The sequence below is a fragment of the Oleiphilus sp. HI0125 genome (assembly GCF_001635355.1).
Window position 1 is genome coordinate 1 of the sequence record NZ_LWGF01001199.1, and the last position, 56,455, is coordinate 56,455.

Sequence of the window (56,455 nt, forward strand, 5' to 3'; positions counted from 1 at the left end):
ATAAAGATCAACATTTAACCATTTGGTTAGTTTGTATTTAAGATAATCTATCTTTCTAAAAGGGCTAGGTCCTCGAGAGAGTTTGCATTGTCAAAACAAACAGAAGGGCCGGTTGCCCAAATAACCCCTTCATCTTCAAGCCACTTAATTAACTTAAAGTGCCGTGAAGTAATCGCACGCATTACCGAACCAAGAGAGCTCTTAGGTAGACAGCAATGTAATGGGTGCTTTTGATTGTTCTGTATTAAAGCGACGGGTTTTAAATCAGTCCCTGATTCAAGCTGCGTGATAATATGGTTAGCAATAACGGTAAAGCATTCAGATGTAACAAGAGGCGTGTCGCAAGGTGAGATAAATAACACATCTGAACTTGAGTTAGATAGAAGCGATTCAATACCTGCGAGGGGACCAAAGAATTCAGAATATCGATCACGACAGATTCTTTGAGAAATCTGTTTATATTGATCAAAATTACGATTACAGCTAATGATCGTCTGATGATCTTGAGCTAAAGGAGAGAGAAGTCTACTTGGGTAGCTTGCTAGAGGTTTACCAAGAAAATTCACTAGGCCTTTGTCTTCACCACCCATACGGATTGATTGACCGCCTGACAGTACACCTGCATCACAGGATGTCCCTAAAGACGCAAGCTTTTGACGAATATCTTGGAGGTTAAGCATAATTTAAGCAAAAAAAAACAGCTCATTGAGCTGCTTTATATTCAATAATTTACTACAGATTGCTATCAACAAAAGCTGTTAGTTGTGACTTAGAAAGTGCACCAACTTTAGTTGCATCAACGTTGCCATTCTTAAATAGCATAAGTGTTGGAATACCACGGATATTATACTTCGGTGGTGTTTGGTCGTTTTCGTCGATATTCAACTTACAGATTTTAACTTTACCTGCGTAGTCTTCAGCGATCTCTTCAAGAACCGGAGCGATCATTTTACAAGGACCACACCATTCGGCCCAGTAATCAACTAATACAGGAACATCAGAGTTTAATACTTCTTGCTCAAAAGAAGCATCTGTAACATTTAAAATACTATTGCTCATTATTAAACCTTAAAACGTAAATGACTGTGGGCTGCACTATTCTAATAGTCAGCCTTCACCTAAAATGCGCGAAGATAGTTCCAATATATAGCTTTAATTTTGGATTTCAAGGATGCCTACAGCTTTGGTAATACAACAATGACAATTGACAATAGAGAGATCGCAGCGATTGATCTTGGATCAAACAGTTTTCATATGGCTGTTGCTAGCGTAAAGCAAGGGGAAGTCCGCTTTACCGATCGTTTGGGTGAGAAAGTTCAATTAGCTGCTGGTATTAATAGCCAAGGTGCATTTGAGGCGGACACCATTGAACGCGCTCTTGCATGCATCGACCGTTTTTCTCAACGATTACACAATATCGACAAAAGTATGATTCAAGTCGTTGGAACTGATGCATTGAGAGTCGCAAAAAATGGTGGGAACTTTATAGCTAAAGCGGAACAAAAATTAGGTGCGCGCATAGAAATTATTTCGGGTTTAGAAGAAGCGCGTTTAATTTATTTAGGTGTCTCACATACATTGGCTGATGACGATGGCCGTAGATTAGTGATCGATATAGGTGGTGGATCGACGGAGTTCATAATTGGTGAACGATTTGAACCACTTGAACGCGCAAGTTTGCACATGGGTTGTGTCTCGTTTAGGGAGCGTTTTTTTAAAGACGGAAAAATAACAAAGATCGGTTTCCATAAAGCTATTGTTCAAGCAGAGCGCGAAATCATGCCGATTAAGAAAATATATAAGAAGAAGGGTTGGGAGCAATGTGTTGGGGCTTCAGGCTCCATCAAAGCAGTTTTTCAAGCGTTAGAAGCAGAAGATGGCACTCAGATAGAGCGACTATCCTATAAGCGATTGAAGACTTTACGAGATCAAATCATTGAACTTGGCCATATTGATAACCTTAACGAGCTAAATATAAAGAAAGAACGCTTAAGCATATTTCCAGCTGGTTTAGCGATCTTAATGGGAGCGTTCAAAGCACTCAAAATAAAAAAAATGGAGTATACACAAGGAGCTCTGCGCGAAGGTTTACTCTATGACATGCTTGGTAGACTTGATCATGAAGATGTTCGAGATAGAAGCATTAGCGCTTTACAACAACGCTATGGAGCAGACATCGCCCATGGTGACTATGTCGCAGACATTACTAAGGCATTTTTTAGAAAAGCGAAGACAGATTGGCAGATAGATCACCCTCGATATGAGGGTTTACTAACTTGGGCATCAAAGTTATTCGAAATTGGTCTGGCTATCGCTCACAGCCAATATCATCGTCACGGCGCGTATTTAGTGGCGAACTCTGATCTGGCTGGTTTTTCGAAACGAAGCCAAGAAGAGTTAGCCTTACTTGTTAGAGCGCATAGAAGAAAAATCCCCTTAGAAGATTTTGAGCGTGTCGATGAGGCAATACTTAAATTGACGCTTTTATTTCGGATTGCTGTTTTATTCGCATCGGATCGAAAAGTACGGTCTATCCCTTTTCATTTAGAAGTTAGCTCAAAATCTATCCACTTAGCATTTAAAAAGGGCTGGCTAGAAAAGCATCCCCTTACCGTTGAAAACTTAGAAATTGAACGAAATTATTTAAGAAAAATCGGATTTGAACTAAGTTTTTGATAGCCTTACGAGTTTTTATGATTGATACACAATAATGTTAGTTCTTGGCCTTGAAACTTCATGCGATGAAACCGGAATCGCTCTTTTTGACACGGACAAAGGTTTGCTTGCTGACGCTTTGTTTTCCCAAATTGATCTTCATGTTGATTACGGCGGTGTAGTCCCTGAATTAGCGTCTAGAGACCATATACGTAAAACACTTCCTCTGGTTGAGCAAGTGTTAAACGATGCGGGTAAAACCAAGAGCGATATCGATGCAATTGCCTATACCGCGGGCCCTGGTTTGATTGGTGCATTGTTAGTTGGATCAACCATAGCTGAAGCATTAGCTTTTGCACTCGATATTCCCAGCATCGGCGTGCACCATATGGAAGGCCACCTTCTAGCACCGATGCTTGAGGATACGCCTCCTGAATTTCCATTCGTTGGTTTACTTGTATCGGGTGGACATTCACAGTTAGTTGCAGTGAAGGGTATTGGCGAATACGAAATTTTAGGTGAATCGCTTGATGATGCAGCTGGTGAGGCATTTGATAAAGCTGCAAAAATGCTTGGCCTCGATTACCCTGGCGGTCCTGAAATCGCGAAGTTAGCATCTTTCGCTCGAGAAGAGCTCGGCGGAACGCCGTATCGTTTTCCTAGGCCAATGACAGATCGTCCAGGCTTAGAGTTCAGTTTTAGTGGTCTGAAAACGTTTACCCTCAATACAGTTAACAAGGCGAAACAAGCAGACTCTTTTGACGACAAAGAAAAAGCTAAGATTGCGTTAGCTTTTGAAGATGCTGTCGTGGATACCTTAATGATTAAATGTCGAAGAGCACTAGAGCAAACAGGCTTCAAACGTCTTGTGATTGCAGGGGGAGTTAGCGCCAATATTAATTTGAGAGAGACGCTTAAAAAAATGGAAGTAAAAATCGGCGCTTCCGTTTGTTATGCTCGGCAAAAATACTGCACAGATAATGGTGCAATGATCGCTTATGCGGGTGCACAGCGATTGTTAGCGGGTCAGAAAAGTGACGGAACCGCTGTTGTTAAACCTCGTTGGCCTATGGATCAATTAGAGCCAGTTAATTAGCAAAAAAACTATGCAAGATAAAATTTTTATAGAGGGTTTAATGCTTGATGCTTCAGTTGGTATTTTCGACTGGGAAAAGCAGAAAAAGCAGCCTTTGGTAATAGATTGCGTACTCGATGTTGATTTACGACGAGCAGCGCTGAGCAATGATATTGTCGATACAGTCAGTTATGCCGAGGTTGCTCAACGAATAGAGGCCCTTGTAACAGAGCAGCACCATGACCTTGTCGAGTATCTAGCGGAGCGCATTATTAGCGATATATTCGAAGCTTTTGAGGTCTCTAAGATCAAACTAAAATTGTCGAAACCCGAAGCTGTAGCAAGTGCTCATCGCGTTGGTATTATTCTAGAGCGAACACGACCATAATGTCGCAGGTTTATCTGAGTTTAGGAAGCAACATAGAACGGGAAAAGAATATCCGTTCTTGCTTGAGATGTCTTGAGAGAAAATTTGGAGAGCTTACCGTATCTCCTGTTTATGAAAGTGAGCCGGTTGGATTTAAGGGGTCTAATTTTTTTAACTTGGTCGTTGGTATTACAACGACTCTGACGATCTCTGAATTAAATGATGTTCTTAAAGAAATAGAAGACCAGCATGGCAGATCTCGAGCAGGACCTAAATTTTCGTCTAGAACCTTAGACATTGATATCATCACGTATAACGAGTTAGTTGGTATACATGATGGTGTTGAACTTCCTCGCCCCGAGCTATTTTATAATGCCTTCGTTTTATTGCCGATGATTGATCTCTGTGCTGATCAATTAGAGCCAAAGAGCGGCCTGCCTTATCGTCAATTAATAGATCAATTACCGACAAGGCAGAATTTAGAAAAGGTCCCTTTTTAGCCCAGGAACCATATTCTCAGGCTAGCTACGCAAGAGTTGTACTAACTTAGCGGTTGAAGGGTCTAGGTCATCTATCTTGTTTTTCTCGGCTTCCTGAGTGAGCAAAGGAAACAACTCTTTTTCTAATACCTTACCTAACTCAACGCCCCATTGATCAAATGAATTGATGCCCCATATTTGACCTTGAACAAACACTTTGTGTTCGTACAAGGCAACTAGAGCACCGATAGACTCGGGGCTAAACATCTCAACAAGTAGTGTATTACTAGGCTTGTTACCCGCGATCACCTTATGCGGTGCGATACGTCGCGCTTCCTCTGGTGCAACACCTTTATCAAGAAGTTCTTGCTCTGCGTTCTTTCGCGATTTTCCAACCATTAGCGCGCGACTTTGAGCTAGACAGTTGCCAAGTAAGTGAGCGTGGTTATCACGTACGGGATAAGGACTGTTTTTCGCAATGATGAAATCGATAGGAACGGCGCCTCGTCCCTGATGAAATAATTGATGATAAGCATGTTGTCCGTTGGTGCCCGCTCCACCGAATAGCAATGGGCCACTGGCATAGCTAATTTGATGGCCTTCTGTATCAGCGGTTTTACCATTGCTTTCCATATCGAGTTGCTGTAAGTGCTCGGGCAAGAATCGTAGTTGATGGTCATAAGGGATAACCGCAATCGATGCGTGACCTAAAAAGCTCCGGTTCCACACTCCGATAAGCCCCAGCATTATAGGCAAATTGTTTTCGAATTCAGTTTCGTAGAAATGTTTATCCATGGCTTCTGCGCCATGCAATAACTTAATAAAATTATCGAAACCAAGTTGGAATGCGATTGGAAAACCTATTGCAGACCATAAAGAGTATCTACCGCCAACCCAATCCCACATAGGAAGAATATTCTCTTCGGCAATGCCAAAGGCACACGCTGCTTCTATATTGCTTGAAACAGCAATAAGGTGGCGTGAAATATCAGCACTCGGACCAAGCTTATCTTTCAACCAGTCTAGGCAAACGTGCGCATTCTCAAGTGTTTCGAGGGTAGTAAAAGACTTGGATTGGATCAGGAATAAACAGCGTTCAGGGTCGAGTTGCTCGAGCACGTTAACTGCATCGCTACCATCTATATTCGATACAAAATGTGTCTCGAGGCCATCAATATGAAAGTGCTGTAGTCCCTCAATGACCATTTTCGGCCCCAAGTAAGACCCGCCAATTCCGATGCTGACAAGCTGCGTAATTGCTTTGCCAGTTGATCCTAGCCATTCGCGTTTATGAAGAGAATCAACCAGACTCTTTATTTGTTCTAACGCTGCATTGACTTCCTGATGAATTTCAGGCGCTGAAGCTCGAAGTTCTTTATGATTTAAGGCGCGAAGAGCAGTATGCAATACAGCACGATGCTCAGTTGCATTGAGCTCTTGTCCTGAAAATAATGCGCGAGTCTGATCTTTGAGATTTGCGTTATCGGCTAGTTTAATTAGCGCCTTGTGTACGGTGTTCGAGACTAAATTCTTGGATAAATCTGCATACACATATGGAGCTTGAATGCCGAAGCGATCAAGGCGATTTGGGTCTTCCTCAAAGTAATCAAGCATACGCTCATCCTTCGCTTTGATAGCGAGCTTCTTTAGAGGTAGATAGCTATGGTTTTGATCGAGTCTCATGCCAGTCCTTGTGCGTTTTTGTTATTTAGTCAGTTAACGAAACTCGAATATTGTCTATTAACCGCGTTGCTCCTAAAAAGACTGCAGCAAGGATTACAATTTCCTTATCCGCATCCTTAGCCGGCAGAAGTGTATCAACGGATGCAATATTAAGATAATCGAGTTTAAAGCCATTCTCTGTCAAAGAACTAATCGCTTGCTGACGTGCAACGACGATATCTTCGTTCGACTCTAATGCTTTTTTAGTTTGTTGAAGAACCGCAAAAAGCTTACTTGCTCGCAGGTGTTCCTCTTCATTTAGATAACCATTGCGAGAGCTCAATGCAAGGCCACTTGGCTCTCTACAAGTCGGTACGCCGACTATTTCAATAGGAAAACATAGATCATTAGTAAGCTTTCGAATCACCATTAATTGTTGAAAGTCTTTTTCTCCAAATATGGCTTGGTCTGGCTGAACCATGTTGAAAAGCTTCGTAACGATGGTAGCAACACCGTCAAAGTGTTTTTCCCTACTCGCACCACAGTGATGTTTGGTTATGTCTGGGACATGAACGGTTGACTCAGCCTTCAAGCCCCCAGGATATACTTCAAAAATATTAGGCGCGAACAATACATCACAGTTTCGAGCTGCTAATAAGGAGCTATCTTTTTCAAGAGTTCGAGGATAAGAGTCAAAGTCTTCGTTTTCACCAAATTGCAGGGGATTAACGAAGATTGTTGCTACCGTAAAAGAATTTGATTCACGAGCGCGATCAACAAGCCGTAAATGACCTTCATGTAAGTTACCCATTGTAGGGACAAGGCCGATTTTATGATTAGCTTTACGTGCTTGATTGAGTTCTTCACGTAATTCTTTAAGAGTATGAAGTATTTTCATAAAGGTTTAGAAGCTATGTTCCGGTCCGGGAAAAGAGCCATTTTTTACAGCTTGATCGTAAGCTTGAATCGCACTTTGCACTGAATCAGTTTCAGCCAAAAAGTTTTTCACGAAACGAGGTAGTTTGCCTGAAGTAAGACCTAGCATATCGTGTACAACTAGTACTTGCCCATCAGTAACATTACCTGCACCAATTCCAATAACTGGAACCGAAACAGCCTTGGTGATTTGCTCTGCAAGTTGAGTCGGCACACATTCAAGAAGAATCATATCGGCACCTGCTTGTTCTAGTTCCTTCACTGCATCAAGCATTGCTTTAGCCGAATTGTCTTCTTTGCCTTGAACTCGATAACCGCCGAGTTTGTTAACAGATTGTGGAGTGAGACCAAGGTGAGCACATACAGGTATGCCTCGATAACTTAGCTCTTCTATAGATTCTTTTAGCCAAGCACCACCTTCAACTTTAATAATGTGAGCACCTGCTTGCATTAACAGACCTGCATTATGAATCGTCTGTTCGATGCTGTTATTTGCATTGAAGGGTAGGTCAGCCATGATCAAGCTGCGGGAATTGCCACTTTTCACACAAGCGGTGTGGTAAAGCATATCATCCATGGTAACAGGAAGCGTGCTGTCGTTGCCTTGAAGCACCATGCCCAAAGAGTCACCGATCAACAGTACATCGATTCCTGCCTCATTCGATAAGGCAGAAAAACACGCATCGTAACTGGTGAGACAAGAAAATTTCTTACCTTCTTCCTTCAGTTTCTTCAACGATAAAGTGGTGGTGGTCATAAGCCCTTTTTCCAAGTGGGTAATTGCATGCAAAGACTAGCTATATGTTGGCTTAAGAACAAGCCAAATTTATTTCAATCTTAACGAGATCATGATGTTCACACTTATTGACATAGTCTGCTAAAGCTTCGCCATTGGGTAAGCGCCAATGGGGCGCAATTTCTAAGCATGGGATAAGCACAAAGTCGCGAACTAAGGCTTCTCTGTGAGGAATCTGTAGATCTGGATCTTCGATAGAAATGTTTTCTTGCCCAAAGAATATAATATCAATATCGATAATGCGTTCACCCCAAACTCTCGTTTTAGTTCTGCCAAAAGCATTCTCTATGCGCTGAGTAAGCTTTAAGAGGTCGATCGCGTTTAAAGGTGTATCAATGAGTACAGCAGAATTTACGTAATCATCTTGGTCTTGAGGACCACGAGGACTACTACTATAAAGTGAAGCCTGTTCAAGCACCTCTATATCTGATTCTTGTTGAAGGGCTGCAACCGCTTTCTGAACTTGGGCAATGGGGTTGTCGAGATTGCTCCCTAGGGTAAGTAAAACGTTCACTAGTCGGATCTTTTTTGAGGACGACGATTTCTGCGACGAGGCGCTGGTTTTCTAGAATTAGACCTAGGTTTATGATTTGTTGGTAGCGGGTTATCTGCTTGATATTTTGTCCACCAACGACCTAAGCCTGGGAGAATTTCTTGAGCATGCTCCCGCAATAACAAAAAATCATAGCCAGCGCGAAAACGAGGATGCGTAACTAGTTGCTCTGCGCGACGAGTATTGTTCTTACTCAATCGAATCTGCATTTCCCAAATCTCTCGCATCATCAGGATAAAGCGTTTAGGAATCATGATGTGCGGTAACTGAGCTTCGATCGCTTGATGACCGGCTTGTTGTAGAGCAGGGAAGTCTGACAGCCCCTCAGCAATTTTTTGGCCCCAAATACGATGGACATCTGGCCATAAAAGAGAGGCATAAAGGAACGCCGGAGTGATGGGTTTCTCTTGCGCGATGCGCTTGTCTGTGTTGATTAAGGCCGCTCGGATAAAACTGAGATAGTGTTCTTTTTGGCTTTTATCTATGGTGTGCGCAACGCTTGGGAATAAGGCTTTAAATAGCCCTGTATCTAATAGGCGCTCAAATATTGCGGCCCCATAACCCGAGACAAAAAGCTTAATAATTTCATCAAATAATCGGGCAGGCGCCACCATCGACATCAGATGAGATAGTTCATGGATACTTTGTTCTGCTTTTTGTTCGATATCGAAGTTAAGTTTTTCGGAGAAACGAATTGCTCGTAACATGCGAACAGGGTCTTCGCGATAGCGCTCTTCAGGCTCGCCAATAAGCTTGAGTGAGTGTGCTTTGATATCTGTTAGGGCATCGCAATAATCATAAATGCAAAAATCAGTTGCGCTGTAATACAGCGCATTTGCGGTAAAATCGCGACGAATAGAATCTTCTTCTATCGTTCCGTACACGTTATCTCGTGTGAGCATTCCTTCAGCGGTTTGTTGCTGTGCTGATGAATCTTCATTGCTGCCACGGAATGTTGCGACTTCAATTATTTCTCGACCAAAAAGAACATGTACAAGTTTGAAGCGTCGGCCGATCAAACGAGAATTCGAAAATAGCTTATGCACTTGTTCAGGATGAGCATTCGTTGCGATATCGAAGTCTTTTGGCTGAATACCTAGCAGTAAATCACGAATACAACCGCCCACTAAATAGGCTTTGAAACCAGCATTTTCGAGTCGATAAAGAACCTTTAATGCATTCGGACTAATATGTTTGCGCGATACGGGATGTTCATCGCGAGAGATGATGCTAGGGGGCAATGCTGCCATGTTTTCCTGATCTTAATTATCGTAATAAGAGGTGAAGAAGTTTAGCCGTTAATGCGCGCTAAATATAGTAAGAAGAATAAAAGGAGGACGTAGCATGAAATTACCTACTTTCCTTAGCGGGTCTTTCATGCTGAACAGTTCAAGACCGTCAGTCATTGTTATTGTTGTTCCATGTCTCAACCAGGGCGTTATCACGCACGGCAAACGGAATACTTTGAACGCATAGAGCGGAAAAACGCTTTGAGTGATTGTGTTATCAATGTTTGCTACTTGTCGTAGTTCTTACATTTATAACTCGCTCAAAACACGATCGACCCACTAAAAAGCAAGGCGCTCAAAATAATCAGTTCGCTCCGCTTTATTATTTTTGTTTTTGCGGACTGCGCTACGAAAAGCTTCTGTTTTTATTTTTATTTTGATAATCGCAGCAAATTAAGCTTTGTTATTTTTTGTATCTACCTAAAGCGTTAATCGTGCCAACTCATTAAATTCTAAGTAAATCAGGCACTTGGCTTACCAGGTTAGTTCTAAGGGCGTAGCAGGGGGATTAGTGATACTAAAAGTAACGTTTTTACGTTATTTTTGTTACTTTAATGTTACCTCTTGAGTTTTCAGTGCGTTGGTTGTTTGTTTTTTAACCATAAATTCAGTGGGTTATAAGCTGATCATGTGACTAAGTCGACAATTTTCCGGAAGGAACATGCCGTGCAGCTATTGTGGTTCGTCGCTTTTCTTACGAGGAATGCCAAGTTTGTTACGCTTCTCCCACAAGCTTTTTCGGCTTATACCTAAATGTTTAGCGAGCTCTGTTTCGTTCATTTTTGATTGGTTTTCTAGAACGAACTGTTGGAAGTAATCCTCCATAGAGAGCGGTTTCCCAATTTGGACAGCTGATGAAGAAACCGTTTGCATAGCGTTACCGCGAACTAATCCTTGAGTAAGGCTTACTTCTGATGGCAGTGCTTCGATATCGAGCAGTTCTGCATTGATAAGATCATGATCGCAAAGAATAACGCCGCGTTCGATCGCGTTTTCAAGTTCGCGTACATTACCGGGCCAATTATATTCTTGAATGGCTCGCAGTGCGTCTGTACTGAGTTCTACCGTTGGTCTCGCTAAGCGCTCTCGAGCACGTTCTAAAAGTAAGTGAGCTAAGCCCGTAATATCTTTTCCTCGCTCTCTTAATGGAGGGAGGCGAATTTGAACAACATTGAGTCGATAATATAAATCTTCACGGAATTGGCCGGTACGGGACAAAGACTTTAGATTTCTATGTGTTGCTGCAATTAAGCGCACATCGACTTTTTTAGAGCTGATGGAGCCAACTCGTCTTATTTCTCCTTCTTGTAGAACGCGAAGTAATCGAGCCTGAGCATCAAGGGGTAGCTCACCGATTTCATCCAAAAATAAAGTTCCACCATCAGCTGCTTCAATCAAACCTGCACGCGCAGAGCCAGCTCCTGTAAATGCACCTTTTTCGTGACCGAAAAGCTCTGACTCTATCAGCGACTCAGGAATCGCTGCGCAGTTTATGCACACAATCTCTTGGTTGCGGCGATGGCTCATCTTATGAATGGCCTTCGCCGCGAGCTCCTTGCCGCTGCCTGTTTCACCTTGAATTAGAACGCTGGCGGTGGTTGGGGCTACTTTTTCTATCAAGCTAAATACTTTACGCATGGGTTGGCAACGACCATAGATGAGGTCGCCTGCTTGCTGATCCGTAGAGCGATTTGGAGCACGCTTGTTCTCGCTTTGTTTGGCGAGGATATCGTGAATGGTAGATAGTAAGTCAGCGCTATCGAAAGGCTTAGCAACATAGTCGACTGCGCCGAGTTTCATAGCTTCTACGGCAGACCGAAGGCTAGCAAAGCTAGCCATGACTAAGACGGGCGTATCATGGGCGAGTGGAATGATGTCTGTGCCAGCCTGACCATTCACACGAAGATCGGTAATAATTAAATCAAAGGAAGCTAGCGGAACATCGTCTAATGCCTGAGTTATTGATTCGACGCATTCAACCTGAAACTGGTTTTGAGTAAGAATATCGACCAGATCGGATTGTTCCGTGCTGTCATCTTCAATAACTAAAATTCGATGCATGATGGTAATAACTAACGATAAATGAATGCTAAATCATACCTAAGCTGTGATGCTTATGACTAGCGGCAGGTGAAATTCGTCTTAACTGAATAGGTATTCAGTGTGTCCTTGTAAGACACCATAATGCCATTGCTCAGTAAGTGTGTTGAGTAAATCTTTGGGTGAGCCTGCCTTGTAAAAATCTAATCCGATCATGCAGCACAGTTCTCGCAGGTTAGACATGATGTCACTTTGGGAAATCGCGGGAGCGAGATTTTGCTTTGATAGCTTTTGACCGTCGCTATTTTTAATTAAAGGGAAGTGACCGAATTTTGGTGGTGTTGTTGAGAAAGCCTTGTATAACTCGAGTTGCATAGGGGAAGAATCTAATAAATCTGACCCCCGAAGCACGTGAGTGATTTCCTGATCAATATCGTCGCAAACTACAGCTAATTGATAAGCGTAAAGTGCATCTTTGCGCTTTAGAACAAAGTCACTTGCGCTTTGAGCAGATATTGGTCCTTTGAACAAATCGTTCCAGTGTTGTGGATGCGTATTTGATCGAAACTTAATTGCACTGTTAGGTGCGGTGTTATTGGTGTGATATCCACATTCAGGTAGATGACCTCCATTGAGCTCGCCCATTTCCTTTCGGCTGCATGGGCAATAATAACAGTGCTTTTCGTCTAATAAATAATTGAGCTTACTTTCATACAGGTCATAACGCTTAGATTGATAAACAACAGGTGCGTCCCATTCAAAGCCATATGCTTCAAGTGTGTTAAGAATAGATTCACTGGCGCCAGGTACTTCTCTCGGCGGATCGATGTCTTCAATGCGTACAAGCCAAGATCCATTATTCGAACGCGCGTCTAGGTAGCTAATTAAAGCAGCAAAGAGTGACCCAAGGTGCAGTGGGCCAGTAGGAGAGGGCGCAAAGCGGCCTTTGTAGTGCATAGATAAACAATAGGGCGCAAAGTGCGCCCTATTTTAGTGCTTCTTATATGCCGACTTGGCTTTCTTTTATTTCTGCAAGCGTTTTGCAATCAATGCACTGTGTTGCAGTTGGGCGAGCCTCGAGACGGCGAATACCGATTTCAACGCCACATGATTCGCAAAAACCATAGTCGTCCGCTTCAATTGAATCGATTGTTTTATCGATCTTTTTAATGAGCTTGCGTTCGCGATCGCGTGTGCGGAGTTCTAAGCTGAATTCTTCTTCTTGAGTCGCACGGTCGCTTGGATCAGCGAAGTTAGAAGCATCTTCTTTCATGTGATGCACTGTACGGTCGACCTCTTCCATTAACTCTTGCTTCCAGCTCAATAGAATTTGACGGAAGTGCTGAAGTTGGCCATCACTCATGTATTCTTCATCTGCAGCAGGTTGATACGGCTCAAATGAACTGAATGTATCTGTACTCTTAGTTGCCGGCATAGTTATTTCTCTTATTTCTTTCAATACTGTGCTTGCTAAGGCAAGTTGGAATGCCTGTAAAATTAGACAGCCCAAATTTTAAGCTTGCGAACGCTATCAGAAACTTCTTACGTTCGCTATCACTTTGTTTTCGTAGCGCGACTAATGCCACGTTTGTAGCATTTAGTCTTGGATGAAAAATATCTTTTCATTTTCAACCTGAATCCTTAACGGAGTCAAAGCCTGGTTAAGGCATGGGCCATGAACACACAGGCCATTTTCGATTTCAAATAATGCGCCATGCATCGAGCATTGAATGAATGCACCATCGGCATCAAGAAATCGATGCTCTTGGAATTCAAGGTTCATGCCAATATGGGGGCATGAATTGCGATATCCAAATACATTCTTATCTTTTATTACAACGAAGCCTTCAACATTCGGCGCACGAAAACCAAATGATTGCTTTTCCTGCAATGTGTCGAAGGCACAGATAAAGTGCTTTTCTTGCATAAAACGACCTTGGAATTTGAGAAAAGCAACTATACTAATTCGCCAAATTAGCTACGTGAAGTAAAGCAAATGTTGAAACACGTATTATTGATAGATGACAGTGCAATTTCGAGGGTTATGCTCAAAAGCCTAATTGAGGATAACTATGCGAATGTTTGTGTTGCAGAAGCTGAAACAGCAGAGGTTGCCTTAGAGCTTTGCAAGCAGCAGAAATATGAAGGGATTTTCTTAGATTTAAATATGCCTGGGCAGGATGGATTGACGGTCGCGCCTAAACTTCAGGAATTGTGTCCAAATGTCCGCATTGCATTGTTGACTGCGAATTTTCAGGAGCGCGTGCAAATCAAAGCCGAAGATCTTGGCCTCAGTTTTTATGCAAAGCCTGTTACCTTAGATAAAGTCACTGATTTCATGACAGCCCAAAGCAGTTGAATGCTGAATCTCTTGTAAGCTGTAATTTAAGGATGGCTCGAATATCCTAGACACAGTTTTTAAAAGGATTGTTTATAAATATGACGCAACAAATTTTTACTCTCATTCTCGATACCATCACTTATCTTTATTTATTTGTGATTTTGCTACGTTTTATCCTGCAAGTATCTCGTGCCGATTTTTATAACCCTATCTCTCAATTTATTGTAAAAGCGAGTAATCCTGTTGTCGTTCCTCTACGACGAGTCATTCCTGGTTTTGGTGGGGTTGATGTAGCAACTTTATTGTTCGCTTTGGTTTTTCAAGCTGTGATGCTTGCGATTAAATTTTTAGTAGTCGCAGGTGGATTGCCAGATATTGGATCATTAATCGCGTTATCGGTGTTGTTAGTGTTAGGTATGGTTTTAAAACTTTACTTCTTTGCACTAATTATCATGATTATTTCGAGCTGGATTGCTCCTGGTAGTTCGAACCCAGCGCTCATGTTGGTGAACCAGATATGCGAGCCTGTGATGGCTCCTTTTCGAAAAATTCTTCCTGCTATGGGCGGGTTAGACTTATCTCCAATTTTTGCTTTTCTTGTTTTGCAGATCTTGGCAATTGTTTTGAATGGCTTAAGTCAGCAGTTCGGAATGTCATTTTCACTTCTGTAGTCGTTTTGTAAAAAACATAAAACACTGCACAAAAAAGCATCTTTCAATCAGCACTTTCTAAATCCTATCTATACTTAATTTATTGTGTATAGATAGGGCGATTGTGACCAAGATGGGTTCACCTCAAACATTAAGTCATTCTGTTCAGCGTGTTGATCAATTTTACGCTTGGAAACAAGGTTTACTTGAGCAGATTCAAACATACTGTTCGTGGCTTTCAGAAAACGGTGCTGCTTCAGAAGATGTTATTAAACGTCTAGCTCGTACTTGCTTGGAACTGCAAGAGGATGAGCTAACTTTGGCACTTGTAGGTGAATTTTCCCGTGGTAAAACGGAATTAATTAACGCGCTCCTTCATACAGAAAATTTCCAACGAATTCTTCCTTCTAAAGCGGGGCGTACAACAATGTGCCCCACAGAATTATTTTATGATCGCCGAGTTAAGCGTTCCTATTTGCGTTTATTGCCTATCGAGAGCCGTCGTCTGAATCTCACTATTACAGAAATGAAGCAAAAAACGGAGCTATGGGAATCATATAAATTAGATGAGCTATCACAAGATGACACCAGTAAGATATTAGAATGCGTGGCTGAGGTTGTGTCAGTTAGTAAAGACGAAGCGCTTGCCTTGGGGTTTGAAGAATCAATGCAAGAGCAAGATCTTGAAAACCCCGAGAAGGTTATTATTCCTCGATGGCGTCATGCGCAGCTCAGTCTAAAGCATCCTTTGCTACAACAAGGTGTGCGTATTTTAGATACTCCGGGATTAAACGCGTTGGGTTCGGAGCCTGAGTTGACAGTGAGTATGATTCCAAATGCACAAGCGGTTGTGTTTTTGCTTTCAGCTGATGCTGGTGTAACTGCGAGCGATATGGCGATTTGGAATCAATATATCTCTCCGAACGGAGAGGCTTCAGAAAAATACTGTTATGCCTTATTGAATAAAATTGATGTCTTGTGGGACGACTTACAGGGCGAGACGTATACGGCTGCAGCGATTGAGTCAGTGAAGCAGGATACTGCTAGAAAGCTTGGTATTGCCGCAGAGCATGTGTTGCCAGTTTCAGCAAAGAAAGCATTACATGCAAAAGTAAAACAAGATGATGCGCTAGGTCAGAAAAGTGGCCTCCAAAAATTTGAAAACTTGTTGATAGAGCAGTTGGTTAACGAGCGTGAACGTTTACTCTACAGCTCAGCTATTTCTGATATCAGTTCTTTAGTACAGAGCAGTGAAAAAGTAATACGGCATCAGTTAGTTCGCGCAAAACAACATTTACTAGCGCATGAACGCAATGAAGATGCTGAGTCATCTCTGAATGATATTGGTGATCAAACACAACAAGATCACGCTGAGTTCTATAGAAAACTCGTTGCTTTGCGTTCAAGTCGACGTTTGATGATGTCGCAGAAAGAAATCCTCCATGAGCTTGTTCATCTCGATAAGTTTGATGCACTTGCCGACGATATTCGCAGAGCGATGCAAGATGCATGGAGTACAAAAGGATTGATCGAAGCGATGCGCCGCTTCTTTTACGACGTGGATCGTGTCTTTGACAATCTTATGGTTGAAATACGTGTCGCGGAAAAGATGGTTGATTCAATGTACGCTCGTTTTAAACAAGATCATCAAGCAGACCATCTTCATCCGACTCGCTTTTCGATTAAAAAATATCGACAGAAGCTTTCTGTAATCAAAGCTAAGTTTGTACGTTATCGAAGAAATCCTAAGCTCTTGATGACAGAGCAGACATTAGTCATCAAGCACTTTAAAAATGCATTCGTTCACGATGTTCGTAAGGTGTATGAAGAGTTAGCCGAACAGGCAGCTTGTTGGGCCGATGATGCTCTACTACCTCTGATGCAATATACCGTTGAACAAAAAGAAGCGCTTCGACAACAAATGGAAAGCTTCCAGAGTTTAGCGCAAGAGAAGAAAAGTCAGCGGGAAGAGTGTTCTACTATGCAGAAGCGTATCGATATGCTTAAACAGCAACTTGCATTGACGCATTCGATCGCGAAGCAGTTAGAGGCGCACTCCAACACATAAGGTCATTATCTAACGGGTCAAGTTGCGCTCCACATGCAGCACGTTTACACTCGCACGATTATAGAAAGGCCTTTGATATAGGAATTATCTTTAGCGTGTTAGCTGATTCTGTTGGGCTAGTTGAGCCCAAACTCCAACACTTTGATCAAGCATTAAAATTAGATTGCGGTAAGACCTTGTCGCAATATGATTTGATCTATGAAACATACGGTGAATTGAACGAGTCTCGTTCAAATGCCGTACTGATTTGCCATGCTCTTTCTGGCGACCATCACGCTGCAGGATATCACCAAGAAGATGATCCAAAACCCGGTTGGTGGGACAGTTGCATCGGGCCAGGAAAGCCGATTGATACAAACGTTTTCTTCGTTGTTTGCTTAAATAATCTCGGTGGTTGTAAAGGCAGCACTGGACCAACCACTCTATGCCCAGAAACGGGTGAACGTTATGGGCCAGATTTTCCTATCGTCACTGTTCGAGACTGGGTGGAAAGCCAAGCGCGTCTCGCTGATGTACTCGGTATAGATGTCTGGGCTGCCGTTGTTGGAGGTAGTTTAGGTGGCATGCAGGCATTGCGTTGGTCCTTGGATTATCCGGAGCGCGTAAAGCACGCTGTAGTTATTGCCTCGACACCAAAACTGACAGCACAAAACATTGCTTTTAATGAGATTGCACGTAAAGCAATCACATCAGACCCTAGTTTCCATGATGGTCGTTACTACTTGAATGATACCGTGCCGGCCAAAGGGTTAATGCTCGCTAGAATGATTGGGCATATTACTTATTTGTCTGACGAGGCAATGGGCGAAAAATTCGGACGTGTCACGAAGTCAGAAAATTTCAATTTTGACTATGGTGTTGAATTTGAGGTCGAGTCCTATTTAAATTATCAAGGTAAACGTTTTTCTAAAACATTTGATGCAAATACTTATCTGCTCATGACACGCGCCTTGGATTATTTTGATCCTGCCCAAGACTTTGACGGTGATTTAGTCAAAGCCTTAGAAGTATCACAATGCAGTTATTTTGTAGCCTCATTTAGCAGTGATTGGCGTTTCTCTCCTGAACGTTCACAAGTCTTAGTAGACGCCATGATTAAAGCTAACAAACCCGTGAGTTATTGTGAGATAGATGCTCCGCACGGGCATGATGCTTTTTTAATACCTACGCCACGTTATACTGCCGCGTTTTCGGCCTATATGCAGCGTGTTGCGAAGGAGCAGGGCTTATGAGAGGCGATTTAGAAATTATTAGCCCTTGGGTTTCGCAAGCCTCAACAGTTTTGGATATGGGCTGTGGCGATGGTTTGCTGCTTGCGCATCTCCAATCTGAGAAAGGTGTAAAAGGTTACGGTCTAGAAATCGATGAGGACCGTATTACCGAATGTATAGTCAATGGAGTAAATGTTGTTGAGCATGATCTTGATGAGCGTGGATTAAGCGGCTTTTCGGATAATCAGTTCGACACGGTGATTATGACCCAGGCTTTGCAAGCAGTTCGTCGTCCTGATGAGTTGTTAGACGAAATGCTTCGCGTTGGGAAGCAAGGAATTGTGACGTTTCCTAACTTTGGTTATTGGCGCTGTCGGCAGTATTTACTGCTCAATGGCAAAATGCCGATGTCGAAAAGTTTGCCGCATACTTGGTACAATACGCCGAACATCCATTTATGTACATTTAAGGACTTCGAAATACTGTGTAGACAAAAAGGCATTCGTGTATTGAATCGCTTAGAGGTCAATGCAGAGTTCGAAGAGAACAGCTTCGCAAAGTTATGGCCTAATTTGCTCGCTGAGTTTGCGGTTTACCGGATAGAGAAGAAGTAATGATGACACATACAGTTTTAATGCGTTTTGTCGTTATGAGCCTAGTCTTGTTGTTTTCGAGCTTTACTCTGGCAGAACAAAAGAAAATTTTCACAGGCTCAGATGGAGCGGAGTACGAGGTACACTACATTGCGTTTACGAGTACCTTTTTGCATCCAGAGATAGCACGTAAATATGATTTAGTGCGTAGTCGCGCCATGGGCATGGTGAATATTAGCGTCCTCAAAGTTTTGGAAGATGGTCGTCGAGAAGCAGTCGGTGCGTTAGTCGATATCAATGCTAAAAACGAAATTCAACAAGTCCAACATATGAACTTCCAACAAATCATTGAAGGAAAGTCGATTTATTACATTGGGCAAGTTCAATATCGAGAGGGTGAAATCCTTACTTTTGATGCAGTCATTTATCCTCAAGGTGTCGTAGATCCGTTCCGACTTCGTTTTACACATAATTTTTATAACGATTGAGGCTAGCGGAATGAAAATCGTACTAGCGAGCGGTAACGCGGGTAAGTTAAAAGAGTTTGGCAATATGCTTGCGCCTGCAAATATTACGATCATCGCGCAGTCAGAGCTCGGTATTGAAGGTGCAGACGAAACGGGACTGACATTTATTGAGAATGCGATTCTCAAAGCGCGTCATGCCTCTAAAGAGAGCGGCTTGCCAGCGCTTGCAGACGATTCAGGTCTCGCTGTCGATGCATTAAATGGCGCTCCTGGTCTCTACTCAGCGCGTTATAGTGCAGATGAGAATCCCGATGGTGCGACGGATCAGAGTAATATTGATAAATTGCTCAGAGAATTGTCTCAAGTACCGACCGAAAAACGCGATGCGCAATTCCACTGTGTTCTTGTTTTTATGCGTCACCCAGATGATCCAACCCCCATTGTTTGTCACGGAACATGGCATGGCCGTATCGCTACTGAGCAAAGCGGTAATGAAGGATTTGGATACGATCCCGTATTTATCGTGCCAGAATTAGAATGTTCGGCCGCTCAGTTAAGCGCAGAGCAAAAAGCGTCTATGAGCCACCGAGGTGCAGCACTTCGGCTCCTTGAGCAGTCTCTGCCTGAACTTCGCACGACTGCGTAATCTTGCCTCATTCTCTTCCTCCATTAAGTCTTTATATACACCTGCCTTGGTGTGTGAAGAAGTGCCCGTATTGTGATTTTAATTCGCATGCAAAAACAGATATCCCAGAATCTGCCTATTTGAATAGCTTAATCAAAGATCTTCATATTGATTTGGCCTATGTGCAAGACCGAGAAGTGCAAAGTATTTTCTTTGGTGGAGGCACCCCAAGTTTAATGAGCGGGGATTTTTACCGGCAGTTTTTAAATGCCTTGAGAGAGAATCTAAACTTTTCTGAAGATATAGAGATTACGCTGGAAGCTAACCCTGGTGCTAGCGATGCGGCTTATTTTAATGGTTATGTTGAAGCTGGTATTAATCGGATCTCGCTCGGTGTTCAAAGCTTTCAAAATAATCAGCTCCAAGCTTTAGGAAGAATTCATACTGTTGATCATGTGTACCAAGCTGTTGAGGCTTTGAAAGCGGCGGGTATTCGTAACTTTAATATCGACCTAATGCATGGCTTGCCCGATCAAACGCCAGAGCTGGCAATGGATGATTTGAAGCGAGCTTTTGAATTGTCTCCGACACACATGAGCTGGTATCAATTAACGATCGAACCGAATACTGAGTTTTATTCGCGGCCTCCCGTAATTCCAGAAGATGATGCCCTTTGGGAAATTATTGAAAGTGGCTCGGGACTGTTGAAAGATAAAGGTTATCAACAGTATGAGGTGTCTGCATTTGCACAACAAGATAAGCAGGCTCGCCATAATTTGAATTACTGGGAGTTTGGCGATTACATTGGTTTAGGTGCAGGTGCGCATTCAAAAATTACGCTTGCTGGAGATGGGCGTCTACTTCGATACCGTAAGTCGCGAATGCCAGAAGCGTATATGGCTGATCGAATTCAATATCGAATTGGCGAAGAAGTCATCGAACGTGATGCACAAGCCTTTGAGTTTATGATGAATGCACTGCGATTAAAGCAAGGAGTTGAGAGTCGTTTATTAGAGCGGCGCACTCTGCTGAAATTGTCAGATCTGTCCAAGATCATTGATCAACTTCGATCGGAGGGTTTGTTTGTGGAGGATACGCAACGTATCCAATTAACGGATAAGGGTTTTTTGTTTTTGAATTCGGTGCTGGAGAGGTTTTTGTGATGCTTTCTAATTTCTACTCTTCTTCAGTTTTCGTCTTGATGGACGACTTGAAGGTAGTTCTACATTCGATAGTACTTTGAGTTTAATACTTCTTTTCCTGTCGGCGGCGGCCGACGGCGCATTAAGACCTTTGACGTCAAAGGTCTTAGTAACCTAAAGGCGCCCCAACTCTCGCGGCCTGCGCTTCACTCAATCTCTTGTTCCAATCGGCGCTGAGGAACTCTCTCCCTTTGGTCGTTCAGACAGTCCTCGCGTATTTCCGATTGTCACTAGCGCGCTTTCGTCTCTCGAGATGAGAGGGGCTGGCTCCGATAAAGTATATTGTTTGCACCAACTTTCCCCTTCTGACTAGATGAGTCGCGCAAAGGATAAACAGGTGAACGCCGAGGACTGTCTGAGCCGAAGGCGAGTTCCGCAGGCGCTGTTTATTCTTGAGCAACGAATGAACCCGTAGGGCTAGGAGGTAGGGGCTGACTGGGATTGTTAAGGGAGTGTCAGCGCACTCCCTTAACTCGTCTATCAAGACGAAATTTGAAAAATAGAAAAAGAACTAAGGCGCCTCCTTGCGCAGCAAGTCTTACAAACGTGCCATTACTTTTTCGGCAGCAGCAATTGTAGCCGCGATGACTTCATCTGAGTGTGCGCTAGAAACAAAGCCAGCTTCAAATGCTGAAGGAGCAAGATAGACGCCTTCGTTGAGCATTTCATGATAAAAGCGTTGGAATTTTTCCATATCGCATTCCACTACTTGTTCGTAGAAATCAACCTTATCTTCTTTGCTGAAAAAGAAGCCGAACATAGAACCTGCCTGACTGAAACACATTGAGGTGTTTGTGTTTTTAGCGGCTTGTTTTAAACCTTCAACTAATTTTGTGGTTTGGGCTATCAAGTGCTCATAGAAACCAGCTTCGCTTATTTTGGTGAGCATAGTTAGCCCTGCTGCCATCGCTAAGGGGTTTCCTGAAAGAGTGCCTGCTTGGTATACGGGACCGGTAGGTGCAATGTAATCCATAATGTCAGCGCGTCCACCAAAGGCGCCGACCGGTAATCCTCCACCGATTACTTTGCCTAAGGTTGTAATATCGGGGGTTACGCCAAAATGACCTTGTGCTCCACCTAATGAAACGCGAAAACCGGTCATCACTTCATCGAAAATGAGTACGCTTTTGTACTCGTCACAAATGTCGCGAAGCCCTTTAAGGAAGCCTGGCACAGGCGGAATACAATTCATGTTGCCTGCAACGGGCTCAACGATGATCGCGGCAACATCGTTACCAATCTCTGAAAAAGCTTGGCGGACAGAGTCTATATCGTTAAAACGCAGGGTAATGGTGTGCTCTGCAAGGCTTGCTGGAACGCCAGGAGAGTTTGGAACGCCTAGTGTAAGAGCGCCAGAACCTGCTTTAACAAGTAGCGAATCTGAGTGGCCGTGATAACATCCTTCAAACTTAACAATCTTGTCGCGACCGGTGAACCCACGTGCGAGGCGAATAGCACTCATTGTTGCTTCTGTGCCCGAGCTGACCATGCGCACTTTTTCAATCGAGGGAACTAGCTCGCAGACCTTTTTAGCCATCACCGTCTCGAGTTCAGTCGGAGCTCCGTATCCTAAGCCCTGTTGCAATTGCTTTTGTACCGCCTCGACCACATCTTGGTTGGCATGACCTAAGATCATAGGCCCCCATGAACCGACGTAATCGATGTAACGTTTATCGTCTGCATCGATAAGGTAAGCACCTTCACCTTTTTCAAAAAATAGAGGGCTACCGCCAACGCCTTTAAAAGCACGAACAGGCGAGTTAACACCGCCAGGTATGACGCTTTGAGCATCGTGAAACAGGTCTTCAGAACGAGACATTGTTTACTCCAAAAAATCAAAATAGTGATGCTAATGCGCGTGCATTAGCTTGAATAGAAGGTTGCCCAAATACACCCGAAATCACAGCAAGCATGTCTGCTCCATGTCGGATAACTTGCTTTCCGTTATCAGCAGTAATTCCGCCAATTGCACAAATTGACACAGGAAGTTTACTTGCTTGTTGTAATGTCGCAAGTGAACAGGGTTGAGCTTGCGGTTTCGTTGTGGAGGGGAAGATTGCTCCAAATGCGCAGTAATCTGCGCCATTGCCAATTGCTACTTCGGCAAGCTCAATTGAGTTGTGGCATGTAACACCTAGAAGCTTTGAGCCTAATTGCTGTTTTGCAGAGCTAATTTTGTCGTCATTTTGGCCTAGATGAACGCCGTCAGCATTTGCGGCAAGGCAAAGTTCAATCGAGTCATTGATGAATAGTAGAGCGTCAAATTCTTGAGTCAGAGATTTTATAAATCGCGCTTCTTTTAGTTGCTGGTCGACCGATGCGATTTTGTTGCGATACTGAATAATACGCGCGCCACCTAATAAGGCTTCGCGCACAGCTCTGCAAAGAGATTCCTCTCCACTAGGTATAAGGTTTGGATCGGTAATGGCGTATAAGCCAGAAAGAGCAGAACTCATAACCCAGGTTTGACCACCACTAAAATGACAACCGAAAATAAAATAAGAACAGGGAACTCATTAAACCAGCGATAGAATACATGGCCTCTATCGTTTTCATCGCGCGCAAAGCTCTTCAGTAACACGCCACAATAACCATGGTATGCAGCCAAGATTAGAACCAGCGTTATTTTGATATGGAACCAAATCTGGGAAGCATAATATTCAGGTGCATAACCAATTAGTGCAAAGCCAAAGATAAATGTGGCAACCATAGAGGGCGTTGCAATGCCTCTATAGAGTTTTCGTTCCATGATCTTGAAGCGATCAATCCCTGCTTGATCGTCGGCCATGGAGTGATAGACAAATAAGCGGGGCAAGTAAAATAATGCTGCGAACCAGCAAACCATCGAAATAATATGAAAAGCTTTGAACCAAAGCATTTTTAATGTCCTTCAAAATGATAGTAGTGATCGATATCGTTCTTTGTGACCACCCCAAGTATGCGTTTTAAACCACCACTGTTTCTCTCAACTAATAACGCTCCATGACCTTGCTGATTAAAGCTATTCAGCGCTTCTTCTAACGTTGCTTGGTAAGAAATGTTAGCAACATCACGTCGTTGAGCCGGGATCTCTAACAGGGCAATCTGCTCAGGTAGCTTATCGTTGTCTTCGTAAGACGATAAAAAATGAACCAGATCCGCCGCAGGCAACAATGACATGGTTTGACCTGATTCGTTTTCAACCGCGATCCAGTTTGGTTTTTGACGAAGTAGTTCTTGAGCGTCTTCAAGTTCAATGGATTTTTGTGCGCGGGAAAGCTTTCTATCCATGATTGCGACGACACTTGCGCTGCGCAATGCTTGAACGGCTGGGCTGTTCGAATAATCGAGCCCTTGCGCTTCGAGCAAGCTGATAAATATTGATCTCTGCTTGAACGCTGTGCTCGCAAACATACTTGAGATCACGATTGCTAACATGCCGGGCAGAATAATATTTGGATTTTGGGTGAGCTCCAGAATAGCCATTAATGCGGCAAGAGGTGCTTGTAGGGCTGAGCCCATCATTGCGCCCATTCCAAGCATCGCATAAAAACCTGTTGAGGATGCGAAGGGCATAATCCATTGCGCAATAATACCAAGCGCACCGCCTACTGTTGCCCCGATAAATAGCGTTGGACCAATCATGCCATTGGGCATTCCAAGCCCAAGACTTACGGCGGTTACGATTAACTTGGCAATAGCGATTCCGCATAAAATGCCGAGTGTGACATTACCGGTAAATGTATCGTTAACCGTGTCATAGCCGATACCCATGATTTCGGGAATGAAGTACGCAACCGCGCCAGTGAAGCACCCAGCCGCTAGAATTCTTAAGAAGATATTGACTTTAGAAAAGCGCATCGAGCTCAGTGTTAAGCGAACGAAACTTGCCGATACTGCACCGATTAATAATCCACAAAAAATAATATAAGGAATTTCAAATGGAGAGCTGAGATCAAGCTGCGGAACTAGAAATGCCGGTTCAGTGCCATAGAACATCTGTGATGCAAAAGCTGCGGTCACTGATGCAATAATAATTGGTGTAAAACCGATGAGGCTGTATTCCATTAACACGACTTCCATCGCGAAAATAACCCCCGCGATGGGGGTATTAAACGATGCTGATATAGCAGCCGCTGTGCCACAAGCGATCAGTATACGAATACTGTTGTTCGGCAACTTGAAATATTGCCCCATGATACTTGCCGCGGCGGAACCCAAATGTACAGCAGGGCCTTCTCGACCAGACGACTGCCCACTAATAACCGTCAACACCCCGCCAAAAAACTGCACAACTAGTGATTTTAATGACATGTAGCCTTGATGGTAGGCGAGACGTTCCATCACATAAGCAACGCCAGTTTTGCGATGCACAACGCCTAGTTTGTACCAAATTAAGCCAATAATGATGGCGCCTGATAAGGGTAGCGTCGCACGTAGCGTTTGAGATAGTCCTTCAAAATTCTCAGGATCTCCTTCAGGGAGATATAGTGACAGAGCCGTTTCTATAAAACCGCGAAACAGAAGAATAACTAAAGTGGTAACGAGCCCAACGAAAAAGCCAAGTAGTGCAAGCTGAGGAAGCGCATCGGCAGCGCCGAGTCTTTCTCTGAATCCATGTTTGTATGAGTCTAGCTTTGATCTAAAAGGCATAAGTTTTGCTGTAAGTGAAGAAAGCGGCGAAAAATCGTTGTTCATTCTAACCTGTTCAGTCTTTATCGATAAAGAACAGTGTTGGTTTTCCTGATACAATGCGCGCGTTTTTAGAGCTACAAAAAGTAGGAGTTAAGCGTGATAAAAGCTGGGATTGTTGGCGCAACGGGATATACCGGTTCCGAGTTACTGCGAATTTTAGTCGGGCATCCGCATGTTGAGGTACATGCTGTGTGTTCGCGTAGTGATGCAGGGCGACCTGTTGTGGAAATGTTTCCTAATTTACGTGGCTTTTTAAATATTGATTTTTGTGAGCCGAGCGCAGAAAACCTCAAAGGTTGCGATGTGATCTTTTTCGCGACACCCCATGGCGTTGCGCAGGCCATGATGTCGGATGTGCTAGCAAGTGGCGCGCGTGTTATCGATCTTTCTGCTGATTTTCGTATTAAGGATCAGGCTTTATGGGAAAAATGGTATCAACAAGCTCATAACAGCCCTGAATTGATCGATGAAGCGGTTTATGGTTTACCTGAAGTAAATCGTGACAAGATCGCCGATACTCGTTTACTAGCGTGTCCCGGTTGTTATCCGACGGCGATTCAATTGGGTTTGATTCCTTTAATTGAGAATGGATTAGTGAATGTTGATCAGTTGATCGCAGACGCAAAGTCAGGCGTGAGTGGCGCGGGAAGAAAGGCTAGTGTCGGCACGCTTTTGTCAGAATGTGCAGATAGTTTTAAAGCTTATGGCATTAGCGGTCATCGTCACCGTCCAGAAATCGAGCAGGGTTTATCGTGGGCTGCAGGCAAACCAGTCAGCCTTACGTTTGTGCCACACTTAGTTCCAATGATCCGAGGTATCGAGGCAACGTTGTATGCGCCTCTGAATGAAAAAGGCGAAGAAATGTCTTTGGATCAGGTTCAAGCTTTATTTGAAGAGCGTTACCAAGGCGAAGCCTTCGTTGATGTAATGCCATCAGGATCTTTGCCAGAAACTCGCAGCGTAAAAGGTTCGAATATTTGTCGTCTTGCAATTCATCAACAAGAAGGCAGTAACATGTTGATTATCAGTTCGGTGATCGACAATTTAGTTAAAGGCGCATCGGGGCAAGCTGTTCAGAACATGAATATCATGTTCGGTTTCGAAGAGACATGTGGTTTGCAACAAGTTCCTTTGAGCCCTTAAGGATATTATGGCTAAACATAATCCGCATGAAAAAATGGTGTTGGTTCGTCATGAGCCAGGACGAAAACGTAAGCTGATTATTCAGCTAATTTGCTTGGTGCTCGTTTGTGCGAGTGCGGCTTATTACGTCGGCGTTTTTGAAATGAAACAACGACACCAGGTAGCCGTAGAAAGTCTGAATGCATTGTCCGAGCAATATCGTTTATCGGTCGATGAGAATCAGGGCTTAAAGCAAAAAATCGCGAATCTTGAACAAAGTGAAGCCATTAACTTGCATGCAAAGCAAGAGATTCAAAGCACCATTCGTGGTTTGCGCGAGCAGGTTGCTGGATTGCAGAAAGATGTAAGCTTTTATCAGAACATTATGGCGCCATCTGACAATAACAAAGGCTTACAAATTCAAGCCCTTGAATTGTCTGCATTAAGTGAAAACAGGCACTATGCTTATAAAATCGTGTTGGCGCAGTTAGCAAACAACAAACGCTATTTACAGGGTGTTGTTGCTGTAAACTTGATTGGTCAGCGTGATTCAGAGAGTGTCATTCTTCCTCTTCGAGATGTGTCTGAGGTTGAAGAGTTAGGAATGAAATTCCGTTTTAGATATTTCCAAGAATTTGCAGGTGAGCTGATCTTGCCCGAAAATTTTGAGCCCGAAAATATTCAAGTGGTTGCTCAGAGCAAAGAGAAAAGTGCATCGCGTGTAGAACGCAATGTCGCTTGGCAAGAGCTGATACCTGCGTTAACCGCAGCACCAAGCGTTGCGGTCTTAGAAGAATAGGTAGAGGTTTATATGTGGGGAAAAAACAAACGCAAAGATATCGCTAAATCTCATAATGTTCCGTTTGAAACGCTAATCAGCAGTAAAACGAGCATGGAAGGTGATATTCAGTTTTCTGGGGGCCTACATATTGATGGCTTAATCAAAGGTACGATTCGCTCTACCGATGATCAAGAAGCAGTTGTTCGTATTAGTGATATTGGTGAAATAGATGGTGATGTTATTGCACCACATATCATCATTAACGGTACGGTTTATGGTGATGTATATGCATCAAAGCATGTCGAACTAGCTGAAAATGCGTCGGTTAAGGGTAATGTCTATTACAACTTAATCGAGATGGCGATGGGAGCCGAAGTAAACGGAAACCTTGTTCATCAGAAGCAACCTTCACCAGAAGACCAAGTAGTTGGGGATAAAGAAAATGCCTCAGATGCAGTAGCATTGAAGGCAGTTGCATCGCAGGGCGAGTAATACTTGACTGTTTTTGTCGGATAAGCGGATAATTGCGCGAAGTTTGAGTACTCCGGAGTCCCAATGAGCGTTGTTGAGTCACATATCCCTTCTCCATTAGTCTTCACCGATGCCGCGGCTACTAAGGTAAGAAATTTAATCGAGGAAGAAGAAAATCCAGAATTGAAACTACGTGTTTATGTAACAGGTGGTGGATGTTCGGGCTTTCAGTACGGTTTCACGTTTGATGAAGCGCAAGCAGACGACGATACTGTGATTGAAAACATGGGCGTTAACTTAGTGGTTGATGCGATGTCGTATCAATATTTAGTGGGCTCGACGGTAGATTACAGCGAAGGTCTGAAAGGTTCTCAGTTTGTCGTCAGTAACCCGAATGCCACAACGACCTGTGGGTGCGGGTCTAGCTTCACTATATAGTCAATTCTGCGAGAAGCGTTTTGCTCGCTTCTCGCAAATATGCCAGCCATTCTTTCTTACTCAGTTTTTTCCCATCAACTTTAAATATTTCCATCGCATAGTTTTGTAGCATAACTGCGATTAAAACGTTTGCTTGCTCGGTATTGATAACGCGTTTCGTTGCACAATAAAGTGTAAGCGCGCGAATATCTGGCCAGCTATCCCAAAGGCTTGTTTGTCCTGCGGAAAATTTGTTGAGACGTGCAATTTGTTGCTCGCTGAGAGCCTCTCCAACATTTAATGATCTGCCTACATCCAATAGAATCGTATTAACAAGCGCAGGGCTCAATTTCTGAAAATAGATTGGTAAGCCGATAACAAAGTGATCGATAAAGCGCTGTTTGCTTGATGATAAGAGTGTTTTTGCTTTTGAAGATATTGGGTTAAGCATCATCATGGACGGCAGCCCACTAGAAGCATCAGCTTGATAGCTTAATCGTGTACTTTCAAAATCGGCTCGTGCCCAAAAGTTAAAGAGCTTAGCTTCGAGACCATAGCTCACGCTGCATGCATCTAAATTCTGAACCTTGGCGGATGCAAGGAGCTCTTGTATCAGCTCTGATCCTATTTGACTTGATTGGCGAGCGGGGTGCACAACAATACGTAAAATACGTTGGCACTTGAGGTCTAACCATTCTGCCTGAGAGTAGAAACTCGCAAATGCCTGTAGGCTAAGATGTCCTTTTAATCTGCGTTTGCCGTTGATGATGTCTTGTTTTAACTGCGCGTCTTGTGCCGATAAATCTTCTTCAACGCTCGCTAAAACACCAACGATATGTTCTCCCTCGAACATCACACCGATACGTATGTCTTCGTTGTCAATGAGCTGGCTTAAATCAGAAGGGCGGCTTTGATAATGAGCGAGAACTAAGAGAGCAAAGACTTGTTCAAGAAGGCTTTGGTCTTCAAGTAATTCTTTTTTATTGATCCACTCAAAATGGCGTGCTTGAGGCTTTGTTGTATCGACTTCTGTTAAGTGTGCCTGTAAAACGAAGCTCTCATTGATGACTCGTTCTAGTGGGTCGCCGCTTGCCCAGCGTATAGGCTGATCTAGCGAGTAAAAGCTAGCTTGTTTATGTTCTGCCTTAAATATTGTATTAAGTTTTAAATCAAAGCCGCGACCACTGCCTTCATATCCGTGCAATGTACTCGCCATAACGATTCTCGCATAGTGCTCAATCAAGCTATGAAGGGTAGGGAGCGGAAAGCTGGCTGCTTCATCGATAATGAGTAAGTGCGTTTCGGGGAGAGTTTCTAACAGAACATCGCTCGGTATAACGCGCAGTTTATCGCGCAAAGATGCGTGATCGATGTTTTGTTCAAAATGCTGAATTAAAGTCGCAACGGAATTTGGATGATCAGCAACGAGTATGATGTTCTCGAGCTTAGCGTTATTGAGTAATTGCGCTGCTGCGATACCTAGTGTCGTCGATTTACCCCGTCCGCGGTCGGCTCGTAGAATCAGAGGACGATTGCGATGTCCTTTTACGACTCTTTCAATTTTTGCCAAGCAGGCCTGCTGTTCCTCGTTGAGTGTAATACCTTGTTTGTTTGATGATTGAACTTGGAAGGGATAAAACTGAGCTAGTGCTTCATCAAAGTTGTCACTATCTATAACAAGCATTGCTTCGCTTTCTATCAGTGTATTTAAAAATCGAGAGTGGGATGCTTGAAGCTGGTTATCCGTATCGTCGATTAATAAGAAGAGCAGTCCGCCGCCTTCGAGAACACCACTACTTGCTGCGATCGCGTCAGGATGAATCTCTTTGCGTAAGTCCCAAATGAGTATTTGGCTTTGTTGTCCGAGTATTTCGCGATAATGCTTGGGTGCAATGCATCGATCATGCTCGCTACGGAGTAAAGATGCATCATGCCCCAACAAAATAGCGCTTTGCCCGTCTGGGAGTTTTTTAGCTAGGACTTGATAGCTCTCCTTCACCCAATCAGCAGTGCCTTTTATCGCTATGCAGGCTCGAAAATGTTGCTGCTGAAGTTGATGGATATGTTCTTGTATCTGATGCATCGCTGATAAAACTGACAGATATAAAAAACGGAGCGTGTTGCTCCGTTTTAAATGCGTCATCTTCTGAGTTAGTAGAGTGCCGCTTCGTCGTCTAAGACTTCATTAATAATGTCGAGGAAGATTTTATCCGCATCACTATGTTCTTCTGGAATGCGCACAATGGTATTTGCGCTGATTTCTTCAGCGATTAATTTTGCTGAGTCTGGTTGGCCTTTGTGTTGACGCGCGATTTCCATGCATTTTGTGGCGATTGTCGGATCAGAGAGAACCTTGCGGATAAAGGTTCGTAGTTCACTGATTACCTTGGCTTGACGGCTTTCTTCAGCACTGCTCATGGCCATACTCCTTTGATATTAAATACTACCTTTTATCATGGCCCTGAACTCGCCATAGCGCAAGCGATTAAGCTGGCTTTTGTGGTTTTTTCCGAATCAGTGCTTCTTGGCAAACTGATGCAACAAGTTCACCTTTTTGATTGAAAATGTTGCCACGATTGAATCCTCTGCCGTTTGAAGCGCTAGGACTGTCCATATCATAGAGAAGCCAATCATCAACACGGAATGGACGATGGAACCAAAGCGCGTGATCAATACTGGCAACTTGCATGCCCTTTTGCGCAAAGCTCACGCCGTGAGGAAGCATGCTTGTGCCTAGCAAACCGAAGTCCGATGCGTAAGTCAGAATACATTGATGCAGGTATAGATCATCTGGTAGCTCACCTACCGCTCGAAACCAATTTTGTTTATAGGGTGCACGTACATCAGGATTTGAATAGTTCACCGGATTAACGGGGCGAATCTCAATAGGGCGGTCGCGTGTAAACTGATCTCTAAGCTTTTCTGGGATCAGATGTTTAAAGCGCCTGCGCATATCTAGTTCAGAAAGTAAGACATCAGGTTCTGTGCTGGCAGGCATATCAATCTGATGCTCAAAGCCAATTTCAGGAACTTGAAATGATGCATTAAGGGTAAAGATCTCTTTGTCATGTTGACGCGCAATTACGCGACGAGCAGAAAAACTGCCACCATCCCGGAGAGATTGCACTTCGTATTGAATAGGTAAGTTTGGATCTCCTGCGCGCAGAAAGTATCCATGCATAGAATGTGCGATGCGATCTTCAACAGATTGATAGGCTGCCATCATCGCTTGGCCGCAAACTTGGCCGCCAAAGACATTAGGAAAACCTAGATCTTCGCTTGCGCCTTGAAAATGAGAATCGTCGATTTGTTCCAGTTTTAAGACATCAATCAACTGTTGAAGAACGTCGCTCATAGATATGTACTTCTTACTATTATTCTGGGTGGATAGCTTGAACTTGCTTTGCTAAAACCTGCTTTTGTTTCGTCGCATCGCCGGTTAATGCGAAGCCAAGAAGCTCGCCTTGATCCGACTTAAACAACGCTGTGGTATTGAACCCGTCTGATTCGATATCCCAAGTGCCATTTTCATTTGATGCAGGAAGAACAACGACAGGGCAGGCAGGTGTTTTAACTGCCACCGGCATTACACCATAACTCACGAGCTTCGGTTCGTCATTGAGTGTGCTGGCAAGCGCTCGAGCACATGCCATCATCGGCAAAACATAGAGCATAACCATGCCATCGACTTCTGCACAATCGCCCAGTGTGTAGACGTTCTTAGCGGACGTTTCCAAACTACGATCGCACGTAATGCCTTTATTAGTCTCGATGCCGCTCTCAGAAGCCAGCTTAGTATTTGGTGCTAAACCAATCGCACTAATCGCTATATCGGCTGAGATTTTTTCACCGTTGTCGAGCTCCACTATTACGCCATCAACAGTTTCTTGGATATCAACAACGCTTCGCTCAAAGTAGAAGTTCGCGCCGGCATCACTCAAGCTTTTTGTAATACATTCTGATGCTTCTGGCGGCAGCATGGTATCTAAAACATGTTGGCTTAAGCCGATCAATGACACTTCGTATTCGCCATTCAAAAGATCGTTCGCGTATTCACAACCGATCAAACCTGTTCCGACAATTGCGACATGCTTTTTGCCTTGGCTAGCTGTGCGGAATGCGCGGTAATCATCAAGGTCATTGATCGAGAAAATGCGGTCACTCTCAGGTTTAACAAACTTCAGTTTGAATGGACTTGCGCCCGTCGCTAATACGAGCTTGCTGTATTCGATCGTCTCATTATCAACGAGGATTGTTTGTTTTTCAGTGTCGATACTTTGCACACTTGTTTGTGTGCGTATTGACATATTTAACTGTTCTGACATTTGCACAGCATTAGACATTACTAATGCTTCTGCGTCTTTATTTTTGGTGAATCCCGTTGACAGCATCGGTTTAGAATATGCGCTGCCATCGTCTTGGGTAATCATTAACAGAGGAGTTTCAGAATTAAGTTTTCGAAATTCGCGGGCTACTGCATAGCCCGCCATTCCAGAACCAATAATGATGATCGCTTGGCTCATTAAGCTTCTACCATTTCGAAGTCTTCTTTGCCGACACCGCAATCAGGACATTCCCAATCGTCTGGCACATCTTCCCATTTTGTACCTGGTGGGATGTTGTCGTCAGGCCAACCTTCAGCTTCATCGTAAATAAGGCCGCATACTACACAAAGCCATTTTTTCATGGTGTTCCTCTTTGTTTCTGTTGGAAGGAATTCAATGGTCGGCTAATGTATCGGATATCTCCGAGTCTCTCAATGGCTGATCAGATCCGTGGTTTATATAAGCGGCCTTCGTTATACTTTGCGCTGACCTAGTGAGTGCCCATAAAAATGTGCTCATTTCTTCTGCTATCAGCAAGGTGTAAATTGCAAACCGAACATTTTCATTGGCATTCCTACCGGCGTGTACCTTCTTCTTTTATTCCTCGGGTTTGGCAATCGTGGGTACTCGATGCTGGATCGTTAACAAAGCGATTGCAGCAAGCATCAAACGGAAGTTTTAAAGTCCGTGTAAAGGCGCAGCAATACGCGAAACCAACAATGAGTGAGAGAAGAGCTTTGAATCTGTCGATAGGGCGCTACGCTTTGATTCGCGAGGTTGATTTACTTTGCCACGACAAGGTTTGGGTTAGTGCTAGAAGTGTTATTCCATTGCATTCACTGGTTGGTAAAGAGCGGCAGTTAAAGTGCCTGGGCTCAAAACCTTTGGGAGCATTTTTATTTGCCTCGCGGTCAATGAAGCGCGAAGCTATTCAGCTAACAAGAACATCTGGGGGTAATCAGCCAACTTACGCTCGGCGCTCTGTGTTTCGCTTACACAACAAGCCCTTACTAGTGGCAGAAAAGTTTCATACCTCAGTTATTCATCACTCTTAAGCTATGTTGAATCTAAGATATAAATTTAAAGAAGTTCTGACCCAAGCTGGTCTACTCGAAGGTAAACCGGCAGCATTATGGCGCTTGGCGCGGTTTGATAAGCCCATTGGTACATTCTTAGTGTTATGGCCTGCTATGTGGGCTTTATGGATTGCGAGTGATGGTTTGCCTTCAGCGCTTCATTTGTTTGTATTTGTTTCTGGAGCGATCGCAATGCGCGCTGCAGGCTGTGTGATTAATGATATTGCAGATCGCAATATTGATGGCCACGTTGAGCGCACTAAAGCTAGGCCTCTAGCTGCTGGTGAGTTGAGTTTAAAAGATGCCATCATATTTTTCGTCGTCTTATGTTTTTCAGCCTTGCTATTGGTTCTTTGTTTAAACACTAGTGCGATTGTTTGGTCCTTTGGTGCATTGGCCCTCGCGTGTATTTATCCTTTCATGAAGCGTTACACCTTCTTGCCGCAAGTCTTTCTTGGTGCTGCGTTTGCGTGGTCCATTCCTATGGCATTTGCAGCAGTCATCGAAAAGGTGCCGGCTCTTGCTTGGATAATTTTTACAGCAACGCTGTTATGGACTGTCGCTTACGACACAATTTACGCGATGATGGATCGTGAGGATGATCTGAAAATTGGAGTGAAATCCACAGCGATTCTGTTCGGTAATGCAGACCGATCGATTATCGCGAGCCTTCAAGTGTTGTTTGTGCTTGCGATGTGCTTGCTGGGCGAGCAGTTAAATCTCGGAAGCTTCTATTTCTTGTCCATTGTCGTCGCGTCAGTGCTGTTGGTATACCAACAACATTTGATACGTTTACGTTATAAAGACGATTGTTTACGTGCATTTTTGAACAATAACTGGGTGGGTTTTGCCATTTTTGTTGGTATCGCACTCGATTATGCGACTTGATGAACGTTTAAGCGCTTTTCCTGTCATATACTTGTAACAAACCTCCTTTCTAATACCGCGACGAGTAGGTATTTGCTCAGATGTGATTGAGCATAATGAGAGTGTAAGACATGGCAGATAAGAAAATCCTTATTGTGGATGACGAGTCATCCATCCGCGAAATGATCGCAGTAGCTTTAGAGATGGCAGGGTATACCTGTTTTGAAGCGAGTAATGCCCGTGACGCTCACAGCATTGTGCTAGACGATCGCCCCGATATGATCTTATTAGACTGGATGTTGCCGGAAACGAGCGGTGTAGAGTTTGCCCGACGTTTGAAGCGTGACGAAAGCACTTCTGAAATTCCAATCATTATGATCACTGCGAAAGTCGAAGAAGACAATAAGATTCAAGGCTTGGAAGTCGGAGCGGATGATTACATTACTAAGCCTTTTTCTCCACGTGAGTTAGTGGCTAGGTTAAAAGCGGTGCTGCGTCGAGCTAATCCACAAGGGTTAGAGTCTGCGATTAATATTGATGGCTTAGAGCTCGATCCAGTCTGTCACCGTGTTAGCTCAGAAGGTGAAACGCTTTCGATGGGGCCAACAGAATATAAACTTCTGCAGTTTTTCATGACACACCAAGATCGCGTCTACACGCGAGCGCAGCTATTGGACCTCGTTTGGGGTGGTAATGTTTATGTGGAAGAACGCACTGTTGATGTACACATTCGTCGTTTGCGCAAAGCGATCGGCAAACGCCATGAAGCCTTAGTTCAAACTGTTCGAGGTACCGGTTATCGTTTTTCTACCAAAACGGCGCATTAATTGGCTAATATAGCCTTATCTATTTTGTGCGAGTTTAAAGGAAGCAAAGCGAATGCATAAACGCGCGTCTGCACACGTCCGCTATTTAGTGTGGGCATTTGTGCTAGCTGTTTTACTCGGCTTAATCACGGACCTTCTCCTTCCTATTCTTCTGGTGTTCTTTGCGAGCTATAGCTTGTGGATGGTGCGACAAGCACTTCGTTTACATGCTTGGCTCTATCCAACTAAAAAGCCAAAAGAAGTGCCTGAAAGTTATGGTTTATGGGGAGACCTTTTTGAAGGTTTGTATTACACCCAATTGCAAAATAAAAAGGCACGTAAGCGCTTAAGCAAAATGATTAAGCGTGTTCGTAATTCGGCGAATGCTCTGAAAGATGCCGTTGTGATGACCAACGAAATGGGGCAAATGGATTGGTGGAATGAAGCCGCAACGCGATTATTTGGCTTTGATGATGATAAAGATCAGGCTCAACTTGTTACAAACTTAGTAAGAGATCCTGAATTTAAAGCCTATTTTGACGCAAAGAAATATGATGACGCTTTAGAAATCACATCCCCGACTGATCCCAATCTTATTATTCGTATTCACATTACTTTGTTCGGTAAACAGGAACGTTTGATCTTGGCGCAAGACGTCACGCGCCTACATCATTTAGAACAAATGCGACGTGACTTTGTCAGTAACGTCTCGCATGAGCTACGTACACCATTAACTGTGATTCGCGGTTATCTCGAAACGCTGATTGATAGTGAAGAGGCTCCTGAAAAATGGCATCGAGCCCTAATGTCGATGGAAGGACAAACGAATCGCTTGGAAGCGATCATTAATGACTTATTGGTGTTAGAGAAATTTGAAGCACAAGATCGCGTTCATGCTGAAAAAGAAGTATTGATTGTGCCATTGCTCGAGAGCGTACTTCATGATGCAGAGCTGTTCAGTGCGGATAATGAACATCAAATTTCGCTCGATATTGTTTCAAATGCCAATATTTTTGGTGTTGAGAATCAATTACGATCTGCGATTTCAAATATCGTGTTTAATGCCGTGAAATATACGCCAGCAAAAGGCTCTGTCGTCATCCGCTGGTGGCAAGATCATGGTGGTTGCCACTTGTCAGTGACGGATACGGGGTGTGGTTTTGACCCGATTCATATCCCACGTTTAACGGAGCGTTTCTATCGCGCCGACCCTAGCCGAAACTCTAATACTGGAGGCTCTGGTTTAGGGCTTGCCATCGTAAAACACGTGTTGATCAACCATGGTGCGAACTTGGAAGTACAAAGCGGGATTGATCAGGGAAGTACGTTTACCTGTCACTTCCCCAATCAGCGAGTCGTCGCGCCTAAAGATTAAGCCTTATAAGCATCTCGTTGTTTCAGCCAATACACAACGCCACCACATACTGCGGCTGGCAGTACTACTAAATTGATGATTGGAACGAGGGTTAAGCCAAAAGTGCATAATCCGAAGCCCAATGCGCTGGCTCGGTCTTTTGCTAGGAATTTTCGTAAGTCTGGAAATGACATGCGATTGTTGTCGGCAGGGTAATCCACATATTGAATCGCCATCATCCAACCTGAAAACACAATCCAAATAATGGCTACTAAGGCATTTACTCCCGGAATAAGTCCGAGAAAAAACAAAGCTGCGACGCGCGGTAAATAATAAGCCAGCTTTCTCAGTTCTCTAAATATCGTTCTGGGGATCAGTGCCAGAAGCTCTTTTGCGGTAAATGGACTCTCGTCTTTTTTACCCGCTAATTTGTTTTCAACAACTTCAGCTAGAAAGCCATAGAAGGGCGCACCGATTAAGTTAGCGGTCGAAACAAAGGCGTAAAAAATTAATAAGATCATCGCGATAAAGTAGATGAGCCAAAATGCCCATTCGAGAAAACCTAACCACTCAGGTATCCATGACATTAAGTAAGTCATGCCTTCGTTGTAGAGCGCTTTTGCCCATACAAATAACAGTGAGAAAAGAATGATATTGGCGATGATGGGCACGGCTAAAAACCATCTGAAGCCGGGCGAGCAGACGATTTTGAATCCTTCAAAAAGATAACTTGTGCCCGCAAAGAATCGGTTGATCATTGAATATTTTCCGTATCTGCAATTTGTTTGAGTTTGTATAATACCGCTTTCGTTAACTGTTTGGTGAGCTGCTTTGGACAAAGCTGAAACGCTTTATGCGGATGACACGCTGATTATTGCGAATAAACCTTCGGGTCTACTCAGTGTTCCTGGGCGTGGACCAGATAAGCAAGATTGTTTAGTGCGACGCATTCAGCAAGATCATCCAACTGCACGTATTGTGCATCGGCTTGATTGCGCAACGTCAGGCTTAATGGTGCTCGCGCAAACGGCTGATGCGCATCGTGAGCTCAGCAGGCAGTTTCATGATCGCGAGGTCGATAAAGCCTACGTTGCCCTTGTTTTTGGTCAGCTAGAGGAAGACCAAGGTAAGGTGACATTACCCTTGATGACAGACTGGCCAAACAGACCGAAGCAAATGGTGAGCGAAGAGGGAAAAGCTGCGCACACGGATTACCAGGTACTAGAGCGTTTAAACGATAGAACGCGCGTGCGGCTTACGCCTGTCACGGGGCGTACCCATCAGTTACGTGTCCACATGATGTCACTGGGGAATCCAATTTTAGGTGATAACTTGTATGCAACGGGATCGGCTTTAGCTGCAAGCACTAGATTGATGTTGCATGCTTGGAAGCTTGGAATTACGCACCCCGAGACAAGGGAGCGTCTGACATTTTCGCCTGAACCACCATTTTGAATGATGTGTCCATTGGTATCCCGAGGTGAGGACAGTATAGAACAGCACATGAGAAGACAGCGAAGGGTTGGTTATTCTAATCCGTAAATTCTCACCTGATTAAATTCTTCAAACTCATTGAGATCTGGCCACGTACGCGCTTCGTGGGTTTCCAATAACTTGAATTTGTCACTGGGGAGTATTTTCATACGCGAATCCGCGAGCAGTACTTCTTTACTCGTCTCACACCATTGGTCCAATAAGTTATGATTGTCTCGGTCATAAAGCACATCGGCTGCCGTTAGTAAGTCGATATCATCGACTTCATCCAAATCCTTGATACATTCGACACGAACCTTATTGTGCTCGGCGTTCACGAGAACCGCATTGAGCGCTTCGTCATCAATATCACAAGCAAAAATATCTTTTGCTCCAGCTAGCGCCGCAGCGATTGCTACGACACCTGACCCACTCCCAATATCAACAACGCGTTTATCTTGAACAGACTTTGGGTTCTTATGAATATAACTTGCAAGAACTTGTCCGCTTGCCCAACAGAACGACCAGTATGCGGGTTCGGCGACGATGGCTTGCGCCTCTTCATGAGGAATCGGTCCGTGAAGTACGGCTGGATCAAACAAAGCAAGAGATATCTCTTGGCAGAAGGGAAGTTGCGTGAACATGAGTTGCGCCTTACTTAGCGTTCTTTGCATTTGGAGTTCGAGATCGTTTATCGTTGGCATTTGTTTGATAAAGCTCTACATTGTTGGTGTCGAATAAGAATATCGGCTTTACATCAATATTTCTAAATTCATAGCGTAATAATAAAGGAAGAACAGGCAATGTCGTTAGAAAGTGTTACCGAAGAAAAAGTGTATCAAATTAGTGATCAGATGGTTGAGTTAGCAATTGCGTATGGGCCTAAAGTGCTTATCGCTATCTTTAGCTTAGTCGTTGGATTTTGGGTCATTGGCAGAATTGTCAACGTGGCTGAAAAACACCTTATCTCAAGAACAGAGCAAACATTAGCGAGCTTTTTGAAAAGTTTATTATCAATTTTTCTCAAAGCTATTCTCATTATTATGGTGGCGGCTTACGCTGGAGTTGAGACAACATCACTCGTTGCAGTATTAGGTGCCGCTGGCTTAGCAGTAGGTTTTGCTTTGCAAGGCAGCTTGTCGAACTTTGCTGGTGGTGTGCTGATCTTATTCTTTAAGCCGTTTAAGGTTGGGGATCTGATTGAGGCGCAAGGTTTTATCGGTACCGTAAAAGAGATTCAGATTTTCAATACAATTTTGCTTAGCCCAGATAATCGCATGATTGTCATTCCGAATGGCAAGTTATCGAATGACTCTCTGATCAATATAAATCATGAGCCAACCCGTCGTGTGGATTTTGTATTTGGCGTGGCTTATGCCGATGATATCGATAAGGTCAAAGCGATTATAGAGCGCGTTGTTTCGGCGGATGAACGCGTTTTGAGTGATCCTGAGAAAACCATTGTGCTAGGTGAACTTGCAGATAGCTCCGTTAATTTCACCGTGAGACTTTGGGCGAAGACTTCCGATTATTGGGGCGTTTATTTCGATACGCATGAAGCGATTAAAAAAGCATTTGATGCTGAGCAGATTTCTATTCCATTCCCGCAACAAGATGTATATTTGCATCAAGCATCGAACGACTAAATAATAACGAAATAATTAACCTACGAATTTCAGGTAGATATTGTTTTAAATGAAACAAACTTGTGAAATTCGTGAAATGGCCATTTTTTTGTGACGCAAACACAATGTTGAAAGTGGCCATCGTCACGCTTTAGTTTGGAATATAGGTGTAACGTGTTACTTGTCTTTCGTCGCTCTTAGGTAGTCCCCAATACCTAGGGGCGCAAAGACACACTTTTTGCTCTTAATAAAAAGACGAATTGGTGGAGGTAGTACGATGCCGGTAAAACAATTACAAGAATACCTCGATGCGCATAATATGACGTATCAAGCGATTGAACACTCTCCTGCATACACCGCAAAGGAAATTGCAGATTTAGTTGATGTTAAAAGCGAGCAGGTTGCCAAAACCGTTATGGTGATTATGGATGGCGTGCTCTCTATGATTGTCCTTCCAGCTTCTTGTCGTATTCGTATGGATCGATTTGCACGTGTAATGGGTACTGAACTCATAGATCTTGCTAGTGAAGAAGAATTTAAAAATCGTTTCCCAGAATGCGATGTCGGCGCGATGCCTCCTTTTGGTCGAATGTATGAAATTCCCGTTTATATGTATGAGGGCTTTAATGAAGGCGGCGCGATCGTTTTCAGAGGTGGCCGCCATGACGAAGTGATTAAAATGGATTTCAAAGACTATAAGATGCTCGCTCAACCCATGACATTGAGCGAAGGTTTCGCACGTATCGGTGTTTCCAAGCCAGATTGGATGATGCGCCGCAAAGCTGGCTAGCGTGTGTAAATAACGAAGTCCTGATAATGTCGTCGTATGTGATATGACTGTGGCGCATTTATGGTTATGAAGTAACTGAGTTCTTCGATGCTATGGATGCGCTTGTTGTTCACTCCGTAGATAATATCGCCAATTTCAAAGCCTTGGAAAGCAGCGGTTGATCGTTCCTCGATGTTCATGACCATGACGCCGACACTCCGTTCTTTATCTGGGTTAATAAGATCTTGGAGTTGCAGACCTGATAGGCTGGGATGTAATTGAACGCCTTTAATTTCTGGTATCGGAATTTCTTCTGTTTCGACGGCTAGTTCGAGTGTTCTTTCACCTCTTAACAGTTTGAGTTTTAACGTTTCACCCAGCGGCGCTAATCCTATCTGATTTCGCATGTCTTCTGCGTTTTTAACTGGCCGTTCATTTGCCTCAATAACAACATCTCCTTGGACTAGTCCGGCGCGCTCTGCCGCACTGTCAGTTTTCACTTCACTAACTAATGCGCCTTGATAAAGATTCAAGCCGAAGGCTTCTGCCAGATCTGCGGTTAAATCTTGGAAGCTTGCGCCAATTCCTCCGCGCTTCACCTCTCCGTATAGAATCAACTGTTTTAAGATGCTTTGTGCCACAACAGAGGGAATCGCAAACCCGATGCCTACATTGCCGCCTGCTGGTGCAAGGATGGCGGAGTTAATGCCGATCAGCTCGCCGCGCAAATTGATGAGCGCTCCCCCAGAATTACCAGGATTGATGGATGCGTCTGTTTGGATAAAATCTTCATAACCTTGAAGGCCAAGGCCGCTGCGTCCTAGTGCACTGATAATTCCGCTCGTGACTGTTTGTTGAAGTCCGAACGGACTTCCGATCGCGAGCACAAAATCGCCAACAGCAGATGAGTTAGCTTGTGCAAAGGGAATGTGGCGTAAGTTTTTTGCCTCTATCTTTAACGCGGCTAAATCTACTTTTTCATCGGATCCCAGTAGTGTGGCTGTCAGTGTCCGCCCGTCTTGCAGGGTAACCTTAATTTCATCGGCATTTTCGATGACATGATGATTCGTCAGAATGAACCCATTTTCTGCGTCAACGATTACGCCAGAGCCTGCACTTTGTGTTCGTCTAGTTTGACCAGGTTGGTCGGGTAGTTGGAAAAAATGTCGGAAGAAGGGGGAGTTTAATAAAGGATTTGTTCTTTGTTGTCGTATTGTGAAGGTCGCAATATTCACGACTGCAGGTGCCGCATTTTCTACGATTGGAGACAAAGATGGTACCGAGCTACCGCTGATGATTCGTTCTGGTACTGAAGCAAAAGTACTCGTACTTAGCATTAGCAAGTTGACGATGATCAGTTTAGAAATAAAGGGTTTAGAAAACACTTTCTAGGCCTCTCGCATCACGTTAGTATTGAAACTATATCAATGTAATGTGTGTCTCATTCAATTTTTTACAAGCACATCATCGCTTGGCATTTGTTCATTATGCAAGACAAGATAAAACATGTAGATGTTGTCATTGTTGGCGCAGGCATGGTTGGCGCAACAATCGCCTGCGGACTAGCGCAACATAATTTACGTATCGCCTTAATCGATAGAGCGTTACCAAAATCGATTAAGAGTGGAGAACCTCCTCGGATTCGTGTATCGGCACTTCATTTAGCCAGTGAGCAGCTGCTACAAAATCTAGGGGCGTGGGCGCATATTCCTAAAGACAGGGCGCTTGCTTATTCCTATTTAGCGGTGAAAGAAATGCCGGCTAAGTCAGGGTTTGTTTCGAAACTGCCCGATATAACATCATGGGCCACGACCCGTTTTGAGGCGCAAGACTTAGGTAGAGAGCATTTAGGCCACATACTAGAGAATGATGCGATTCAACTTGGCTTGCTAGATCGTGTTGCTGAATTGCCAAACATTGAGTTAGTTAGTGGCGTCACGATTGAATCGAGTGAGTTAGGTTCTGATAAGCGTATGCTTACTTTGAGCGATGGTTCTGTCATGTCAGCCGATTTGGTTGTTGGGGCTGATGGCGCGCAATCTCAAATGCGTCGAATTGCTGGAATTGGTCAGTTTAGCGAGTCTTATACTCAGCACGCTATGGTCGTATCCATTACCTATAAAGGCGGAGTTGAGCAAGGGACTTGGCAGGCTTTTAGACCAGAAGGGCCTCTCGCGTTTCTTCCGTTACCGCGCATTGACGGTGTTAATTATGGCTCGTTAGTTTGGTACGACTCGCCGAATACTATCACACAGTTAAAAGGCTTGTCTGATGCCGAGCTGCGTCAAAAACTTCAAGCGATATATCCCCAAGAATTACCTGATATTGAACAGATTCTTCAGGTCGCTTCGTTTCCTCTTGCCAAGTCACATGCTCAGCAATACTCAGGAGAGCGTATTGTTCTGGCCGGTGATGCTGCGCACACAATTAATCCTTTAGCTGGTCAGGGTGTTAATCTCGGGTTTATGGATGCCGCGGTATTGATTGAGGAGCTCGGTAAAGCATTGATTAATGACCAAGCCTTATCAGATCGGGCGGTGTTAAAGAATTATGAAAAGCAGCGACGTATGTTTAATCAACTCATGATGAGTGGTATGGACGCGTTTTATTATGGCTTTAGTAATCGCTCTGCCCCAGTGCAAATTATTCGAAACATAGGTTTAGGGCTTGCACATCGCTCAGGTCCGTTGAAACAAAAAGTATTGGAATACGCTACAGGTCTTCAAGGTAGTATTCCTAAGCTTGCAAAAGTAAGTGACGTATAAGGACAACTCAAATGTCAGAGACGATATTTACAAAGATCATTAATAAAGAAATTCCCGCTGAAATCTTGTACGAAGACGATATCAGCATTGCCTTCAAAGACATTATGGCGCAGGCGCCCGTTCATTTTCTGGTCATTCCTAAGAAACCCATTGCGACCATTAACGATATCGAAGAGGGCGATAAAGAATTGCTTGGGCATTTGTATTGGGTTGCAAAACACATCGCTCAAGAGCAAGGATTTGCGGAACAAGGTTATCGTGCAGTGATGAATTGTAATGAGTATGGCGGTCAGTCTGTGTACCATATTCATCTGCATATTCTTGCTGGTAAGCCTTTAGGTTGGCCACCATACACCGATACGCTTAAGGTCTAGTCATACCGACCTTCTCATAGTTTGATGAGTTGGTGTTTTTGCTGAGTTGAAGGGATGCCTTAGCTGAATGCTGTGCTTCAATCGCATCCCAAATATCCAGAGCAAGCGCCGAATGTGCATCGTAAAATTGATGCGAAAACATTAGGTAATATGGGCGCTGCATGAAGGGCTTATTTAGCTTTTCTATCATAGCCTCAATATGCGGTGATTTTGAGATTCGTGTGTCACTCATTGTTTCAATATCTATCCAAGCATCGATTCGACCTCGATAAAGCATTTCTAGCCCGCTTGATTGCGTCGTGACTTCAACCACATCTAGACCTAAAGCTTTTAAGTCGTCAATGACGGCATAACCAATCACGGCACCGATCTTAATGGTATTGTCTGAAAATCTATCTCCGTTCCACGATAGAGTCTTATCTTTGCGTTTATAGATGACATAAGACTGACTCATGATTTGTTTCGTGGGGTCAGGGCTCCCCTCTGAGGTTAGATATTTACCAAAAGCTTCACGTTCTTTTTTATAGCTGGAGTGGAACACGCCATCCGCTTCGCCGTCCTTCACCATTTGCAATGCCCGTGCCCAAGGTACGCGTTCAAACGTGAATTTCACGGGTAAGTCAGCTTCAATGTCTTTGAGCAGTGATAAGGTGATTCCGGGCTTGTCCCAATTAATTTCTGGGCCATTGCCTAAGTAGTACGGCGGGTTTTCTTTTACCTCAAACACAAGCGTTATTTCCTGACGATCTGCGAAAGTCAGTGTTGAATAAAGACCAATCAGTAAAAGAATGAAGCGTTTCATGAGTAAGGATCTAAAAAGAAAGAATAAAACATAGCGCTTGTTTTGTAGTTACATCGCAAAAGTTACACGGCAAAATTTTGTACTACTTTTAACACCTATGAGTTTCTGATCAACGAGACATTTTGAGTAATGAATAATGTTTGAATGGATAACCAGCCCTGAAGCATGGATCGCACTCGCGACATTGATGGCTTTAGAAATTGTCTTAGGTATCGACAATATCATTTTCATCTCTGTTTTAGTTGGGCGACTGCCAGAACATCAACGAAATAAAGCTCGAAAAATTGGTATCACTTTAGCGATGATCTCCCGATTATTGCTCTTATTTAGCCTCGCCTGGGTGATGAAGCTAGTAGATCCCTTATTCAGTGTTTTGGATAACGATATATCCGGTAGGGACCTGATTTTAATACTCGGAGGTTTGTTCTTATTGATGAAATCCACGCATGAAATCCATGGGAGTTTTGAGATTAAAGATGTGTCAACGACAATGCTCGCAACATCTAGCTTTGCCTCAATACTCGTTCAAATAGCGGTATTGGATTTGATCTTTTCTTTGGACTCTGTAATTACAGCGGTTGGTTTAGTGGAGCATCTCAGCATTATGGTTATTGCTATTGTGTCCTCTGTGATTGTGATGCTGATAGCCGCTAATCCTATTGGCGAGTTTGTTGATAGAAACCCAACTATCAAGATGTTGGCTTTGTCGTTTTTAATCTTGATCGCGTTTACGTTAATCGCCGAAGGCTTTGATGTACATATTCCGAAGGGTTACGTATATTTCGCAATGGCGTTTTCACTATCGGTTGAGCTTCTAAATATTAAGTTGCGCTCGAGAAAAGTAGAGAAAGTCGAGACCATTCAATTGGCTCGAAAGCATGGACTTGACGATTCGTCTTTCGAGTAAGAATTTTGGCCAAAAAAAGCTCAACCTGTCTCCAAGTTGAGCCTCAATCAAATCTGCTTGATGTGCTTATTCGCTAATTAATTGCTCAGCTTCAGCAATCTTCATATGGCGCACATCTTCACCTTTGACCATGAATATCACGTATTCTGCAACGTTCGCAGCATGATCACCGATACGCTCAAGCGCACGCAGTACCCACAGTACATTATGTACTTGTGAGATGCTTCGCGGATCTTCCATCATAAACGTCATCAACGATCGAATCGCTGAGCCATATTCGGCGTCAACAGAACTATCTTCGCGAATAATTTCCAAGGCCATGTTGGCATCAAGTCGTGCGAAGGCGTCTAATGATCCACTGACCATTTGAGTCACGCGTTGACTGATGTGGCGTACTTCGATGTAACCGCGAGGCGCTTTGCCTTCATCGCTTAATTTAATCGCCATTTTTGCAATTTTTGCGGCTTCATCACCAATGCGCTCAAGGTCAGAAATCATCTTAACGGTTGAAATCACTAAGCGTAGGTCGCTTGCAGCAGGTTGGCGGCGTGCAATGATTTGCGTACATTCTTCGTCAATCATACGCTCCATTTCGTCGACGCTTTTCTCTGTTGCTGCAACAGACTCAGCTAATGAAGTGTCAGAGTTAAGCAAGGCATCAACCGAATCTGTTATCTGGCGTTGAACAAGACCGCCCATTGCTAAAAAGTGGTTTCTCAGCTCGCTTAGGTTTTGGTTGAACTGTTGCGAGATATGCTGGTTGTGCGTCTCATGTGTTGGTTCGCTCATTTTCATATTCCTCTTTTATTATTCGTCCTTGAATTAACCATAGCGGCCAGTGATGTAATCTTCTGTTTGTTTCTTCTCAGGATTTGTAAACAGCTGGTCGGTGTTTCCAAATTCAATGAGATCACCCATGTACATGAATGCGGTGTAGTCAGAGACACGCGCAGCCTGTTGCATGTTGTGGGTAACGATAACGATGGTGTAGTCGTCTTTAAGCTGGTGAATGAGTTCTTCGATTTTGAGCGTTGATAGAGGATCAAGTGCCGATGCTGGCTCATCCAGAAGCAGTACTTCTGGCTTAACGGCAACGGTACGTGCGATAACAAGACGCTGTTGCTGACCACCTGAAAGGCCTAATGCGCTATCGTTTAAACGATCTTTTACTTCATCCCACAGTGCAGCAGATTTTAAAGACCATTCAACAGTTTCGTCTAAAACACGCTTGCTGTTGATCCCTTGGATACGCAAGCCGTATGCGACGTTTTCGTAAATACTTTTCGGGAAAGGGTTTGGCTTCTGGAATACCATTCCCACACGACGGCGTAGATCTGCTACTTCGACTTCACGATCGTAGATGTCGCTACCTTCAAGAAGCACTTTACCTTGGATGTTTACGCCATCAACAAGATCATTCATGCGGTTGAAGCAACGCAATAGCGTTGACTTACCGCAGCCTGAAGGGCCGATAAAAGCAGTTACACGATTCTGTGGAATCGTCATGTTGATGCCATGTAGCGCTTCTTTTTCACCATAACTTAGGCGTAGGTCTTCAACTTTAAGTGCGACCTTTTCATCTTCTAGACGAAGGTTATTGTCTGAGCGCTGAAGGCTACTGATGTCGATACCGTGTGTACGTTCGTTTGTGTTCTCTGTGTTTGAATCTTGTGTCATATCAAACTTCTCTAAAAATCTATCAATAAAATTTGGTTGTTTAGCTAATTGGGAGGCAGGAGCAAAATAGGCTCAACCGCCTCCGTTTAGCGTGTTTACATTTCTAAGGCTTTGTACTTTTCACGTAAGCGGTTACGAATCGCAACAGCTGATAAGTTAAGTAAAGCGATAACCGCTACCAGCAAGAACGAGGTCGCGTACACAAGTGGTCGCGCTGCTTCAACGTTCGGGCTTTGGAAACCTACATCGTAAATATGGAAGCCTAAGTGCATAAATTTCTGGTCTAAGTGCAAGTAAGGGTAGTTACCATCTAAAGGAAGTGATGGCGCTAACTTCACTACACCAACCAACATTAATGGCGCTACTTCACCGGCTGCACGCGCGATAGCAAGGATAACGCCTGTCATCATTGCTGGGCTAGCCATTGGCAAAATAACACGCCACAAGGTTTCTGCTTTGGTTGCACCAAGTGCCAAACTACCTTCGCGAATGGAGCGAGGGATACGTGACAAGCCTTCTTCCGTTGCGACGATGACGACTGGTAGCGTTAGAATCGCGAGTGTAATCGATGCCCATAGTAGACCACCGGTACCGAATGTTGGTGACGGCAATGCTTCTGGGAAGAACGCTTTATCCACGCCGGAACCGACAAAGTAGATAAAGAAGCCAAGACCAAATACACCGTAAACAATTGAAGGAACACCGGCGAGGTTATTTACCGCAATACGTATGATACGTGTCATCGTACCTTGGTGGGCATATTCACGTAGATAAACTGCTGCGATTACGCCAAATGGTGTCACGATGATCGACATGATAATGACCATCAAAACCGTACCGAAAATAGCAGGGAAGATACCCCCTTCGGTATTAGCTTCACGTGGTTCGTCACTGATGAACTCGTAGAGTTTTGCAATGTAGAAAACGATCTTATCGCCAATACTCATCGCGTTCGGCTGGAAGGCATGAACGATCTTCGCAAGATCAACCGTGATTTGCGTGCCGTCCATACTTTGTACACGAACTTTGTCGCGGTTTATTCGGCCATAAAGCTCGATAAGACGGCCCTGCAAGCCATCGTATTCAGCATTTAATGCTGCTCGCTCAGCTTCAATATCAGCAAGTGCTTGCGATGTTAAACGATCTTCCAATTCCAACTTGCGCTGCTGAAGTCGAAGACGTTCGATACCCGCATTGATAGAACCAATGTCACTCTTCTCAATATCATGAATTTGAGAATAAATATCCAAAGCTCTATCTAGGCGCTCTTGTAGAGCAGGCCAAGCTTGATCACCTTCAGCGACAACTTGGTCATTCTCGATGACTTCATTTAAGTAGCCGTAGAAATTACCCCATTCGCGACGTTCCATCACGATAATGTCTTCTGGGTAGGTGATGTTTGAGAAATCACGAGCAAGAATCCAACGGAAGTCAGTACCTGAAATATCACGGTTACCAATCTTCATTAGATTACGATCCAGATGCTCTAGATCTTCAGGAATGCTATATCCAGCATCACGTAGTTGATCCGCAGACACTTCTACGGTTTCAACGAGTTCACCAATGATGGTGTAACGATCACCATTTTTAGCTGTCACTTCTGCTTGCATCACATCGTGAGCCCAGAAGTGGACAAGACCTCGGCTTGCGATCAACCAAAGAAGACCGAAAACCATAACCATGCTGATGGCAACAGCACCGGCGTTGAACCAAACCCATGGGTCGCCGTTTTTAAACCATTTTTTAACTGATACGCGCACAATAGACTCCTTAAATCACACTGTACTTGTTGCGAAGACGCTGGCGCACAAATTCTGCAAAGGTGTTTACGACAAAGGTAAACAGGAATAGAACAAAGGCTGCGAGGAATAAGATGCGGTAGTGCGTGCTACCCACTTCTGATTCAGGCATTTCGACAGCAATGTTTGCTGACAAAGTACGCATACCTTCAAAGATATTGATGTCCATGATCGGGGTGTTACCAGTCGCCATCAGTACGATCATGGTTTCACCGACCGCACGACCCATACCAATCATTACCGCTGAGAAAATACCCGGGCTTGCTGTTGGAAGGATAACGCGTGTCATGGTTTGCCACTGCGTTGCACCAAGTGCAAGAGAGCCTTGGGTCAGATGTTTTGGCACACTGAACACGGCATCTTCTGTAATCGAGAAGATGGTAGGGATAACTGCAAAGCCCATTGCTGCACCAACGACTAAGGCGTTACGTTGGTCGAAATCGATACCGGCTTCATTCGTTAACCAAAGGCGCATATCACCATTGAAGAATGCGACTTCTAGTGTTGGGCTGAGCGCCATGGCAAGCCAACCACCAAAGATAATGACAGGAATCAGCAGCACTGGGTCCCAGCCATCAGGCACTAAACGACGAATGTTGGAGGGTAAGTTACTCCATATAAAGCCGAATAGAAGGATGAAGATCGGGGTGATTATGAGTACTGCGAATACGCCAGGAAGGTTTTCTTCCATAAACGGTGCGAAGAATAAACCTGCCAAGAAACCTAGAATTACGGTAGGTAATGCTTCCATCAATTCGATTGATGGTTTTACCTTACGACGTAAACCCGGTGACATGAAGTATGCGGTATACAAAGCACCACAGATTGCTAGAGGCGTTGCAACAAGCATCGCGTAGAACGCTGCTTTTAAGGTACCGAATGCAAGAGGGGATAAGCTGTATTTTGGTTCGAAGTCATTATTCGCTGCTGAAGATTGCCAAATGTAATCTGGCTCTTCATAACCCTCATACCAAACCTTGCCCCAAAGTGCTGAGAAGGAAATTTCAGGGTGCTCGTTATCCACTAACCACCACTGCATTTTTCCATCCGTGGTTTCAACAAGAAGTTTGTTGGCGCGTGGTGCAATAGCAAGATTTTTAACGGCTGCGTCTGCACTAATAGTCAATGCAGTGGAATGCGCAGTACTGTTGTAAAACTTAATCGTGCCTTCAGTGTTGGCGATTAAGAAACCCTTACGACGTTGTTCAATATCTGCCGCTGCGATCTTACCGCCGACGGCTTCAAAGGTACGAATGTTTTCAAGACGATACTTGTTGTTTTCATCGCGTACCATGAACCACTGCGAGGTGCTTCCTTGGCTGTCGGAGACCAAGATGGAAGCACCACCCAGTAGTAAGGTCATATCGTCAATTAAAGTATTTTCGTCACCCACTTTGATGGTGCCGTTGACGATATTTTCACGTTTTGCATTGAGATCTAAAACCTGGATATGTCCGTCATTTGTACCGACAAATACAAAGCGCATCGCAGGTTCAGCAATGATAAATTTAGGTGCGACATCAAGTTGTGGGAGATCAACTTCTTCAGGCACTAAACGTATTTCACCGCTCAAAAAGTCTTCTTCTTGTTCGAATTGTTTTGCAACCAAGGCATTCGATTCTGTTACCGCGACGACCATTAGTGCGCCGTCACTTAAGGCAATAGAAATTTCTTTCAGAGGCTCGCCATTCTCAGATAGCTGCATAGCCTCTTCGCCGAATGGATATTCAATAAAAGGTTCAATCTTGCGCTGGTCATTGGGGTAAGTGATTTTATAGCTGTGCTGCAATACCAGAGCAGAACCATCACTTAGGCCAAGTACGAATTTGCGAGAAGCAGGATCTGCGTTGGCGACGCTAGATACTTCAACTCCCTCGGGAATCGGGAGAGATACAAGATTATCAATGCTCCCGTCTATTGTGTTAAAGAAAACTACCTTTCCTTGATCAGTTACACGAAAAGCTTTCTCGCCTTGCTCTTCTGTACCACTAAAAATTGTGCTTCCTGCAGCTTGTTCTGGAACATCGTAGGTAGCAACACGCTCTGCTTCGGCACTGGTGAATAGCGGTGCCACTTCATAAAGAAGATAAAAGAAGATAAGTGTGATTGCTACGATGACGCTAATGCCGCCAGCCCCAATAGAGACACTGGCAAGCTTGTCTTTTAACTTTCTGTTTTTACGATGCCTAACTAGCTTCGGAGTGTTGAAGTCTAGTGTTGGCTGCGTTGGTGATTCACTCATAAATTAATACCGACAATTGAGAGAATTTAAATTTCGCAAATTGTATAACAATGTAAATTCATAGTCTGCTTATACGACAAAACCCCCCACCAAATATGGCGGGAGGTTTTGTCTTTAACTAGTTATCTACGGCGTATTATAGACCTAGTTCTTTGAACTGACGCTCAACAACTTTTGCAGGAAGTGGCACATAGCCATCTTTCACTACAACTTCTTGACCTTGCTTAGACATTACAAGTTTCAAGAACTCAGCAGTCGTTGGATCAAGTGCTTTATTTGGCGCTTTGTTCACGTATACGTATAGGAAGCGTGAAAGTGGGTAAGCACCTGTTACAGCGTTTGCAGCATTTGCTTCAACATATTTGTCGCCCTTCTTCGCTAGTGGAAGAGCGCGCACTGATGCAGTTGTGTAACCGATGCCAGAGTAACCAATACCATTGATTGACTCAGATACACCCTGAACAACTGACGCTGAGCCTGGTTGCTCATTTACGTTGTTTTTGAAGTCGCCTTTACATAGTGCTTTCTTCTTAAAGTAACCGTAAGTACCAGATACTGAGTTACGACCGAATAGTTGAATGCCCTTGTTTGCAAGAGAACCTTCAACACCTACATCACCCCATGTTTTTACGTCGCTATCGAAGCCACATTTACGAGTTGATGAGAAGATCGCATCTAGTTCAGCGATGTTCATACCTTTGATTGGGTTGTCTTTATTGACGAATACGGCAAGAGCATCAATAGCTACTGCAACTGGTGTTGGTGCATAACCGTAACGTTTTTCGAAGGCTTCGATTTCTTTGTCCTTCATCTTACGGCTCATTGGGCCCATGTTAGATGTGCCTTCAGTCAATGCTGGTGGCGCAGTAGAAGAGCCCGCCGCTTGAATCTGAATGTTTACATTTGGGTAGTTACGCTTAAAGTCTTCTGCCCAAAGTGTCATTAGGTTAGCTAGAGTATCTGAGCCTACACTAGAAAAGTTACCAGATACGCCGCTCGCTTTTTCGTATACAGGTAGGTCTGCATCGACTTGCGCTGTTGCAACACCTGAAAAAGCTGTCAGTGCCATTGCACCAATTAGTTTCTTAAATCTCATTATCATCTCCCGTGATATTTGATTTAGTTTCGATTGATTAATTGTTTAACGCTTCAATGGGGATGCAATATAGGGCGGCTTTATGACATAAATATGACAATGCTTTGTAATTATCAAAAAAAATAGTCTTCTCGAATAATGGGGATAAGTGGAAGATTGATTTGAAGAAGCTATCGTAAATAATAATTGTTATTCAGGAAGTAAAAATCATGACGCTTTTCGATGGGATAGGGCCAGCGGCGGACAGCGAGTTAATGTTGAAGGTGCTCGCGACACCGGCGAATACAAATATTCATGGAGACATCTACGCCGGCTGGTTATTAGATCAAATGGATGCGGCAGCCACCTTGTTTGCAACAAAGTTATCTAATGGTCGTTGCTCAACCGTTGCTGTGGATCAAATTAAATTTCAATCGCCAATCAATGTGGGAGATGCGGTAAGTATTTATGCGAGACTTGATGATACTGGGCGCAGTTCGATGGTGATCTCGGTTGAAGTGTTCGTGCAGCAGAGTGTCAGCAATGTGAATATCAAAGTCACAGAAGGTCGATTTACTTCTGTTGCTATAGATAACCAAGGATCAATTCGTCAGTTACTATGACGGAAAGTTCTTGTGTTTAGTCGGTGAGCGCGAACATCTTATCTGCGTAGCGTTTTGAGAAAACGCGCCGTTCATTGTCATCAAATTGTACCGTGAACGTTTCTCCTTTTTCTTGAACGACTCGGCCTCTTCCCATTGATTTATGTTCAATGATGTCTGCTTGCCAAATTGCTTGATCGAAGTTACTCAAGGTTGGGCGCTCAGCCTTGCTAGGCATGGTAAGCATAATTGAAAAAGTATCAGCGTATCTTTGCAAGGTCTTGCTTGCGAGCGTTTTAAGTTGTGCAGTGTTTTGTTGTCGCTCGATAGATCTCGCAATGTGCAGTGCCGACTCACTTTGCATTTCATGTAAAAAGCGTAGACCGTCTTTGCTGTCTGATTTAGGACATAGCATGAGAAGTGATTGCTTTGCTCTAGTCATGGCGACATAAATCAAGCGTCGCTCACTAGCGATATCTTGGGGGCCAATCTCTTTTCTGCCACTTGAACTGAAAAAGGTCGTTTCAGAAAGCCCAGGCAAAACTACATGCTCCCATTCCAGCCCTTTAGCGCGATGCATACTTGTAATGTGTATACCTTGAGCATGCTGGATTTGTGTTCTTTCTTCGAGCGCTGCGAGCTCATTTAACAAGGCGTTTGCGTTTTCTGTACGGCTTTCTGCCATAAAGGCCATCAGGTTTTTGACCGTCCTAACTTGCTCGTCACTAGCGTCTTGGCTTAGGCCACTCGTTTTTAGCTCATCAAAAAGCTTCGTTTCTTGTATGTATTGTTTGAACAGCTGTCTTGGAGGGTTTGTATTGTTCTCAAGAGCAGATAAGCCTTTAGCGAAGCGCTCCAATTTGAGCTTTTGGAAGCGGCTTAAGTCGCTTGGAATCATATTCAGTACATGGTGTCCCCAACGGCTAGAGTGCTGAGCAAGTTGATGCATGAAAAGCTGAATTTGACGTTCATTAATGCCCACATGAGGGAACCGGGCTAACTGAATGAATGCTTGCTCTCGCATAGTTGGTGGCATTTGAGCAAAGCTGCCATCGGCAAGTTCAAGCAAACTGCGGATGGCATACATCTCATCCGAACCAAAAATTCCGCGGAACCCATTTAATACGTAAGGTAAATTAGCGCGCAATAGTGCTAATTCTAAATTTGCTGTTTGACTCCAATATCGAACCAAAATTGCGGTTTGATTCCGTTGCGATGCATCATGTTTCGCTAATCGTGTCACGAGGCTGATAAGTTCATTTTGTGTTTCGCATAGCTCGACCGCAGTGTGAGGATTACTCTTAGCAGGAATACACAATGCGTCGTCGTGATAAGGGCTATGCGCAATTAATTGATTGGCGAGTAGAGCGACTTGATGACCATAACGGAAACTCGTGCTGAGCTTGAGCGATTCGCAATGTTTATATTCTTCGGCAAAACCGGACAGCATGTATTGCGGTTTTGCTCCACGGAACTCATATATCGTTTGGTCGGGGTCGCCAACGATGGTGACTTTTGCTCGTTCGCCTGCAATCAAGCTTAACAAGGTATGTTGAATATCATTGGTGTCTTGATATTCGTCAACAAGAATCACGTCCATTTTATTCGAGACTAAATCTCGAAGTTCAGGTTTGGCGATAATGGTTTTGACTGGCGTGTAAAGCATATCAGCATAGCTAATGCGCGAATGGTCATTACGCCATTGCTCAAAGCGTTCAAACAGGCTCGGTAAAAAACCAAATTTATTCTCTAAACCGGAGTGTTTGAAAAAACTATGAGGGTCATCAAGCTGGCTTTTACATTGATCAATAAAGCTTGCTGCAACATCAAGATATTCTTTTTTATAACGCTTGAACTCATTTTGTTGTTCGGGGCTAAGAACCTGCGGAACGAGTTGTAGTAAGTGAAATTGAATTTCGCGCTCACTCAGAATATTGCCTTGATATGGAGCTAAGACACCGATCTCAATAAAGCGTTTGTATAAGCGAAACCCCATCGCATGAAACGTGCGTACTTCTGGAATACTTTGGCCTTCACCTCGCACTGATTGCAGCTTTTTCTGAAAATCGAGTTGCGCGCTTTTATTGAACATAAGCACAAGTAAGCGTCGTGGGTCGTAGCCATCAGCAAGTAATTTATTGATTCGATGTGCAAGTGTTGTGGTTTTTCCGCTACCGGCAACAGCACGAATCACATAATGCGCAACGGGAGCATCGACAATAATGCGTTGTTCAGGTGTTAGAGATATCTCGGGCATGCAGTGCTTATCGTGTTACGCGGTATGTCGGATTACTTGAGTTTTGGTATCAGAGTCAACAAACTATGAACTTTACTAACAGGATATAAGTGTCAGCGGATGATGCGTGCAATCATACTATTAAGTTTACTGATCTGGGTAGGCGGATGTGCCTCAAAAAATGCGGTTCCAAACGATTTCCAAATCAATACATCAACGCAGTCGATTAAAGAGCCCTCAGGTTTGATGACAGCGATTTCCTCAGGCGATGAAGTCGCTATGAAGGAACGTATTTTGGCGGGAGACTCTGTGAATGCAGAGTTTGAGGGGCACACACCTCTGAGATACGCGATCAGCGCAAAGCAAACACGCATGGTTCAGATTTTATTACGTGCCGGAGCGCAGCCTAATTGGGCCATGCAGCCCGGACAAGAAAGTGTGCTCATGCTTGTTAGTCGTTTAGGATTGAATGATTTAGTCGTGGCGTTTATTCGCTCCGGTATGGCATTAGACTATGCGGATGCCTCTGGTCGCACAGCACTAACAGAAGCGGCGATGAATGGGCATCTTACAACCGCTAATGTCTTGATTAATGCAGGCGCTGACGTAGACATAGTGTTCGAAGGGAAGTCACTACTGATGCACTTGGTAGAACAAAACAGCATGTTATTGGTGAAGCCAGTTATTGAAGCAGGGGCTGATGTGAATTACGTGTCTAACATGGGGGAGAGCAGCCTAAGTATTGCTCGAGAACAGCAACTCCATGAGTTAGACTTAATGTTGGTTCAGGCGGGCGCACGATTGTGACAAGTACGTGCATTAAGTAAACTTCGCAAGATAATTTTAAGTACAACTCACAACGGATTCTTCATTATGTCACGCCATCAAAAAATCTCTGTTGGCCCAATGCCTTCTCAGAAAGAGGATTACTCTGAATACGAAGAGACTCAGGTCCTTTGGGGGCGAATTGGCTTGATCTTTGGCGTCGTGTTTGCGGTCGCTTTTTCGGCGCTTTACCTTGTCTTTGAGCCACTGAATGATACTCCCACCGTTGTGAGTGTAATTGAGCAGCGCAAGATTGCGGCTGCACAAGAGACAACTATTATGGAGAACACACAAGCGCCAAGCGAAGAAGCGGTTGTGGCAGCGCTCGAATTAAAGAGCGATGTTGAGGCTGAAGTAGACCCTACGCCAGTGGCATTAACTC

At 43.9% G+C, this 56,455-nt stretch carries 59 protein-coding genes (1 of these 59 cut by a window edge); 29 read left to right on the forward strand and 30 right to left on the reverse strand.

Features of this window, described 5'->3' with window-relative positions:
- Positions 1–47 precede the first annotated feature (47 nt).
- Positions 48–680, reverse strand: coding sequence for a molybdenum cofactor guanylyltransferase (locus tag A3762_RS20645; RefSeq protein ID WP_068757404.1), 633 nt, complete (start codon positions 678–680; stop codon positions 48–50).
- A gap of 52 nt (positions 681–732) precedes the next feature.
- Positions 733–1,059, reverse strand: a complete 327-nt coding sequence (gene trxA, locus A3762_RS20650) for a thioredoxin TrxA (protein WP_068474951.1) — start codon at positions 1,057–1,059, stop codon at positions 733–735.
- 138 nt (positions 1,060–1,197) lie between these two features.
- Here trxA and A3762_RS20655 point away from each other — a divergent pair, with 138 nt between their 5' ends.
- Genes A3762_RS20655 through folK (A3762_RS20670) form a run of 4 tightly spaced genes read left to right on the forward strand, consistent with a single transcriptional unit; the run spans position 1,198 to position 4,597 of the window.
- Positions 1,198–2,676, forward strand: coding sequence for a hypothetical protein (locus A3762_RS20655; RefSeq protein ID WP_068757406.1), 1,479 nt, complete (start codon positions 1,198–1,200; stop codon positions 2,674–2,676).
- Positions 2,677–2,710: 34 nt separating this feature from the next.
- Positions 2,711–3,751: a tRNA (adenosine(37)-N6)-threonylcarbamoyltransferase complex transferase subunit TsaD gene (gene tsaD / locus A3762_RS20660; RefSeq protein ID WP_068757408.1), complete on the forward strand. Its 1,041-nt coding sequence runs from the start codon at positions 2,711–2,713 to the stop codon at positions 3,749–3,751.
- 10 nt (positions 3,752–3,761) lie between these two features.
- Positions 3,762–4,118 carry a dihydroneopterin aldolase gene (gene folB / locus A3762_RS20665; RefSeq protein WP_068757410.1) on the forward strand — a complete coding sequence of 119 codons (357 nt, stop codon included), beginning with the start codon at positions 3,762–3,764 and terminating at the stop codon, positions 4,116–4,118.
- Positions 4,118–4,597, forward strand: a complete 480-nt coding sequence (gene folK, locus A3762_RS20670) for a 2-amino-4-hydroxy-6-hydroxymethyldihydropteridine diphosphokinase (RefSeq protein WP_068757412.1) — start codon at positions 4,118–4,120, stop codon at positions 4,595–4,597. The genes folB and folK (A3762_RS20670) overlap by 1 nt, the downstream gene beginning before the upstream one ends.
- A 21-nt stretch (positions 4,598–4,618) precedes the next feature.
- Here folK (A3762_RS20670) and pgi read toward each other — a convergent pair whose 3' ends face one another.
- From pgi to A3762_RS20715, 9 genes are all read right to left on the reverse strand, one after another.
- Positions 4,619–6,259 carry a glucose-6-phosphate isomerase gene (gene pgi / locus A3762_RS20675; RefSeq protein ID WP_068757413.1) on the reverse strand — a complete coding sequence of 547 codons (1,641 nt, stop codon included), beginning with the start codon at positions 6,257–6,259 and terminating at the stop codon, positions 4,619–4,621.
- 25 nt (positions 6,260–6,284) lie between these two features.
- Positions 6,285–7,136, reverse strand: a complete 852-nt coding sequence (gene panC / locus A3762_RS20680; protein WP_068482513.1) for a pantoate--beta-alanine ligase — start codon at positions 7,134–7,136, stop codon at positions 6,285–6,287.
- Positions 7,137–7,142: 6 nt separating this feature from the next.
- Complete coding sequence (panB, locus tag A3762_RS20685) at positions 7,143–7,931, reverse strand: 3-methyl-2-oxobutanoate hydroxymethyltransferase (protein ID WP_068482517.1); 789 nt, start codon at positions 7,929–7,931, stop codon at positions 7,143–7,145.
- A gap of 52 nt (positions 7,932–7,983) precedes the next feature.
- Positions 7,984–8,484 carry a 2-amino-4-hydroxy-6-hydroxymethyldihydropteridine diphosphokinase gene (gene folK / locus A3762_RS20690; RefSeq protein ID WP_197469455.1) on the reverse strand — a complete coding sequence of 167 codons (501 nt, stop codon included), beginning with the start codon at positions 8,482–8,484 and terminating at the stop codon, positions 7,984–7,986.
- Positions 8,484–9,773, reverse strand: a complete 1,290-nt coding sequence (pcnB, locus tag A3762_RS20695; protein ID WP_068482523.1) for a polynucleotide adenylyltransferase PcnB — start codon at positions 9,771–9,773, stop codon at positions 8,484–8,486. The genes folK (A3762_RS20690) and pcnB overlap by 1 nt, the downstream gene beginning before the upstream one ends.
- Positions 9,774–10,484: 711 nt before the next feature.
- Positions 10,485–11,873 carry a sigma-54 dependent transcriptional regulator gene (locus tag A3762_RS20700; RefSeq protein ID WP_068757415.1) on the reverse strand — a complete coding sequence of 463 codons (1,389 nt, stop codon included), beginning with the start codon at positions 11,871–11,873 and terminating at the stop codon, positions 10,485–10,487.
- Positions 11,874–11,954: 81 nt separating this feature from the next.
- The gene (gluQRS, locus tag A3762_RS20705) at positions 11,955–12,809 is read right to left on the reverse strand and encodes a tRNA glutamyl-Q(34) synthetase GluQRS (protein WP_068753753.1); all 855 of its coding nucleotides are present in this window, start codon (positions 12,807–12,809) and stop codon (positions 11,955–11,957) included.
- 43 nt (positions 12,810–12,852) lie between these two features.
- Complete coding sequence (gene dksA / locus A3762_RS20710; RefSeq protein ID WP_068478118.1) at positions 12,853–13,287, reverse strand: RNA polymerase-binding protein DksA; 435 nt, start codon at positions 13,285–13,287, stop codon at positions 12,853–12,855.
- A 162-nt stretch (positions 13,288–13,449) separates the two neighbouring features.
- Entirely contained in the window at positions 13,450–13,779 is a 330-nt protein-coding gene (locus tag A3762_RS20715; protein WP_068757416.1) for a Rieske (2Fe-2S) protein, read from the reverse strand.
- Between the two features lie 69 nt (positions 13,780–13,848).
- Here A3762_RS20715 and A3762_RS20720 point away from each other — a divergent pair, with 69 nt between their 5' ends.
- From A3762_RS20720 to hemW, 8 genes are all read left to right on the forward strand, one after another.
- Positions 13,849–14,211 carry a response regulator transcription factor gene (locus tag A3762_RS20720; protein ID WP_068757419.1) on the forward strand — a complete coding sequence of 121 codons (363 nt, stop codon included), beginning with the start codon at positions 13,849–13,851 and terminating at the stop codon, positions 14,209–14,211.
- Between the two features lie 80 nt (positions 14,212–14,291).
- Complete coding sequence (locus tag A3762_RS20725; protein WP_068757420.1) at positions 14,292–14,864, forward strand: YggT family protein; 573 nt, start codon at positions 14,292–14,294, stop codon at positions 14,862–14,864.
- A 112-nt stretch (positions 14,865–14,976) separates the two neighbouring features.
- On the forward strand, positions 14,977–16,911 hold the full coding sequence (locus A3762_RS20730; protein ID WP_068757421.1) for a dynamin family protein: 1,935 nt from the start codon (positions 14,977–14,979) through the stop codon (positions 16,909–16,911).
- A gap of 95 nt (positions 16,912–17,006) precedes the next feature.
- A complete protein-coding gene (locus A3762_RS20735) occupies positions 17,007–18,143 on the forward strand; it encodes a homoserine O-acetyltransferase (protein WP_369820711.1) in 1,137 nt (378 codons plus the stop codon).
- Positions 18,140–18,736, forward strand: coding sequence for a methionine biosynthesis protein MetW (gene metW / locus A3762_RS20740; RefSeq protein WP_068474427.1), 597 nt, complete (start codon positions 18,140–18,142; stop codon positions 18,734–18,736). The genes A3762_RS20735 and metW overlap by 4 nt, the downstream gene beginning before the upstream one ends.
- Entirely contained in the window at positions 18,736–19,203 is a 468-nt protein-coding gene (locus A3762_RS20745) for a DUF4426 domain-containing protein (RefSeq protein ID WP_068757424.1), read from the forward strand. The genes metW and A3762_RS20745 overlap by 1 nt, the downstream gene beginning before the upstream one ends.
- 10 nt (positions 19,204–19,213) lie before the next feature.
- Complete coding sequence (rdgB, locus tag A3762_RS20750) at positions 19,214–19,828, forward strand: RdgB/HAM1 family non-canonical purine NTP pyrophosphatase (RefSeq protein WP_068757426.1); 615 nt, start codon at positions 19,214–19,216, stop codon at positions 19,826–19,828.
- Between the two features lie 2 nt (positions 19,829–19,830).
- Entirely contained in the window at positions 19,831–20,970 is a 1,140-nt protein-coding gene (hemW, locus tag A3762_RS20755; protein ID WP_197469457.1) for a radical SAM family heme chaperone HemW, read from the forward strand.
- Between the two features lie 577 nt (positions 20,971–21,547).
- Here the strand turns inward: hemW and hemL are convergent.
- The 4 genes from hemL to A3762_RS20775 are packed head-to-tail and all read right to left on the reverse strand — an operon-like array spanning position 21,548 to position 25,686.
- A complete protein-coding gene (gene hemL / locus A3762_RS20760; RefSeq protein ID WP_068757429.1) occupies positions 21,548–22,828 on the reverse strand; it encodes a glutamate-1-semialdehyde 2,1-aminomutase in 1,281 nt (426 codons plus the stop codon).
- A gap of 16 nt (positions 22,829–22,844) precedes the next feature.
- Complete coding sequence (gene thiE, locus A3762_RS20765; protein ID WP_068501687.1) at positions 22,845–23,465, reverse strand: thiamine phosphate synthase; 621 nt, start codon at positions 23,463–23,465, stop codon at positions 22,845–22,847.
- Positions 23,462–23,887: a protoporphyrinogen oxidase HemJ gene (gene hemJ / locus A3762_RS20770; protein ID WP_068757431.1), complete on the reverse strand. Its 426-nt coding sequence runs from the start codon at positions 23,885–23,887 to the stop codon at positions 23,462–23,464. Before hemJ ends, thiE begins: the two co-directional genes overlap by 4 nt.
- Positions 23,888–23,889: 2 nt before the next feature.
- The gene (locus tag A3762_RS20775) at positions 23,890–25,686 is read right to left on the reverse strand and encodes a chloride channel protein (RefSeq protein WP_197469458.1); all 1,797 of its coding nucleotides are present in this window, start codon (positions 25,684–25,686) and stop codon (positions 23,890–23,892) included.
- A gap of 93 nt (positions 25,687–25,779) precedes the next feature.
- On the opposite strand from A3762_RS20775, the gene argC reads away from it, so the two are divergent.
- The 4 genes from argC to erpA all read left to right on the forward strand — a co-directional run bounded on the left by argC (position 25,780) and on the right by erpA (position 28,495).
- Positions 25,780–26,826 carry an N-acetyl-gamma-glutamyl-phosphate reductase gene (gene argC / locus A3762_RS20780; protein WP_068757432.1) on the forward strand — a complete coding sequence of 349 codons (1,047 nt, stop codon included), beginning with the start codon at positions 25,780–25,782 and terminating at the stop codon, positions 26,824–26,826.
- 7 nt (positions 26,827–26,833) lie between these two features.
- A complete protein-coding gene (locus A3762_RS20785) occupies positions 26,834–27,604 on the forward strand; it encodes a DUF6776 family protein (protein ID WP_068757433.1) in 771 nt (256 codons plus the stop codon).
- 12 nt (positions 27,605–27,616) lie between these two features.
- A complete protein-coding gene (locus A3762_RS20790) occupies positions 27,617–28,078 on the forward strand; it encodes a polymer-forming cytoskeletal protein (RefSeq protein WP_068482250.1) in 462 nt (153 codons plus the stop codon).
- Between the two features lie 63 nt (positions 28,079–28,141).
- A complete protein-coding gene (gene erpA, locus A3762_RS20795; protein ID WP_068482247.1) occupies positions 28,142–28,495 on the forward strand; it encodes an iron-sulfur cluster insertion protein ErpA in 354 nt (117 codons plus the stop codon).
- Here erpA and A3762_RS20800 read toward each other — a convergent pair.
- From A3762_RS20800 to A3762_RS20820, 5 genes are all read right to left on the reverse strand, one after another.
- Entirely contained in the window at positions 28,488–30,557 is a 2,070-nt protein-coding gene (locus A3762_RS20800; RefSeq protein WP_197469459.1) for a GNAT family N-acetyltransferase, read from the reverse strand. The two genes, erpA and A3762_RS20800, sit on opposite strands and share 8 nt — an antisense overlap.
- A 68-nt stretch (positions 30,558–30,625) precedes the next feature.
- Positions 30,626–30,892 carry a hypothetical protein gene (locus tag A3762_RS20805; RefSeq protein WP_068482241.1) on the reverse strand — a complete coding sequence of 89 codons (267 nt, stop codon included), beginning with the start codon at positions 30,890–30,892 and terminating at the stop codon, positions 30,626–30,628.
- 67 nt (positions 30,893–30,959) lie between these two features.
- Complete coding sequence (locus A3762_RS20810; RefSeq protein WP_068482238.1) at positions 30,960–31,829, reverse strand: acyl-CoA thioesterase II; 870 nt, start codon at positions 31,827–31,829, stop codon at positions 30,960–30,962.
- Between the two features lie 19 nt (positions 31,830–31,848).
- Positions 31,849–32,997: an NAD(P)/FAD-dependent oxidoreductase gene (locus A3762_RS20815; protein WP_068757436.1), complete on the reverse strand. Its 1,149-nt coding sequence runs from the start codon at positions 32,995–32,997 to the stop codon at positions 31,849–31,851.
- Complete coding sequence (locus tag A3762_RS20820; protein WP_068473805.1) at positions 32,997–33,161, reverse strand: rubredoxin; 165 nt, start codon at positions 33,159–33,161, stop codon at positions 32,997–32,999. Before A3762_RS20820 ends, A3762_RS20815 begins: the two co-directional genes overlap by 1 nt.
- 183 nt (positions 33,162–33,344) lie before the next feature.
- On the opposite strand from A3762_RS20820, the gene A3762_RS20825 reads away from it, so the two are divergent.
- The 4 genes from A3762_RS20825 (at position 33,345) to phoR (ending at position 36,923) form a co-directional block, all read left to right on the forward strand.
- Positions 33,345–33,854 carry a chorismate lyase gene (locus tag A3762_RS20825; RefSeq protein ID WP_197469460.1) on the forward strand — a complete coding sequence of 170 codons (510 nt, stop codon included), beginning with the start codon at positions 33,345–33,347 and terminating at the stop codon, positions 33,852–33,854.
- 3 nt (positions 33,855–33,857) lie between these two features.
- On the forward strand, positions 33,858–34,763 hold the full coding sequence (gene ubiA / locus A3762_RS20830) for a 4-hydroxybenzoate octaprenyltransferase (RefSeq protein WP_082868859.1): 906 nt from the start codon (positions 33,858–33,860) through the stop codon (positions 34,761–34,763).
- A 110-nt stretch (positions 34,764–34,873) separates the two neighbouring features.
- The gene (gene phoB / locus A3762_RS20835; RefSeq protein ID WP_068482232.1) at positions 34,874–35,569 is read left to right on the forward strand and encodes a phosphate regulon transcriptional regulator PhoB; all 696 of its coding nucleotides are present in this window, start codon (positions 34,874–34,876) and stop codon (positions 35,567–35,569) included.
- Positions 35,570–35,621: 52 nt separating this feature from the next.
- Positions 35,622–36,923 (forward strand): phosphate regulon sensor histidine kinase PhoR, encoded by a 1,302-nt coding sequence (phoR, locus tag A3762_RS20840; RefSeq protein ID WP_068757438.1) that lies wholly within the window; start codon positions 35,622–35,624, stop codon positions 36,921–36,923.
- Here the strand turns inward: phoR and cysZ are convergent.
- Positions 36,920–37,660, reverse strand: coding sequence for a sulfate transporter CysZ (cysZ, locus tag A3762_RS20845; protein ID WP_068482225.1), 741 nt, complete (start codon positions 37,658–37,660; stop codon positions 36,920–36,922). The two genes, phoR and cysZ, sit on opposite strands and share 4 nt — an antisense overlap.
- 73 nt (positions 37,661–37,733) lie before the next feature.
- Here cysZ and A3762_RS20850 point away from each other — a divergent pair, with 73 nt between their 5' ends.
- Complete coding sequence (locus tag A3762_RS20850; RefSeq protein WP_068501467.1) at positions 37,734–38,357, forward strand: RluA family pseudouridine synthase; 624 nt, start codon at positions 37,734–37,736, stop codon at positions 38,355–38,357.
- A gap of 71 nt (positions 38,358–38,428) precedes the next feature.
- Here the strand turns inward: A3762_RS20850 and A3762_RS20855 are convergent, their stop codons facing one another.
- The gene (locus tag A3762_RS20855) at positions 38,429–39,019 is read right to left on the reverse strand and encodes a methyltransferase (protein WP_231878884.1); all 591 of its coding nucleotides are present in this window, start codon (positions 39,017–39,019) and stop codon (positions 38,429–38,431) included.
- A gap of 159 nt (positions 39,020–39,178) precedes the next feature.
- On the opposite strand from A3762_RS20855, the gene A3762_RS20860 reads away from it, so the two are divergent.
- The gene (locus A3762_RS20860) at positions 39,179–40,021 is read left to right on the forward strand and encodes a mechanosensitive ion channel family protein (RefSeq protein ID WP_068482215.1); all 843 of its coding nucleotides are present in this window, start codon (positions 39,179–39,181) and stop codon (positions 40,019–40,021) included.
- Positions 40,022–40,277: 256 nt separating this feature from the next.
- The gene (locus A3762_RS20865) at positions 40,278–40,790 is read left to right on the forward strand and encodes an aminoacyl-tRNA deacylase (RefSeq protein WP_068482213.1); all 513 of its coding nucleotides are present in this window, start codon (positions 40,278–40,280) and stop codon (positions 40,788–40,790) included.
- Here A3762_RS20865 and A3762_RS20870 read toward each other — a convergent pair.
- Complete coding sequence (locus tag A3762_RS20870) at positions 40,787–42,154, reverse strand: Do family serine endopeptidase (RefSeq protein WP_156493641.1); 1,368 nt, start codon at positions 42,152–42,154, stop codon at positions 40,787–40,789. The two genes, A3762_RS20865 and A3762_RS20870, sit on opposite strands and share 4 nt — an antisense overlap.
- 102 nt (positions 42,155–42,256) lie before the next feature.
- Between A3762_RS20870 and A3762_RS20875 the strand changes: the two genes are divergently transcribed.
- Together A3762_RS20875 and A3762_RS20880 are read left to right on the forward strand one after the other, a co-directional pair.
- Positions 42,257–43,534 carry an FAD-dependent oxidoreductase gene (locus tag A3762_RS20875; protein WP_068757446.1) on the forward strand — a complete coding sequence of 426 codons (1,278 nt, stop codon included), beginning with the start codon at positions 42,257–42,259 and terminating at the stop codon, positions 43,532–43,534.
- Between the two features lie 11 nt (positions 43,535–43,545).
- Positions 43,546–43,908, forward strand: a complete 363-nt coding sequence (locus A3762_RS20880) for a histidine triad nucleotide-binding protein (protein ID WP_068475666.1) — start codon at positions 43,546–43,548, stop codon at positions 43,906–43,908.
- On the opposite strand, the gene A3762_RS20885 is transcribed toward A3762_RS20880, so the two are convergent.
- On the reverse strand, positions 43,898–44,710 hold the full coding sequence (locus A3762_RS20885; RefSeq protein ID WP_068756987.1) for an ABC transporter substrate-binding protein: 813 nt from the start codon (positions 44,708–44,710) through the stop codon (positions 43,898–43,900). The two genes, A3762_RS20880 and A3762_RS20885, sit on opposite strands and share 11 nt — an antisense overlap.
- 136 nt (positions 44,711–44,846) lie before the next feature.
- Between A3762_RS20885 and A3762_RS20890 the strand changes: the two genes are divergently transcribed.
- On the forward strand, positions 44,847–45,617 hold the full coding sequence (locus tag A3762_RS20890; RefSeq protein ID WP_068757448.1) for a TerC family protein: 771 nt from the start codon (positions 44,847–44,849) through the stop codon (positions 45,615–45,617).
- Positions 45,618–45,683: 66 nt separating this feature from the next.
- On the opposite strand, the gene phoU is transcribed toward A3762_RS20890, so the two are convergent.
- From phoU to A3762_RS20915, 5 genes are all read right to left on the reverse strand, one after another.
- The gene (phoU, locus tag A3762_RS20895) at positions 45,684–46,406 is read right to left on the reverse strand and encodes a phosphate signaling complex protein PhoU (RefSeq protein WP_156493642.1); all 723 of its coding nucleotides are present in this window, start codon (positions 46,404–46,406) and stop codon (positions 45,684–45,686) included.
- Between the two features lie 33 nt (positions 46,407–46,439).
- Positions 46,440–47,294 carry a phosphate ABC transporter ATP-binding protein PstB gene (gene pstB / locus A3762_RS20900; protein ID WP_068501653.1) on the reverse strand — a complete coding sequence of 285 codons (855 nt, stop codon included), beginning with the start codon at positions 47,292–47,294 and terminating at the stop codon, positions 46,440–46,442.
- A gap of 95 nt (positions 47,295–47,389) precedes the next feature.
- Positions 47,390–49,054 (reverse strand): phosphate ABC transporter permease PstA, encoded by a 1,665-nt coding sequence (gene pstA, locus A3762_RS20905; RefSeq protein WP_197469461.1) that lies wholly within the window; start codon positions 49,052–49,054, stop codon positions 47,390–47,392.
- Between the two features lie 10 nt (positions 49,055–49,064).
- Complete coding sequence (locus A3762_RS20910) at positions 49,065–51,335, reverse strand: ABC transporter permease subunit (protein ID WP_068757450.1); 2,271 nt, start codon at positions 51,333–51,335, stop codon at positions 49,065–49,067.
- 136 nt (positions 51,336–51,471) lie between these two features.
- Entirely contained in the window at positions 51,472–52,431 is a 960-nt protein-coding gene (locus A3762_RS20915; protein WP_068757454.1) for a PstS family phosphate ABC transporter substrate-binding protein, read from the reverse strand.
- A gap of 209 nt (positions 52,432–52,640) precedes the next feature.
- Here A3762_RS20915 and A3762_RS20920 point away from each other — a divergent pair, with 209 nt between their 5' ends.
- Positions 52,641–53,033: an acyl-CoA thioesterase gene (locus A3762_RS20920; RefSeq protein ID WP_068757457.1), complete on the forward strand. Its 393-nt coding sequence runs from the start codon at positions 52,641–52,643 to the stop codon at positions 53,031–53,033.
- 16 nt (positions 53,034–53,049) lie between these two features.
- Here A3762_RS20920 and A3762_RS20925 read toward each other — a convergent pair whose 3' ends face one another.
- The gene (locus tag A3762_RS20925) at positions 53,050–55,269 is read right to left on the reverse strand and encodes an ATP-dependent helicase (RefSeq protein WP_068757461.1); all 2,220 of its coding nucleotides are present in this window, start codon (positions 55,267–55,269) and stop codon (positions 53,050–53,052) included.
- A 99-nt stretch (positions 55,270–55,368) separates the two neighbouring features.
- Here A3762_RS20925 and A3762_RS20930 point away from each other — a divergent pair, with 99 nt between their 5' ends.
- Together A3762_RS20930 and A3762_RS20935 are read left to right on the forward strand one after the other, a co-directional pair.
- Complete coding sequence (locus tag A3762_RS20930) at positions 55,369–56,055, forward strand: ankyrin repeat domain-containing protein (RefSeq protein ID WP_068501646.1); 687 nt, start codon at positions 55,369–55,371, stop codon at positions 56,053–56,055.
- A 66-nt stretch (positions 56,056–56,121) separates the two neighbouring features.
- Positions 56,122–56,455, forward strand: partial view of a DUF2914 domain-containing protein gene (locus tag A3762_RS20935; protein ID WP_068757465.1) — the 5' portion only. It continues 398 nt past the right edge of the window; the window shows 334 of its 732 coding nt (coding positions 1–334); it begins with the start codon at positions 56,122–56,124; the stop codon falls past the right edge of the window.

What these genes read in the sequence shown, in the direction of transcription:
- folK (WP_068757412.1), top strand. Translation starts at nt 4,118, where the DNA reads ATGTCGCAGGTTTATCTGAGTTTAGGAAGCAACATAGAACGGGAAAAG.
- pgi (WP_068757413.1), bottom strand. Translation starts at nt 6,259, where the DNA reads ATGAGACTCGATCAAAACCATAGCTATCTACCTCTAAAGAAGCTCGCT.
- panC (WP_068482513.1), bottom strand. Translation starts at nt 7,136, where the DNA reads ATGAAAATACTTCATACTCTTAAAGAATTACGTGAAGAACTCAATCAA.
- A3762_RS20720 (WP_068757419.1), top strand. Translation starts at nt 13,849, where the DNA reads ATGTTGAAACACGTATTATTGATAGATGACAGTGCAATTTCGAGGGTT.
- erpA (WP_068482247.1), top strand. Translation starts at nt 28,142, where the DNA reads ATGAGCGTTGTTGAGTCACATATCCCTTCTCCATTAGTCTTCACCGAT.
- dksA (WP_068478118.1), bottom strand. Translation starts at nt 13,287, where the DNA reads ATGCCGGCAACTAAGAGTACAGATACATTCAGTTCATTTGAGCCGTAT.
- A3762_RS20800 (WP_197469459.1), bottom strand. Translation starts at nt 30,557, where the DNA reads ATGCATCAGATACAAGAACATATCCATCAACTTCAGCAGCAACATTTT.
- A3762_RS20860 (WP_068482215.1), top strand. Translation starts at nt 39,179, where the DNA reads ATGTCGTTAGAAAGTGTTACCGAAGAAAAAGTGTATCAAATTAGTGAT.
- A3762_RS20820 (WP_068473805.1), bottom strand. Translation starts at nt 33,161, where the DNA reads ATGAAAAAATGGCTTTGTGTAGTATGCGGCCTTATTTACGATGAAGCT.
- A3762_RS20885 (WP_068756987.1), bottom strand. Translation starts at nt 44,710, where the DNA reads ATGAAACGCTTCATTCTTTTACTGATTGGTCTTTATTCAACACTGACT.
- A3762_RS20890 (WP_068757448.1), top strand. Translation starts at nt 44,847, where the DNA reads ATGTTTGAATGGATAACCAGCCCTGAAGCATGGATCGCACTCGCGACA.
- A3762_RS20730 (WP_068757421.1), top strand. Translation starts at nt 14,977, where the DNA reads ATGGGTTCACCTCAAACATTAAGTCATTCTGTTCAGCGTGTTGATCAA.
- A3762_RS20855 (WP_231878884.1), bottom strand. Translation starts at nt 39,019, where the DNA reads ATGTTCACGCAACTTCCCTTCTGCCAAGAGATATCTCTTGCTTTGTTT.
- A3762_RS20925 (WP_068757461.1), bottom strand. Translation starts at nt 55,269, where the DNA reads ATGCCCGAGATATCTCTAACACCTGAACAACGCATTATTGTCGATGCT.
- A3762_RS20700 (WP_068757415.1), bottom strand. Translation starts at nt 11,873, where the DNA reads ATGCATCGAATTTTAGTTATTGAAGATGACAGCACGGAACAATCCGAT.
- A3762_RS20715 (WP_068757416.1), bottom strand. Translation starts at nt 13,779, where the DNA reads ATGCAAGAAAAGCACTTTATCTGTGCCTTCGACACATTGCAGGAAAAG.
- A3762_RS20775 (WP_197469458.1), bottom strand. Translation starts at nt 25,686, where the DNA reads ATGAACAACGATTTTTCGCCGCTTTCTTCACTTACAGCAAAACTTATG.
- A3762_RS20865 (WP_068482213.1), top strand. Translation starts at nt 40,278, where the DNA reads ATGCCGGTAAAACAATTACAAGAATACCTCGATGCGCATAATATGACG.
- A3762_RS20725 (WP_068757420.1), top strand. Translation starts at nt 14,292, where the DNA reads ATGACGCAACAAATTTTTACTCTCATTCTCGATACCATCACTTATCTT.
- hemL (WP_068757429.1), bottom strand. Translation starts at nt 22,828, where the DNA reads ATGTCTCGTTCTGAAGACCTGTTTCACGATGCTCAAAGCGTCATACCT.
- A3762_RS20920 (WP_068757457.1), top strand. Translation starts at nt 52,641, where the DNA reads ATGACGCTTTTCGATGGGATAGGGCCAGCGGCGGACAGCGAGTTAATG.
- hemJ (WP_068757431.1), bottom strand. Translation starts at nt 23,887, where the DNA reads ATGCTTTGGTTCAAAGCTTTTCATATTATTTCGATGGTTTGCTGGTTC.
- cysZ (WP_068482225.1), bottom strand. Translation starts at nt 37,660, where the DNA reads ATGATCAACCGATTCTTTGCGGGCACAAGTTATCTTTTTGAAGGATTC.
- A3762_RS20930 (WP_068501646.1), top strand. Translation starts at nt 55,369, where the DNA reads ATGATGCGTGCAATCATACTATTAAGTTTACTGATCTGGGTAGGCGGA.
- A3762_RS20645 (WP_068757404.1), bottom strand. Translation starts at nt 680, where the DNA reads ATGCTTAACCTCCAAGATATTCGTCAAAAGCTTGCGTCTTTAGGGACA.
- A3762_RS20810 (WP_068482238.1), bottom strand. Translation starts at nt 31,829, where the DNA reads ATGAGCGACGTTCTTCAACAGTTGATTGATGTCTTAAAACTGGAACAA.
- phoR (WP_068757438.1), top strand. Translation starts at nt 35,622, where the DNA reads ATGCATAAACGCGCGTCTGCACACGTCCGCTATTTAGTGTGGGCATTT.
- A3762_RS20655 (WP_068757406.1), top strand. Translation starts at nt 1,198, where the DNA reads ATGACAATTGACAATAGAGAGATCGCAGCGATTGATCTTGGATCAAAC.
- A3762_RS20805 (WP_068482241.1), bottom strand. Translation starts at nt 30,892, where the DNA reads ATGAGCAGTGCTGAAGAAAGCCGTCAAGCCAAGGTAATCAGTGAACTA.
- A3762_RS20875 (WP_068757446.1), top strand. Translation starts at nt 42,257, where the DNA reads ATGCAAGACAAGATAAAACATGTAGATGTTGTCATTGTTGGCGCAGGC.
- pstB (WP_068501653.1), bottom strand. Translation starts at nt 47,294, where the DNA reads ATGACACAAGATTCAAACACAGAGAACACAAACGAACGTACACACGGT.
- metW (WP_068474427.1), top strand. Translation starts at nt 18,140, where the DNA reads ATGAGAGGCGATTTAGAAATTATTAGCCCTTGGGTTTCGCAAGCCTCA.
- phoB (WP_068482232.1), top strand. Translation starts at nt 34,874, where the DNA reads ATGGCAGATAAGAAAATCCTTATTGTGGATGACGAGTCATCCATCCGC.
- folB (WP_068757410.1), top strand. Translation starts at nt 3,762, where the DNA reads ATGCAAGATAAAATTTTTATAGAGGGTTTAATGCTTGATGCTTCAGTT.
- A3762_RS20790 (WP_068482250.1), top strand. Translation starts at nt 27,617, where the DNA reads ATGTGGGGAAAAAACAAACGCAAAGATATCGCTAAATCTCATAATGTT.
- A3762_RS20745 (WP_068757424.1), top strand. Translation starts at nt 18,736, where the DNA reads ATGATGACACATACAGTTTTAATGCGTTTTGTCGTTATGAGCCTAGTC.
- tsaD (WP_068757408.1), top strand. Translation starts at nt 2,711, where the DNA reads ATGTTAGTTCTTGGCCTTGAAACTTCATGCGATGAAACCGGAATCGCT.
- thiE (WP_068501687.1), bottom strand. Translation starts at nt 23,465, where the DNA reads ATGAGTTCTGCTCTTTCTGGCTTATACGCCATTACCGATCCAAACCTT.
- ubiA (WP_082868859.1), top strand. Translation starts at nt 33,858, where the DNA reads ATGTTGAATCTAAGATATAAATTTAAAGAAGTTCTGACCCAAGCTGGT.
- A3762_RS20880 (WP_068475666.1), top strand. Translation starts at nt 43,546, where the DNA reads ATGTCAGAGACGATATTTACAAAGATCATTAATAAAGAAATTCCCGCT.
- A3762_RS20915 (WP_068757454.1), bottom strand. Translation starts at nt 52,431, where the DNA reads ATGAGATTTAAGAAACTAATTGGTGCAATGGCACTGACAGCTTTTTCA.
- A3762_RS20910 (WP_068757450.1), bottom strand. Translation starts at nt 51,335, where the DNA reads ATGAGTGAATCACCAACGCAGCCAACACTAGACTTCAACACTCCGAAG.
- panB (WP_068482517.1), bottom strand. Translation starts at nt 7,931, where the DNA reads ATGACCACCACCACTTTATCGTTGAAGAAACTGAAGGAAGAAGGTAAG.
- phoU (WP_156493642.1), bottom strand. Translation starts at nt 46,406, where the DNA reads ATGAGCGAACCAACACATGAGACGCACAACCAGCATATCTCGCAACAG.
- rdgB (WP_068757426.1), top strand. Translation starts at nt 19,214, where the DNA reads ATGAAAATCGTACTAGCGAGCGGTAACGCGGGTAAGTTAAAAGAGTTT.
- trxA (WP_068474951.1), bottom strand. Translation starts at nt 1,059, where the DNA reads ATGAGCAATAGTATTTTAAATGTTACAGATGCTTCTTTTGAGCAAGAA.
- pcnB (WP_068482523.1), bottom strand. Translation starts at nt 9,773, where the DNA reads ATGGCAGCATTGCCCCCTAGCATCATCTCTCGCGATGAACATCCCGTA.
- A3762_RS20785 (WP_068757433.1), top strand. Translation starts at nt 26,834, where the DNA reads ATGGCTAAACATAATCCGCATGAAAAAATGGTGTTGGTTCGTCATGAG.
- A3762_RS20815 (WP_068757436.1), bottom strand. Translation starts at nt 32,997, where the DNA reads ATGAGCCAAGCGATCATCATTATTGGTTCTGGAATGGCGGGCTATGCA.
- gluQRS (WP_068753753.1), bottom strand. Translation starts at nt 12,809, where the DNA reads ATGCACTACAAAGGCCGCTTTGCGCCCTCTCCTACTGGCCCACTGCAC.